The organism is Duganella flavida, from assembly GCF_009857445.1.
Classification (GTDB): Bacteria; Pseudomonadota; Gammaproteobacteria; order Burkholderiales; family Burkholderiaceae_D; genus Rugamonas; species Rugamonas flavida.
On sequence record NZ_WWCN01000027.1, the window covers coordinates 1,425 to 51,725 of the forward strand.

A 50,301-nucleotide genomic window follows, 5' to 3' on the forward strand; every position below is an offset into this window, starting at 1 on the left:
GCGGAAGGCTGGAAGGCTGGAAGGCTGGAAGGCTGGAAGGCTGGAAGGCTGGAAGGCTGGAAGGCTGGAAGGCTGGAAGGCTGGAAGGCTGGAAGGCTGGAAGGCTGGAAGGCTGGAAGGCTGGAAGGCTGGAAGGCCAAGAGTTTTCGTATATTATTGGTGCCCCCGATAACACTGCAGACTTAAAATCTGCCGCCGCGAGGCGTGCCGGTTCGATTCCGGCTCGGAGCACCACCATTCTCTTCTCTTCCTCGTAAAGCCGAGCCGAAAATGGCATCTGAAAAAACCGTAAAGTTGGTCATCGCCTGTGCGATGGTGGCCGTGGTGCTGGGTGTGGCCGGCTACGTGGTGGTGTTCTGGCATAACTACACTGGTTGCCAGCAGCTGGAGGCGGACGCGGCGAAGAACGGCAAGCCGATGTCTTGCGCCGATATCAAGGCCGCTGCCAAGGCGCAGCGCTAAAGAAAAAAGCCCGCAGATTTGCGGGCTTTGTCATTCAGGAAGGGCGCTTCAGACGCCTTCGATCAGGCGGAAGCCAGCCCACGACAGCGTCGTCACTTCCACCACCAGTACTTGCGGATCAGCCTGGATGGTGCTCGACAGGCGGAACACCGCGTCGCGCACTTCGTTGATGGTCTCGTTACCGCTGTAGCAGTACTCGCCTTGTGGCAAGTAGTAGCCTTTGCCGTCGTCGGCTTTGATGGCGCCGGCAACGTTGAATTTCGCCAGTTCTACATTGAGACGGTCGAAGGTATCGCTATTGACTGCAGGGTAGAAGACGCGAATGATGTAGTTAACCATGTTAAATCCTTATTGTTGATGCCGCATCATGGCATAAAAAAACGCGCCATAGCGCGTTTTTTGTTGAAGCTGGGAACAATCAGCCTTGGCGACGGCGGCGAGCGGCAAAGCCTACCAGGCCCAGGCCAGCCAGCAGCATGGCGTAGGTTTCTGGCTCCGGCACGGCAGCGATGGCCGATTTGCCGATGGTGCTGAAGGTAGTGTAGTTGCCGTACTGGTTGTTCACGAACTGCTGCGACGGGGTGTAGCCGCCGAAGTAGCTGGAGATGCCCACGGTGTTGTCGCCAACCGAAACGTTACCCAGCGTGATGCTGAAGGTTGCGGTCGAGCCGATCTGGTAGACCGATTCCGTGTACTGGCCCCAGAAGGTGAAGGCTTGATAACCGGCCGGTGCGGCCATATTTTGCGAGGTGTTGCTGCCGCCCAGTGCCAGGTCCAGGCCGGTGGAGAAACCGGTGCTCCAGAAGCCAGGGGCATGTTGTTCGCCAACGTAAGGCAGTGGGGCGGTAGCGCCGACGAAGGTGGCGCTGGTTGGCACGTAGATGGTCAGGCCATCCAGGCCGGTCTGGGTGCCGGCGACGCCCTGGCCCAGGTTTTTCACGGTGTAGGTGAATACATACTCGTTGTTGTGGCCGGACACTTGATCGGCGGACGAGGTGATACTGTATTGGCCGGTCAGGTCGGTGACGACTGCGCCTGCCAGATTGCTGACGGCGGCGGCAACTGCGAAGGCGGCTACTTTAAGTGCGGTCTTTGCGAACATGTTATTTCCCCGGAGAATTAATATTTACTGTAATGCATTCACGATAGCATGAATGTATATCAATGTCATTGTCAGAGTGTAATGTTTGTTGCATTTTCGAAAAAAACAAAGCCCCAAGCAGGCGGGGAACCTGTCGGGGCTTTGCGTCAATTGGCGGAGAAAGCACGTTTGACTGATTGGAAGTGTAGTTTTGCTTTCTTAAAAACGCCTTAGTAGAATGCTGGACGGAATTCAAGGATATCTATGCAGATCAAAATTAATGAAACACTGCGCGCTTACATCGAGCCGCTGACGGAAAGTGAATACCAGGCGCTGGAGCGCAGCATCCTGACCGAAGGCTGCCGCGATGCACTGGTGCTGTGGGAAGACGTGCTGGTGGACGGCCACAACCGCTACCAGATTTGCCAGGAACACGGCGTTCCATTCAAGGCCATCGAAAACACCAGCTTCCGCAGCCTGGAAGACGTGAAGCTGTGGATGATCGATAACAACCTCGGTCGCCGCAGCATTTCCGACTACCAGCGCGGTGTGCTGGCGCTGCGCAAGAAGGAAATCATGAGCGCGCGCGCACTGGAGCTGGCTGCCGAAGCGGCGGCTGAAGATGCCCGTATCGCGCCGCAGGACGGCGAGGCCGCGCAGAAAAAGCCGGCCGCCATGCCGCTGGCGTCGCGCGAGGACATTGCCCGTGCCGCCCGTTTAAGCAGCGCCACCATCGGCCAGATCGAAAAGATCCAGAAGACTGCAACGCCGGAGCTGGTGGAAGCGGTACGTGCCGGCACCATCTCGATCAACGCCGCTGCTACCGTGGCCTCGCTGCCGGAAGAAGTGCAGCTAGCGGCAGTCGCCGGTGGCAAGAAGGAATTGCAGAAGGCCGCCAAGGAAGTGCGTGACCTGCGCGCTGCCTCGCGTCCGACCAAGGAGCCGAAAGAGGGCAAGCCTGCGCCGGCGGTTGACTACAGCGACATGCCGACCGATGTGAGGGAGCTGCGCGCCGAAAATGCCGCGCTGCGTGAAAAGAACGCGACCCTGCTGGAAGAAATCACCGTCCTGCAGCGCCGTATCTCCGAACTGGCGAGCGCCTGATATGCGTATACCGCTCGCTCTCCTCTGTTTAGTTTCGGTGGGCGCAGCGGCTACTGCAGCTGCAGAGCCTGTGGCCCCGGTCAACGAAGGCGTGCGCCTGAAGGTCGCCGCCAAGCGTGTGACCATCTTGCGCGACAAATGGGGCATCCCCCACATCTACGGCAAGACCGACGCCGACGCAGTATTCGGCATGGTCTACGCGCAGGCGGAAGATGATTTCCACCGCGTTGAGCTCAACTTCATCAACGCGATGGGCCGGCTGGCGGAAGTGGAGGGCGAGGCCGAGCTGTATAAAGACCTGCGCATGAAGCTCTTCATCACGCCCGATGAATTGAAACGCCAGTACGCGCAGGCGCCGGTGTGGCTGAAAAAGCTGATGAACGCCTGGGCCGATGGCCTCAATTACTACCTGCAAACGCATCCCGAAGTGAAGCCCGCGCTGCTCACGCATTTTGAGCCGTGGATGGCGCTTAGCTTCAGCGAAGGCAGCATCGGCGGCGATATCGAAACGGTGGACATCAAGCAGCTGCAGGCCTTGTATGCTGACGGCGCCAAGCTGCCGCTGATGTCGCCGGTGCTGGTGTCGTCCAACGATGGCATCGACATGGACAAGGAGCCGGGCGGTTCCAACGGCTTCGCCATCGCCCCATCGCGCACCAAAAACGGCCGCGCGCTGCTGATGATTAATCCCCACACCTCATTCTACTTCCGTCCCGAGATCCAGGTGCATAGCGAACAAGGCTTGAATGCATATGGCGCTGTGACCTGGGGCCAGTTCTTTGTCTACCAGGGCTTCAACGACCGCGTGGGCTGGATGCACACCTCCGGCGGCGGTGATGTGATCGATGAGTACCTTGAAACCATCAGCGAAAAAGACGGCCAGTTCTTCTACCAGTACGGCAGTGAACAGCGTCCGCTGAAAGCCGTGGACATCGCGCTGCCCTACAAAACCAAGGACGGCATGGCCAGCAAGACGGTGCGCGTCTACTACAGCCACCACGGCCCGATCGTGCGCGTCAAGGATGGCAAGTGGGTCGCCGTGCGCCTGATGAACGAGCCGCTGAAGGCGCTGACCCAATCCTTCATCCGCACCAAGGCCCGCAGCTACAAAGACTTCTACAAGTCGATGGAGCTGCGCACCAATTCGTCCAACAACACCGTGTACGCGGACGCCGACGGCAACATCGCTTACTTCCACGGGAACTTCGTCCCGCGCCGCGATCCGCAGTTCGACTGGAAGCATCCGGTGGACGGCAGCAATCCCGCCACGGAGTGGAAAGGCCTGCACGTAGTTAAAGAGACCATCACCCTGTTCAATCCAAAGAACGGCTGGATCCAGAACACCAACAACTGGCCATACACGGTCGCCGGCCCATACAGTCCGAAGGTAAAGGACTATCCGGCCTACATGTCGATGAATCCTGAGAACCCGCGCGGCATCCACGCCGTGCGCGTGCTGGAAAATAAAAAGGACTTCACCGTCGACAGCCTGATCGCCGCAGCCTACGACAGCCAGCTGCCGGCCTTCGAGCCGCTGCTGCCGCAACTGTTCGCCGCCTACGACGAACTGCCGGCCGATGACGCACGCAAGGCCGCACTGGCGCCGCAGATCGCCGCGCTGCGCGGCTGGAACATGCGCTATTCACTGGAGTCGACCGCTACTTCGCTGGCGATCTACTGGGCGCAGGATTTGTGGACTACCTACCAGCCGGCTGCCAAGGCCAAGGAAGTGCAGGTGCTGGACTACATCCAGGCTGCCATCACGCCGCAGCAGCGCCTTGAAGCGCTGGAGCACGCAGTGGCCAAGCTGACCAAGGACTTCGGTAACTGGCAAACGCCGTGGGGCGAAATCAATCGCTTCCAACGTTTAACCGGTGATGTGGTGCAGCCGTTTGATGACAGCAAACCCAGTCTGCCGGTGGCTTTCGCCTCGGCCAACTGGGGATCGCTGGCGGCGTACGGCATGACCACCAAGCAGACCACCAAGCGCATTTACGGCGAGCGTGGCAACAGCTTCGTAGCGGCGGTGGAGTTTGGACCGCGCATCAAGGCACGCAGCATCCTGGCGGGTGGGCAGAGTGGCAATCCGGCCTCGCCGCATTTCTACGACCAGGCCGCGATGTACGCGCGCGGGGAATTCAAGGACGTCTTGTTCTACAAGGCGGACGTGGAGAAGAACCTCGAACGCCGCTACCATCCGGGCGAGTAATCAGCTAGTACGGGCCTCGGTCGCTTCGGCCTTGGCCCACTGCAGGTTCTCGACCTTGTTGTTGCGGACATTGCCGTCCTTGTGGCGAACCGTCGGGTACTTGTTTGGATTCGGCAGATAAGTCTCCGCCACCAGCTCGTGGACGAAGAACTCACCGAGGCGCGAGCCGCCGCGCAGCTTGACCTTCAAGCCTTCCGGATACAGCTTCGGTTTGAGCGCGCTGACCTTGGAACCTGCGGCCAGCAGCACGCGGCCGTCCTTGGACACTTTGTAGTAGTCGCTGCCGACTACCGGCTTGGCGCTGGCGACGATGATCGAGTAGGCGAAAGCCAGCGCCAGTAAGATGGCGATAATGAATATGAATTCCATGCGCAGAATATTAGCAGTTAAATAGCACCGAGCGAACTGCGAATATCGGCCTTTAAATCCTCTATATCTTCAATTCCCACTGAAAGCCGGATCAAGCCGTCGCCGATGCCCAAGGCCGCGCGCTGGGCTGGCGGGATGCTGGCGTGGGTCATCAGCGCAGGGTGTTCGATCAGGCTTTCGACGCCGCCCAGGCTCTCGGCCAGCGCAAACACTTTGAAGCTTTCGAGGAAGCGGCGCGCGCCCGGCAGGTCGGTATCGAGGTCGATCGAGATGATGCCGCCGAAGCCTTGCATCTGTCGCTTGGCTAGGTCATGCTGCGGGTGCGATTCCAGGCCAGGATAGAACACCTTGCGCACCTTGGGCTGCTGCTCTAGCCAGCGGGCCAGTTCCAGTGCACTGGCGCAGTGGCGCTCCATGCGAATGGCCAGCGTCTTCACGCCGCGCAGTGCGAGGAAGCTGTCGAACGGACCGGCAATCGCGCCCACGGAGTTCTGCAGGAATGCCACTTGCTCGCACCACGCCTTCTGGTGCGGCTCGCCGCCCACCACCGCGATGCCGCCGATGATGTCCGAGTGGCCGTTCAAATACTTGGTGGCCGAGTGCACCACGATGTCGAAGCCATGTTCCAGCGGGCGCTGGACGATCGGGCTGGCAAACGTGTTGTCGGCCACCGCGATGATGCCGCGCTCGCGGCAAATCCGCGCAATCGCCTGCAAATCGGCTAGCTTGAGCATGGGATTGGTCGGCGTTTCAACCCACACCATCCTGGTTTCGGGCTTGATCGCGGCCAGCAGATTTTCGGGATTGGTCAGGTCGACGTAGGTGAAATCGTGGCCCGCGCTGCGGCGGCGCACGCGCTCGAACAGACGGTAAGTGCCGCCGTACATATCGTCACCGGCGATGATGTGCGAGCCGGCGTCGGCCAACTCCAGTACCGTCGATATCGCAGCGAGGCCGGAGGCAAAGGCGAAACCTTGTGCGCCGCTTTCCAGATCAGCCACGCAGCGCTCCAGCGCCCAGCGCGTGGGATTGTGCGAGCGGCCATAATCGAGGCCCTTGTGCACGCCGGGGCTATCCTGCACGAAGGTGGAAGTGGCGTAAATCGGCGGCATGATGGCGCCAGTGGACGGATCGGGCGATTGACCGGCATGGATCACGCGCGTGGCGAGTGCGGATTTTTTCTCGTTCAAGATAGCGTCCTTCGCAGATGGTTGAGCAAATCGTAGCGGGTAATCAGGCCGTAGAAAGTGGCGCCTTCGGCCACCACCGCTGTCAGGCCGCGGTCCAGCGTGTCGCGTAGCGCTTGCAGTTCGGAGGAGGGCGATAGGATTTCCAGCCGACGCGTCATGGTCGTGCCGACTTGGTTGTTGAAACGCTCCGGCTGCGTGCCGACCGACAGCAGCAAGTCCGATTCGTCGATAATGCCCACTAGCTGCCCGCCCGAAAGTACCGGCAGCTGCGCCACATCGGCCGCGCGCATGCGGTTGAAGGCGATCATCAGCGTATCGTCCGGCGTGACGCTGATGACTTCACCGGCGTCGAAGCGGCGGCCTATCAAATCGCGTAGATCCTTATGCTGCGGGCGTTCCAGCAAGCCCTGGTCGCGCATCCAGCCATCGTTGTAGACCTTGGACAGGTAGCGCGTGCCGGTGTCGCACACAAAACTGACCACGCGTTTGGGCGTGGTTTGCTCGCGGCAGTAGCGCAGGGCGGCGGCCAGCAGGGTGCCGGTGGACGAACCGCCCGGTATGCCTTCCTCTTTTAGCAAAGCGCGCGCGGTAGCGAAGCTTTCCCTGTCGTCGATGGTGTAGGCCTGCTTTACTGCCGTCATGTCGGCGATGGCGGGGATGAAGTCTTCGCCTATGCCTTCCACCGCCCATGAGCCGCTGGTATCGGACACGTGGCCGGTCTTCACATATTCGGCGAGGATGGAGCCGGCGGGATCGGCCAGAATAAATTCAACATGCGGAGCAACTTGGCGGAAGTAGCGCGTCAAGCCGGTCAGCGTGCCGGATGAACCGACGCCAACCACGATGGCATCCACCTTGTGCGCCATCTGCTCCCAGATTTCCGGGCCGGTGGTGGTTTCGTGCGCCAGCGGATTGGCGGGATTGTTGAACTGGTCCGAGTACCACGCACCCGGCATTTCGGCCGCCAGCCGCGCCGCGTAATCCTGATAGTACTCGGGATGGCCTTTGCCGACGTCGGAACGGGTAGTGCGCACCTCGGCGCCTAGCGCCTTCAGGTGCAGTACTTTTTCGGTCGACATTTTGTCGGGCACCACCAGCAGCACGCGGTAGCCTTTCAGCCGTCCGACCAGCGCCAGACCGAGACCGGTGTTGCCGGCAGTGGCTTCAATGATGGTGCCGCCCGGCTTGAGCCGGCCCTCCGCTTCGGCCGCTTCTATCATGGCCAGGCCAATGCGGTCCTTGATCGAGCCGCCGGGGTTTTGCGATTCCAGTTTGAGGAACAGTTGGCAAGGACCTGTGTCGAGGCGGGTAACTTCAACCAGCGGCGTCTTGCCAATCAGGGTGAACAATGCGGGTGTACGCATGAGGATCTCCTGGCTGCATGAAGAGCAAGTATGCGCCATTTCGTCTCATGCTGCATTTCCTTAGCCGGTAACCTCGTCCTTCGCTTGCTTGTGGGTTTTGCGGTAGATGGCCAGTTCAGCTTCACTTCGGCTCGGGTTTTGGTCGAAACGAGGCTGGTGCGCGATTTAATCGCAAAAGCTTTATATTAATCGCAGCGATAGAAATAATCGATTGGGGCGCATATAATCGTCGCCTTCAAAGGCACAACAACAGAAGGCTTGCAGTGGCAAAACTCTATTTTCGATACTCTGCGATGAACGCAGGCAAATCCACCGCCATGCTGCAGGTGGCGCACAACTACGAAGAGCAGGGCCAGCAAGTGCGCCTGTTCACGGCGGCGATCGACCACCGCTACGGCGTTGGCAAAGTGACGTCGCGCCTGGGGCCGCAACGCGAGACCGAAGTGTTCAACGCCGGCACCGACTTCCTGCTCACCATCGACAAGAAAATCGCCTGCCTGCTGGTGGACGAGGCGCAGTTCCTGAGCAAAGAGCAGGTCAAGCAACTGCACCAGCTGGCGCAGGTACGCGGCGTACCGGTCATCACCTACGGTTTGCGCTCGGACTTTTTGGGTGAGCCGTTCCCTGGCTCGGCCTACCTGCTGGCGCTGGCAGACGATATCGAAGAAATCAAAAACATCTGCAGCTGCGGCAAGAAGGCGACCATGAACATCCGCGTCGACGAAAACGGCAAGCGCATCAAGGAAGGCGAACAAATCAGCATCGGCGGCAATGAAAGCTACCGCCAGGCTTGCGGCCGCTGCTTTTACAGCGAGATCCACTAAAGCAGAGTGGACGCTGGCTCGGCAGTGAGGTAGGCTTGGGGCATGGCCCTATCGATCACCGACCTTCCAGCGCTGGATAATCGGCGCGTCAAGACCAGCACCGCGGATGTGCTGGTAGACCGGGTCATTCCCGGCGAGATATTGGTGATCGCCTTCGGCTTCGTCTCGTGGGAGGCGCGGCCGGATTTTGATTTCTACGGCCGGCTGCGCAAGCTGGAACAGAACAGCGGGCGGCACATCAACAAAATCCTGGTGCGCGATTCGGGCAATGCGTGGTATCACCGGCGCATTGATGGACTGGGCGCGCATCCGGATGAAACGGCGGAAGGCTTGCGGGCGCTGATCCGCGAGATCCGTCCGAGCAAAGTCATCACTATCGGCCAATCGATGGGCGCGTATGCGGCAGTTTTGTATGGCTTGCTGCTGGAAGTGCAGCAAGTGCTGGCGTTTGGGCCGCTGTCCTTCCTCGATCCGGCGCAGGCCTTGCTGTATCACGAACGCCGCTGGCTATCGGTGATGCGCGACCTGGCCGCCAATCCGCCATTGTCCGGCTACTACGACTTGCAAGCACTGGGCCGTATCAAGGCCGCGACGCTGCCCGACCTGCACGTCATCTTCGGCACCAAGCCGGGCGAAGAGGGCGCCGAGTCAGTCCACCTCGATGCCATGCACGCGCATCGGCTGGCCGCGATCGGCAACTGCACACTGCATCCCTATCCGTACTCGGGCCACACCGTAGTCCAGCACCTGATCGACACCAAGCGCATCAACGCACTGCTGGCGCGAATCATCATGAACTTGATGTTGGAAGAAGAGGCGAGAGAAGTCACCGCCGACTGGCACGGCTGGATCACCGAAAACCTCCGCCTCGGCAGCCCGCCGGAAGAGCTGGTGGAAATCCTCAAACACCACGGCTATTCGCACGACAGCAGCTTTGCTGCCGTAGCAGGCAAGACGTCAGTGCCTTAGTTGAAAATATTGAAAATAGTTCTTTCTAAATATTTCAAAATTGCATAGCCCACAAATAAGTCAAATAAAGACGTACTCTCTTTTAACGAGGACGTAAAAGAAAAGCTCAGAGCCATCCCTCCCCAAAAAAATGGAAGCGCTCAAGGTCACAAATCTAAAGGCGATAACTTAATTGGCGGGATCCACAGCCCAGCCGTGGCTGGCAAGCCAACCAACCTCGGCAAATCCGGAAGGAACGATATCGGCTTCTTGAAGTCCGTAGAGTGCATGCCAGTCCAATTTCATACCTTTGAGCGTGACATTACAGACGTTAAATTGAGCGCCGGCGGCACGTGCAGCATCAATGGCTTCCTTGACCTTGGGATCCATCGGTTGCGATAGCAACTTGACGCCAGCACCGTACATCACAATTTTCACTTGCATGCCGCCGCCCAATTCACCGGTTACCTTTATCCCATTGCCGACGTTGCGCAAACGGAATAGCCAAACTGACGGATCGTCGCTGGTAATTGGCACGACCACTTTGACCTCGCCATACGGCGCATGATGGATATTGGGCTCGACATATTCAGCACGGGCTGGATTAGCGAGCACAATCGAAACGAAAGTGGCGAACAGAACATCTCGCAACGTTATTTGATTTTTCAACTGAGGTACTCCGTCTTAAGTTTCAACGTGAACAGATATTGGATGCTTCGATGACCGTTAGTGGCTGCGGATCATTGTCACTCGGACTTTTCAAATCCTAAAAAATAGCTGCGAATGCCGTCGACATGCTCAACACGGACATCACGACCGTTCGCGTCCATCGTCACAACTCGGCACTCATTTGAATTACCGGTTGGACTCATATAATCAAATGCCACACTCCAACCTGGAGTTCCATTTTTCCTTGCTTTTTTCGCGCCGATGGTTTTTGGTCGCAATGTGTTGTACCGTTGTGCCAAGCGCTCGCTGCGGCCGGGCCTCCATTCAATGGCCTCGTTATCGAGTACTTCCTTCACTCGCGATTCTGGCAGATTCGTATAGCCATTTTCAGCAACAAAGTGCTCAGCAATTCTTACAGCGCGCTCTACGGCGATAGACTCATTGGCGCTCGCATGAAGACATGCCAGCGCGAAGGACAGGCCCGCAATAAGTTTACGCATCGAGCAAACCTCTACTTTAATTATCGACCGCTCAGCCGGAAGTAGCCAAGTCACGCCTCATAGTTATTTTGCTTTTGCTTTCGTCGAGCCCAGTACGTTCCAATCATCAAAAACGGCGTTTGCATCACACTGACAATGACAAACATCACAGCGTCTGGAAGCTGAACTCCTTCTGACGAAAGGGATGTTAGAACAATTTTGGTGATTAAGTAGACCAACGCGCTCACTGGCAAGGAAAGCAGGAAAGGGCGCCATTTTCCGGATACGAACATACCCAACGCGTATCCCGCAGCAAATGCAAACAATAATGAGATCAAATCCAGTCCTCTCTTGTTTCTAATTTTTATCAACGTCAAGTTATGGCCGGATGCAGGCTTGGCACACCAGCCAACATGAATCGCCACTACCATCATCGCCGTGCGCTTCCGGCCGATCTCGACTTATGAGACAAGATAGCATCTTGCTCATTTGGAAAACTCACAGATTGTCACGACCAGATTTCGGCAACGCTGTTGCACAGCGACTGCTAAGGACCAAAAAATTCGCTGTTAATTTCATTCACTACCATGTAACTGCCATTCATCCATGATAGCGCGCCATTGGTCGGATACTCTGCCGAATGCCAATGCCGTGGCTCTAAAGTAAGCGGATTGCCATCGCATAGAAGATGGCGACACTTACGGAGGATATAACATGCGAACCAAATTCTTTGCAGCATTATTCTGCTGCTGCGCGCTCACCGTCGCCACCGCATCCGACCGGCAAATTCTTACTGCCGACTTACAAGATTTTCAAGGTCAATACGACTTGGCCGACGGCTGCTTGCTGAATATCACGCAACGTGGTCATCGGCTTATGATGCAGTTGGAGAATCAACCTGAAGCCGAGATTGTCGCAATTGGCTCCGCAGCGTTCGTGACTAAATCTGGACAAGTAAGACTTGAATTCGTTCAGTACCCAAATGGGAACGTGCCAGCTGTACATGTGATTGATACCTCCGGCACAAAGCAGCATGTTTGCCAACGTCCTGCTCCGGACTTACGCTACGATTCTCACCTTGTACCGAAGACCGTATCGGGTCCAAACGGAGTGCTTCCATCTAGAACTAACTAATGTCGTCTAGGTCTCACTGGACTTTTGCTCACGCATTTGGAAAGTCCGGTGCTGGCCGAATTTAGTGCTCAAGGGGTACCCATGCAAGCCGGTTCGGCGACGCGTATGCCTGTAATGAGATTCGAATCATCAACTTTGAATTCAATCCGCAAAATACACGACGGGAAAAATCCTTCCTGCCTCGTGCAATCAAAGTGATCACGCTTTGCTCCGCTGACAAAGCATTGATAGCCATTACTTGCCAGTTTTTGTTGGGCTGACCAATAAGTGGTTCCCGAACTCACCCCGATAGCTGCAAGTTGCTCGGGGCTAAATTTGGGCGGTGTACTGCAGCCCGAAACGAAAAGTGCTGTTACACAGATATTGAGTATGCGTCGGCGGGAAAGGATGTGCTGCATTCTAGTCGCCCTAACAATTTACATGAACGCTTCTGGCCGAACTCAGCCTGCGCCTGCGGAGAATAGCATTTTGCTCATTTGGAAGGTGCGCGAAATATCACTGCTGAATTGATTGAGGCAGCTTGCTTATAATAGCGGCATGAACTCTTCAAATTCCCGCATTCGCCTGTTACGGCAATTCATCCTGATCGCCGCCAGTGTGGCCACTGTCGCCGGCCAGGCCGAGCAATCTCAATCAGCGCCGGTGCAAGAAGAAGCGGCAGCAATACGCCAGCACCATCTCAAGCGCCTCACTGAGCGGCTGACGGTGGAGCCTGCGGTATTGGAAGGCCGTTGTCGCTACGAGTCTGATATTTCCACGCCGCCGCCGCTGAACCGCGTGGCGCTGACTTTTGATGATGGCCCGACCGAGTCCGGCACAGAAGAGATTCTGGCAGTCCTGCAGAAGTACAAAATCCACGCCACCTTCTTCATGATCGGCGAAAAGGCGCGCCAGCACGCCGATCTGGTGGCCAAGGTGCGGGCGGCCGGTCATGACGTGGTTGCCAACCATTCGTGGAGCCACCCGAATTTCCACGACATCGATGTCGCCCGCCAGACCGGCGAAGTGCTGCGTACCGACAGCCTGACTACCCCAGACGGCCCTAAGCTGTTCCGCTACCCGTATGGGAATTCAACCTGCGAGACCAATCAGCTGGTACACGAGCATGGCTATAAAATCGTCGGCTGGCACATTGATTCCTGCGATTGGGCGTATGACAAAAGCGGCGCCATCGATGCGCGCGAGGCGATCTCCTGCGGCGTGCCGCGCCAGTATCAGAACGATTACGTGGGCCACGTTCTGGCAGCTGCGCGCTCACGGCGCGGCGGCATCATCCTGATGCACGAAATTCATCCCAATACGCTGAAAAGCCTGGATGCCATCGTGGCCGGCCTGCTGGCCGGCGGCTTTGAGTTTGGTATGGTTACCGACGAGGATTTCCAGTCCTCGCTGCGCTAAGCGATTAAGCCGCGTCGCGCACCGGTTCGAGTTGACGCATGACCGGGGTCTTGAATTCAAAGCGTTTGATTTCGCCAACCATCAGCAGGTAGCACAGGATAGTCACCAGCGCATTGGCGCCAACGAACACCAGGGCACCAGAGAACGAGCCGGTTTTCTCCAGGATGTAGCCGATCACAATCGGGGTGGTGATGCCGGCCGTGTTGCCGAAGGTGTTGAACAGGGCGCCGCTCATGCCGCCGGCTTCTTTTGGCGAGGTGTCCGCCACTACCGCCCAGCCCAGCGCACCGATGCCTTTGCCGAAGAAGGCTAGCGACATTACGGTAATCACCAGCCAGTCCGCATCGACGTAATTACAGACGATCATCGAAGTCGACAGCAGCATGCCGCCGACGATCGGGATCTTGCGCGCCGTCGATTGCGATTTGCCGGACTTGATCAAACGGTCCGAAATCACGCCGCCCAGCACGCCGCCGAGGAAGCCTGCAATCGCCGGCAGTGCGGCCACAAAGCCCGCCTTCAGAATCGTCATGTGACGCTCTTGCACCAGGTACACCGGGAACCAGGTCAGGAAGAAGTAGGTGAGGGTGTTGATGCAGTACTGGCCGATGTACACGCCCAGCAGCATACGGTTGCCCAGCAGCTGCTTGATGCAGGACCACGTGTCAAGCTTGGTGGTGGCAGCAACCTTGTCCTTGCTTTCGAGGTCAACCAACGCGCCGCCTGCTTCGATGTAAGCCAGTTCCGCCGCGTTGGCGCGTGGGTGGTCTTTCGGACCATAGATGGTTTTCAGCCAGATGAAGGCCATGATGATGCCCAGCCCGCCCATCACGAAGAACACGCTCTCCCAGCCGAACGAGTGCACCAGCCAGCCCATAATCGGCGCGAACAGCACGGTCGCAAAGTACTGCGCCGAGTTGAAGATGGCGGCCGCCGTACCGCGCTCGCTCACCGGGAACCACGACGAAGCGATGCGCGAGTTGCCGGGGAAGGAGGGCGATTCCGCCGCGCCGATCAGCAAGCGCAGCGTGAACAGCACCGCCACCGCCGTGGCGCCGGTGAAGAAGCCGACGCCCCCCATCAGCATGGTGAACAGCGACCACAGGAAAATACTGAAGAAATACACGATCTTGGAACCGAAGCGGTCCAGCAGCCAGCCGCCTGGCAATTGCGCCAGCACGTAGGACCAGGCAAACGCCGAAAAGACAAAGCCCATCTGCACTGGCGACAGGCCCAACAGCTTTTTCAGCTCCGGCCCGGCGATGGCGATGGTGGCGCGATCGGCGTAGTTGATGGTGGTAACGGCGAACAAAACAGCCAGGATCATCCAGCGTACACGGCTGGCTTGCGAGTGGTGCGTGGTCATGCGTGTCTCCTTACTTTTGGTCCGACGATCATAGCCTAGATATCAGACATCATACAACTAAATATCTGCTTGCACCTTGCTCGTAAACGTTTAACCTGTTGATTTTAATACACATGCACCATGCGGGTGCACCCGTATGTTGTACGATGACAAGAAACCCTATGATCAGAAGGGCATCGTTTGCACAAATAGGTGGGCAAAGGTTTAAAATAACGGGCGAACATCTCCACAGATCCTTACAAGGGAACGAACATGGCATCACAAAAATCTAAGATCATCTACACGCTGACGGACGAAGCTCCGCTGCTGGCGACCTACTCCCTGCTGCCTATCATCAAGAAGTTCACGGCACCGGCTGGCGTAGACGTCGTGTCGAGCGACATCTCGGTTGCTGCGCGCGTGTTGGCTGAGTTCCCAGAATTCCTGACGGACGAGCAAAAAGTCCCGAACAATCTGGTTGCCTTGGGCGCACTGACCCAAAGCCCGGAAGCGAACATCATCAAACTGCCGAACATTTCGGCCTCGGTAGCCCAGCTGCAAGCCGCGATCCGCGAACTGCAAGGCAAAGGCTACAAGCTGCCGGACTATCCGGAAGATCCAAAAACCGACGAAGATAAGGCCCTGAAAGCCCGCTACAGCAAGTGCACCGGCTCGGCCGTGAACCCAGTGCTGCGCGAAGGTAACTCGGACCGCCGCGCGCCTAACGCGGTGAAAGCCTACGCCCGCAAGCACCCGCACTCGATGGGCGAGTGGAGCCAGGCGTCGCGCACCCACGTGTCGCACATGCACGCTGGTGACTTCTACCACGGCGAAAAGTCCATGACCCTGGACAAGGCGCGTAACGTCAAGATGGAACTGATCACCGCTTCGGGCAAGACCCTGGTGCTGAAACCGAAGGTCGCGCTGCAAGCCGGCGAGATCATCGACTCCATGTTCATGAGCAAAAAAGCGCTGCTGGAGTTTTACGAAAAAGAAATCGACGACGCCTACAAAACCGGCGTGATGTTCTCGCTGCACGTGAAAGCGACCATGATGAAGGTCTCGCACCCGATCGTGTTCGGTCACTGCGTACGTATCTTCTACAAGGACGCGTTTGAGAAACACGCCAAGACCTTCGAAGAGCTGGGCGTGAACGTCAACAACGGCATGGTCAACCTGTACGACAAGATCGAAAAACTGCCAGCATCGCAGAAAGACGAGATCCTCAAAGACCTGCACGCTTGCCTGGAACACCGTCCGAAGCTGGCCATGGTCGATTCGGCCAAAGGCATCACCAACTTCCACTCGCCAAACGACGTGATCGTTGACGCATCGATGCCAGCCATGATCCGTATCGGCGGCAAAATGTGGGGCGCCGATGGCCGCACTGCGGACGTCAAGGCAGTCATGCCTGAGTCGACCTTTGCCCGTATCTACCAGGAGATGATCAACTTCTGCAAATGGCACGGCAACTTCGATCCGACCACCATGGGCACCGTGCCTAACGTGGGCCTGATGGCGCAGCAAGCCGAAGAATACGGTTCGCACGACAAGACTTTCGAAGTGACCGAAGGCGGCACCGCCAACATCACCGACCTGGATACCGGCGAAGTGCTGCTGACCCAGACCGTGGAAGAGGGCGACATCTGGCGTATGTGCCAGGTGAAAGATGCGCCGATCCGTGACTGGGTCAAGCTGGCCGTCACCCGCGCGCGCCAGTCGGGCATGCCTGCCGTGTTCTGGCTGGACCCATACCGTCCGCACGAGAACGAAGTGATCAAGAAAGTACAGGTCTACCTGAAAGATCACGACACCAAGGGCCTGGACATTCACATCATGTCGCAAGTACGCGCCATGCGTTACACCCTGGAGCGCGTCTCGCGCGGCCTGGACACCATCTCGGTGACCGGCAACATCCTGCGCGACTACCTGACCGACTTGTTCCCGATCCTGGAACTGGGCACCTCGGCCAAGATGCTGTCCATCGTTCCGCTGATGGCGGGCGGCGGCATGTACGAAACCGGTGCTGGTGGTTCGGCTCCTAAGCACGTGAAACAGCTGGTGGAAGAAAACCACCTGCGCTGGGATTCGCTGGGCGAGTTCCTGGCACTGGCCGTGTCGCTGGAAGAGCTGGGCATCAAGGAAGGTAACGACAAAGCCAAGCTGCTGGCCAAGACCCTGGACGCAGCGACCGGCAAACTGCTGGACAACAGCAAGTCGCCATCGTCGCGCACCGGTGAGCTGGACAACCGTGGCAGCCACTTCTACCTGTCGCTGTACTGGGCACAAGCCCTGGCCGCGCAGACCGAAGATGCTGAACTGGCTGCCTACTTCGCGCCACTGGCAAAAACGCTGGCGGACAACGAGTCGAAGATTGTCTCGGAGCTGAACAGCGTGCAGGGCAAGGCCCAGGATATCGGTGGTTACTACTACCCAGATCCAGCCAAGACCGCAGCTGTAATGCGTCCAAGCGCAACCTTCAACGCCGCCCTGGCGTAAGAAGTACCGCCGTCGTCCCCGCGAAAGCGGGGATCCATGGAGCGCCGGCTCGGCATGGATTCCCGCCTGCGCGGGAACGACGTTGACTGCCTGCGGCGTCCGTGCGAGGATGCCGCATGAGCAGCCTGTTTGAATGTAGCGTGTTGGGCCCCGAGTGGCTGTGCCGGCATAGCGACATCCTCATCTATCTGGCGCCGTCCTTCCTGTTGGCGCTGCTGATCCGTGCTTTATCGGCGCGGCATCCCTTCTTTTTCCTCTTTACCGTTGCAGGCACTATCTGTCATGAGCTGGCGCATTTCGTCGCCGGATTGCTGACGGGCGCGCGGCCGGCCGCCTTCACCGTGATTCCACGCCGCGTGGGGCAGGGCTGGGAGCTGGGATCGGTGCGCCTGACGCGGGTGCGCTGGTACAACGCTGCGCCGTCGGCCTTGGCGCCGTTCGTGGTGGTAGTACTACCGTTTATCGTGGCGTGGTGGCGTACGCGCGGCGGACTACACTTTCAATGGATCGACCTGGCGCTGGCGTTTGCAGTGGCGCCGCAGTTCCTGGCCTGCTGGCCATCGAGCACGGACTGGAAAATCTCGCTGCGCTCCTGGCCGTATTTGCTGATTGCCGGCCTGGCGTGGTGGGCGATCGCTATGCTGCGTTGAGGTTGGCGCGCAGCTGCGCCGACCGTTCACGGATGGCGGCAAGGTCTTCCTCGCTGATGCGTTGCAGCTGCTTGTACATCATCGCCATGCGGTGATTGTTCTCAAGCCGCGCGCGATTGCGGTCCAGAAAATCCCAATACAAGGCATTGTACGGACAGGCGCGCTCGCCCAGGCGCTGCTTCTTGTCGTAGTGGCAGCCCTTGCAGTAGTCGCTCATGCGGTCGATGTAGGCCGCGCTGGAGACGTAGGGCTTGGTGGCCAGCAGGCCGCCGTCGGCGTACTGGCTCATGCCCAGCGTGTTGGGCAGTTCCACCCATTCGAAGGCGTCGATATAGATGCCGAGATACCACTGGTGCAGCTGTTGCGGCGATAGGCCAGCCAGCAGGGAAAAATTCCCGATCACCATCAGCCGGTTAATGTGATGGCTGTGCGCGTGCTCCAGCGACTGGCCGATGGCGCTGGACAGGCAGCGCATCTGCGTTTCGCCGTTCCAGAACCACCATGGCAGCGGCGTTTGGTGCTCAAAGACATTCAGCTCTGCATAACCGGGCATGCGATGCCAGTACACACCGCGTACATACTCGCGCCAGCCGAGGATTTGTCGGATATAGCCCTCGGCGGCGGCCACCGGCGCGTGACCTTCGCGCCACGCTTGCTGGACGCGTTCGATCACGGTGCGCGGCGACAGCATCTTCAAGTTCATCGCAAACGACAGCAGTGAGTGGAACAAACGCCAGGCCTTGTAACTCATCGCATCCTGAAAGCGCCCGAAGTTCGGCAGGGCATGCTCGATGAAGGCTTCCAGCTGCACCAGCGCTTCGTCGCGATCAAGCGGCCAGCGAAAATGGCCGGCCTGTGGCTGGCCAAAACTGCGTACGCCGGCCTTCTCGATGCTGGCCCACAGCTCGCTGTGATCGTGGACAGGTCTTGAATCTGCAGGCTCCCACGGCGTACCTGGCCACGCCTCGCGATTGTCCTGATCGAAGTTCCAGCGGCCGCCGGATGGCGCGCCAGTGGCGCTGACCATCACGCCATGCCGCACCCGCATCTGGCGGTAAAAGTGCTCCATCACCCAGCTGCTGCGCTGGCCGAAAATGCTGGCGGCTTCGTCGCGCGCGCTGTAGAAGTGTTCCGTGTCGGCCATCGCGGTGCGGATCGGCAGGTTGCGCGCGTAATCGTGCAGTTGCTGGTCCAGCCGCCATTCATCCGGCGCTTGCCATTCCAGCGCCTTGGCGCGGTAGGTGGCGATCAGCGCGTTGAGATTGTCCGGCAAGGACTGTAAATTATCGGCATCGTCGATTGTCAGGTAATGGACTTGATGGCCGTCCGCGTGCAGCCGTGAAGAGAACGCGCGCATGGCGGCGAAAATGGCGATGATTTTTTGCGCGTGATGCAGGACGTAGTCAGTTTCCTGTCTTACCTCCATCATCACGTACACCACGTCTTTGCGGACGTGCTGGTACCAACTGTGTTCGCAATTCAGTTGATCGCCAAGGATCAGGCGCAATGTGGTCATGTTGTGGCAGCGAAGCGGCGTCGTAGCCAGCGGATCGGCGCGCCGACCACCGGCAGCTTTTGCAGCAGCTCTTCCGCCGCATCCCAGTAGTCGCGGTGCAGCGTCACCAGGCCTTCGTCGTTGAAGCGGAAGTGCGATGCGCCGACTACCTCGTACACGCGGCCGCGCAACGTGCAGACAAAGGTCCAGGTGGCAAACGCCTGCTGGCCTTGCGCGATGCGTTCCTTGATGATGAAGTGCGGATTCTCGCTGTGCACGAACATGTGACGCATGATGGTTTCAATCGCCGCTACGCCGCGCACATCGTTGAAGGGATCGCGGAAATGGGCGTCGGCCGCGTACAGTTCACCGGCGCGGGCGATGCTGTGCGGCGTCATCGTGGCGTACCAGTCGAGCAGGTCGTCTAGCTTGGTCATGGGTGTACCAGTCGTGAAATCAGCGGGAAGCGCAGGCGGTAGGGCAGCCAGCGCAGTAGCTTGAGCGCCAGCGTGAAGCGGCGTGGGAAGTGTATCTCGAAACGTCCGGATGCAAGGCCGCGGTGGATGGCGCGCGCCGCCGCCTGCGGTGTTTGCAGGGCCGGCATAGCGAAATTATTCTTGGCCGTCAGCGGTGTTTGCACAAAGCCGGGATTAATCAGGTAGACGCTCAGGCCGCGCGGGCGCAGGTCCACATACAGCAGTTCGGCCAGATTGATCAGCGCCGCCTTGCTGGGACCATACACACTGGCGTTAGGTAGGCCAAGATAGCCCGCTACGCTGGCAACGATGGCGATACCGCCGCTGCCTCGCGCCAGCATGGCCGGTAGCACGGTGGACAAACCGGTGTAGACGCTGCCCAGGTTAGTCTGCAGTGTGCGTGCAGCGCCTTCTGGATCGACTTCCCAGCTGCGTTCGGGATGGTATTCGGCGGCGCAGAACACAATCAAATCAATGCCGCCGAATTGCTGGCAGATTTGCGCGTGGCGTTCCTGCCATGCTTGCGTATCGAGGATGTCGAGCGGCGCCACCAGTGCTTGCGGATGGCCGCCGGCGACCGCTTGCAAACGGTCGATGCGGCGTGCCGACAGGGCTACCCACGCACCTTCCTGCAAGGCGTCCTGCACCAGCGCCGCGCCAATACCGCTGGACGCACCGATCACCCAGACCCGCAAGCCGGTCCAGTCGCGCAATGGAAGGTTCAAGGGCTGCATGCGCGCCTCCGGAATGTCAGTGTCACTTGGCCGAGTTCTATGCCGAACTTGCGCATGCTGGCGCGGTTCATCATGGTGCAGCGGTCGATCAGGAACATCCAGTCGTCAAACTGCATTTCGTAAGTGGTGCCGTCGACCGGCAGTAGCAAGGTGTATTGCCAGCGCAGCGCGTTGCCGGCCACTTCGCCTTGCGCTTCACCTTTCACGTCGGCGGCGGTGCCGTGCCACAGGCCATCGCCGCCGCGTACCAGATGCCAAACGCGCTGCTGCTTGCTGCCATCGTCGTAGTGGAAGCGTTCATCCAGCGTCAGCTTGTTTTGATCTTGCACGCCGATGATTTCGACGTGGAAGCGCTTGGCGACTTCGCCATTCCGGCGCTGGAACATGCCCCACGCATCGGTGGTGCCGTTGAAGTACTCGGCCAGGTCCAGCGCCGGCGTCACGCTCCGGTATTGCTGGACATCGGGACCGGCGCAGCCAGCCAGCAGGACTGCCAGCACTGCCATCTGTTGCAGTTTCATGTGGGACTCCTCAAGGTCGCAAGGACCAGCAATTTGAGCAGGCAAGGGAAAACGGCGTAAGTCATCACCAGGCCGGTACTGGCGCCTGCGCCAGGGGCGTAATCCAGCCATGACAGCAGCGGTAGCGTCAGGCCGGCCAGCGCCAGGGCCAGCTTGCCCAGCAGAGTAAATAAGCCGAAGCCGGCGCCGGGCCCGAGACGGTCGCCCAGCGCGCTTGCCAGCAGCACCGGTGGCAGCGCCAGGTCGGCGCCCAGCGCTGCGCCGGCGGCGATGCAGACAGCGCCATACGGCAGCACGTCGCCCGGGCCGAGCAGCGCCGCGCCGCAGAAGCCCAGTACGGACAGCAGCATGCCGAACCGCCAGCATTGCCGCGGTCCGTGCCTGCGGGCCAGCGCCGTCCACACTGGCAGCGCGCAGGCCGCCGCACCGAAATAGCAGGCGAGGAAGACGCCGGACAGGTGCGGCGCAGCCAGCTGGTCGCTGATGTAAAACAGTGCCAGTGTGGCTGGAATAGCGATGGCTAACGCGTTGATAAAGTAGGGCAGCAGGAGTGCGCGCAGCGGGCGGTTGCTGGCTATGGCGCGCAGTGTGGCGCGCCAGTCGGCGTTGTTGCTGCTGTCACCGCGTTGCGCCGGCGCTGGCGCATAGCGCAGCAATGCCAGTGTCGCTACTGCCAGCAGTACCGCAAAGGCCACGCTGTAGGCGGCCAGGCGGGGGCGGACTTGCGCCGCATCCTGGGCCAGGATCGCTGCCGGCACGAGGCTGGCGGCCAGCATGCCGGCCAGTCCCATGCCTTCGCGCCAGGCGATAGGGCCTAGCCCTTCAGGCAGGCGTGCGCCCCACGCCAGATAAGCGATGTTGACCAGGCTGTGTGCGCCGTAAGCGATCACCAGCATCAGTGCCAGCCATGCGGCCGGTGAGATGGCGGGCGGCGGCAGCCATAGTGCGGCAAATGCCAGCGCAAGCACGGCCGCGCCGAGCGCCATCCAGCGCCGCTGTTGCGCTTGCGCGCGGTCGAGCAGGTGGCCGAGCAGCGGATCTTGCAGCATGTCGAGCAGCCGCGCGGCAAACAGCACGCCACCCAGCGGTGCCAGCGCGACGCCGAGATGCGTGGCGTAATAGGCAGGCAGTTGCACGAACAGCGGCAGCGCCGCCATCGCCAGCGGTGCGCCCAGCAGGCCGTAGGCGGCGTTGCTCATGGCTGCGCTCCGATCAGGCGCTGGCGCAGCCGTTGGTCGCGGCTGTCCGGGTTGAGCCAGATGTCGAAGAATGCGCGCGCCAGCGCCTCATCATTCACTTCGGCCAGCAGGCGCTGGCGATCGTACAGGCGCATGCCGCTGCCGGGCAGGTAGACGCCGGTGAGTTCGTCGCCGTCAGCGACATCGACGAAGGCGGTGTTGAGCAGCGCCTCCCAGCGCGTCAGTGTGGGGGCGGGCAGCGGCGCAGGACTGAGGCGGCGGATTTCGTCGATGCTGGTGCGGACCAGTCGCTCGCGGCTGATGCTACGGTAGTAGCTCAGTTGTAGTGCGAACGGTTGCGCGGCGTCGAACGGCCGGCTGGCCGACCACAATGTGGCGCGGTAGATGCGCAGGCCGAACCACGTCATGTCGCCGCCGCCCAGCGCTTGCGCCTGCGGCAGCAATGCGCGCCAGTCGGCGACGCCCGCCGTCGCATTGGCCGCTGCCATGAACGCGCACAGCAGTGCAGCGCCCAGCAAGCGGCGGCGCTTAGCGCTTGTGCAGGAGGAATTGAACCACATCGGTACGGCCCTCGTCGAAAGCAGCTTCGCAGTATGCGAAATACAGGTCCCAGATGCGCATGAAATGGGTATCGAAGCCTTGCGCCATCACTTGCGTGCGGGCCGCATGGTAGTCGCTGCGCCAGCGCCGCAACGTCTCTGCATAATCGCGGCCGAACGCGTAGTGCTCTGCGCAAGGCAGGCCGGCGCGCGCGGCGTGATCTTCAAAGCGCTCAACGCTGGGCAGCATCCCGCCCGGGAAGATGTACTGCTGGATGAAGTCGGTGCTGCTGCGATATCGCGGGAAGTGGCGCTCGTCGATGGTGATCGACTGCACCAGCGCTTTGCCGCCGGGCTTGAGCCGCGCCTGCACTGTGTCGAAATACTGCGGCCAGAAACGCTCGCCGACCGCTTCGAACATTTCGATCGATACTACCGCGTCATAGCTGCCGCTGATGTCGCGGTAGTCGCGCAACTCCAGCTGCGCCAGCGACTCCAGTCCCGCTGCGGCGATACGTTCCTGCGCGATCTTCAGTTGCGATGGCGAGATGGTCAGCCCGTGCACATGGATGCCCTGGCGCGCCGCGTGTTCCGCGAAACCGCCCCAGCCGCAGCCGATCTCCAGTACCCGATCGCCGGCGCGCAGGCCCAGCGTATTGATCACGCGCTGGTATTTGCGGTGCTGCGCCTGTTCCAGCGGCAGCGTGTAGTCGCCATCGAAAATGGCGGCTGAATAGGTCCAGCTGCGGTCCAGCCACAGGCGATAGAAGTCATTGCCGATGTCGTAGTGACTATGGATGTTGCGGCGGCTGCCGTTGCGCGTGTTCGGACGCAGCCAGTGACGCAGCCGGTACCAGCAACGCGCCAGCAGGCCGCCGAATACGGCCGGCTCCAGCGCCGCTTCATTGCGCAGCGCCAGCCGCAGCAGCGCGACCAGATCCGGGCTGTCGATCCAGCCGGCGCCCCAGGCTTCGCCCAGGCCGATATCGCCGGCGCGCAGAATGCTGGCGCAGGCACGCCAGTCATGCACTTCCAGCGTGGCGCCGGGGCCGGTGTGAGCGTCGCCAAACACCATGCGGGTGTGGTCTGGCGTAATCAGCTCCAGGTGGCCGTGGCGGAGGCGGCCCAGCAGATTCAGGAACAGACGGGCGGTGGCTGGCGCGGTCTGTAGCGTAGTCGGCAGCGTGCGGTTCATCGGAGCGGCTCCTCGTGGACGGTGGTGTGGGTGGTGGAACGCGGCGGCTTGCGGAAGAAAGGCACGCCCTTGATCCAGAGACGCAATGCCTGCCAGTGAATGCGGAATACGACGCCTATGCCCAGCAGCGGATAGCGCAGCAGCGCTGCAGCCAGCGCGCGGTCGCGCATGGGCTCGACACGGCCGGCCAGCGCGGTGCGGATCAGCAGGCCTTGCTCGTCGTAATAATCGATGCTGGTGCGCGCTTGCGCGGCGGCCAGGTGAAAGCGGAAGCGATAGTCGCCGGTCACTTGGCAAAACGGCGAGACGTGCATCTGCTTGACGCAGGTGGCGACGCCGTCATCGCTGACTTGCAGCAGGTAGCGGTGAGTCTCGCCGAAGGTGTTATTGACCTCGGCCAGCACGGCGCGCAACCGGCCTGCGCTATCGTGGCAATGCCAGAAACTGACCGGGTTGAAGGCGTAGCCCAGCACGCGCGGGAAGGTTTGCAGCCAGATCTCGCCATCGGCTGCGATGCCGTGCGCGCTGAGCAAACCCCGCATCCATTGTTCAAGGCTGGAGCCATCGCGCGGACCGTAATCGCGGGTGCGTAGCGACAGCGGGCGGCGGCGGTCAACGCCGAACCAGCGCAACTGGCATTCTTCCAGCCGTGCCAGGTTCAGTCGCACATAGAACACCGGATAAACAAAGCGATGCAGCACGGGACGCAAGCGCGCATGCATCACGCGTGCATGGATCAATTGCGCTGGCGCGTCCGGCCTCATGGCAGCGTCGTCCATGCTGGGGCTGCATCGAAGGCTTGGGCGATGCGCAACGCGGATTTCAATCCGTCTTCATGGAAGCCGTAGCCGGTCCAGGCACCGGCGTACCAGACGCCACCGCCGCCCTGAATCTGCGGCAGCGCGCGCTGGGCGTCGATGGCCGGCTGGTCCATGATCGGATGTTCGTATTCAAAGCGCGCCAGCACTGATGCCGCTTCCGGTGGCGCCGGCGGATTGAGGGTGACCACCACGGGCTGGCTGAACGGCAGGCTTTGTAGCTGGTTCAGCCAATAGCTGACGCATACCGGCTGTTGGCCGTCGGCCTGGCGCGACGACAGATAATTCCATGCCGACCATACCTTGCGCCGTTGTGGCATCAGGCGTGCGTCGGTGTGCAGCCATGCGGTGTTCGGCTGGTAGCGCACCGCGCCGAGAATGGCGCGTTCGCTGTCGCTGGCGTCGGCCAGTATGGCTAGCGTGGTTGGGGCGTGCGTGGCGAAGACCACCGCATCGAACACGTCGGTTTGCTCGCCATGGCTGACGATGGCCTGGCCGTTTTCGCGGCGCACGCTGGTGACTGGCGTATTCAGGCGACAGTCGGGCAGGGTGGCGGCGATGGCCTCAACGTAATGGCGCGAGCCGCCGCGCACGGTGCGCCACTGCGGCCGGCCATTCACTTGCAGCAGGGCGTGGTTGAGGCAGAAGCGCAGGAAAGTCGCCGCCGGAAAACGCAAAATGTCTTGCGGCGAGCTGGACCAGATGGCCGCCGCCATCGGCAGCAGGTAGGCGTCGCGGAACAGATTGCCGTAGCGGTGGTGCGCCAGCAGCTGTTCCAGCGTGGCGCCGTCGGACTCGCATTCGGCCAGCGCTTGCTCGGCGCGGCCGTTGAAATGCAGGATATCGCGCAGCATGCGCAGGAAGGCGGGCGAAGCGATGCGGTGGCGCTGGGCGAATACCGTGTCGAGATTGGTACCGGCCCATTCCAGCGCGCCATTGTCCATCGACACGCCAAACGACATATCGCTGGCGATGCTGGCCACGCCCAGCTCATCGAATAAAGCGATCAGATTGGGATAGGTTTTTTCGTTGTAGACCAAAAAGCCGGTATCCACCGCGCAGCGCTGGCCGTCCAGTTCGATATCGACCGTGTTGGCGTGGCCGCCCAGATAGCGGCCTGCCTCGAACAGCACCACGTCGTGGCGGCGGTTCAGGAAGTAGGCGGAGGCCAGCCCGGCGATCCCGGCGCCGATCACGGCAATGCGTTTGCGCGCTGTATTCATAAATGTTTTGAACTGTTTTTATACCGACGTGATAATATTACTACTAACAAATCAGAAACGCTACTGATTAGTAGCGAAAATTTACCAATGAGTATTCTTTCGAAATTCAGCTTCAAGGATCAAGCCTTCAAGCTGCGTGAAAACGCCATCCTCGACGCGGCGACGGCCGTGTTGGGCAGCAAGGGCTATGACTTGATGACGATGGATGATGTGGCCGGCGCGGTCGGCATCTCCAAACCCAGTCTGTACAAGCACTTCAAGTCCAAGGAAGAACTGGTGGGCGAAGCGATGATACGGCTGCTGGATGAGGCGATTGAGCAGGTGGCCGGGTTGGATCCGGCGTTTAGCGCGGTGGAGAAGCTGTCGGCCTTGTTGGAGTGGGCGCTGCGGGTGAGGTTGCAGGGCGGCTTGCCCTTCCTGCCATCCACCAGTCCGCATGTGCGCGATATGTTGATGCGCAACGTGAAGTACATGCTTCGCGTGGTGAAGTTAAATCGCCAGCTGGAAGCGCTGGTCAAGCAGGGGCAGAAGGACGGGCGGCTGAACAAGGCCTTGCCTTCCGACGCCATCCTGTTCAGCTACTACGCCCGCACCTGCGATCCTGCTGTGGAATACCTTAAAAAATTCAGCAAGATGGCGGACGATGACATCGTCCAGCACATGCTGACGATTACATTTAGTGGGCTGCGTTGAGCGGTTTGACTGGCGCGTCCACCACGACTGTGCTGCGGACTTTTTTAGCGTCTTCAATTTCCAAAGTCAGGGCGACCTTGTCACCGTCTTTCAATGGCTGCTTCAGGTCCAGCAGCATCAGGTGATAGCCGCCTGGCGCCAGCTTGACTGGCTGGCCAGCCGGCAGCGGCAGCGATGGCAGCTGGCGCATGCGCATCATATCGTTCTCCATTTTCATCTCATGCACTTCAACCACGCCGGCGGCCGGCGAGCTGACGCCCACCAGCGTGACCGGTTGGGTCGAGGTCAGCGTCATGAAAGCGCCGGTGGCTTTTTGCGCTGCCACGGTGGCACGCACCCACGGTTCACTCACGGTGACTTGGGCCAGCGCCGGCAGGGCGGCCAGCAGCATCAGGGAAAGCAGTTTTTTCATTGGAATAGTCCTTTCAGGAAGCCGGTTTCTTTTTTCGGAGCCATCAGCTGACGCAAGTCGGCGGCGCACTGCTGCGGCGTTTGTTCGTGTTTGACTGCCAGCCTGATCTTGCCGCTGGTGTCGAACACATAGGTGAGGGCGGTGTGGTCCATGGTGTAGGAACTGCCACTCGGCACCTTGCGGTAGAAAATCTTGAAGTCCTTGGCGGCCTTGGCAGTCTGCTCAAGGTTGCCGCGCACCGCGACAAAGCTCGGATCGAAAGCGCGCATATACTCGGCCAGCAGCGGGCCGGTGTCGCGCTCGGGATCGACGGTGACGAACACTACTTGCAGCTTGTCGCCATCCGCGCCCAGCAGGCGCTTGACCTCCACCGCACGCGCCAGCGTCGTCGGACACACGTCTGGACATTGGGTGAAACCGAAGAACAGCATCACCACCTTGCCCTTGAAGTCGCGCAGCGAAGCCGGCTTGCCGTCGCTGTAGAACAGCTGGTAGTCCGGGCCGATGTTGGCGCCGGTGATGTCGACAGCGGTGAAGCTGGCGGCATGGCTCACCAGCGGCAGTGCGGCCAGCGATGAAATAAATAAGCGGCGTTGCATAAAAAATCCAGTCAAGCAGGGTGACAGCCAACTATTATAAATAAAAAAAGCCGCGCCCGTTTTCACGGGGGCGGCCTGCTTGGCGCGGGAGGGGATTATTTCAGCGCCAGGTATTGTTTCTGCTGGTTGCGCAGCTGTGGCTTGCCGGTGTGGCTGCCCAGGTTGAAGATGCGGACCACGTCTTCCAGTTCATGGGCCTGATCTTGCAGTGCGGCGGCAGCGGCGGCGGCTTCCTCCACCAGCGCGGCGTTCTGCTGGGTTACCTGGTCCATCTGGGTGATGGCCTCATGCACCTGGCTGATGCCGGCGCGCTGCTCTTCGCTGGCGTGGCTGATCTCGGCCATGATGTCGGTCACGCGGCGCACGCTGTCGACCACTTCACGCATGGTGGTGCCGGCTTGTTCCACCTGCTTGCTGCCCATCTCGACCTTGCTGACGGAGTCGTCGATCAGGCCTTTGATTTCCTTGGCGGCGGTGGCCGAGCGCTGGGCCAGGTTACGCACTTCCGAAGCAACCACGGCGAAACCGCGGCCTTGTTCGCCGGCACGGGCCGCTTCCACGGCGGCGTTCAGCGCCAGGATGTTGGTCTGGAAGGCGATGCCGTCGATGACCGAAATAATGTCCACAATCTTGCGCGAGGAATCGTTGATCGAGCCCATGGTCTCCACCACTTGCGCCACTACTTCGCCACCTTTGACGGCGATGCCGGAAGCGGCCAGTGCCATCTGGTTGGCTTGCGAGGCGTTCTCCGCATTCTGGGTCACGGCGCTGCTCAATTCTTCCATCGAGGCGGCGGTTTCTTCCAGGCTGGAGGCCTGCTCTTCGGTACGGCCTGACAGGTCGAGGTTGCCCTGGGCGATTTCGCTTGACGCGGTGGTGATCTGCTCGGCGCCGCTGCGCACCTGGCCAACCACGCCGGACAGGTTGTCGCTGATGTTGTTCAGCGAGCGCAGCACGAGGCCGATTTCATCCTTGTTATCGATCTGCAGGTGCACGTCGAGGTCGCCCTTGGCAATGCGGTCGGCGGCTTCGGTAGCACGCGCCAGCGGACGCGATACCACGGCACGCACCAGCAGGAACAGCACCACGGCAAACAGCACCAGACCAATCAGGCCCAGCAGCGCGTAGCGGTTGCGCAGCTGGCCGGCTTCCTGGGTGATTTCTTCCGTGTAGGTGCCACCGACGATCAGCCAGTTCCATGGCTTGTAGGTGTGGAACTCGACCATTTTCTCGCGCGGAGTGTCGCCGGCCTTGTCGGCCCAGTCGTAGGTCATGCTGCCCGATTTGGCTTCCAGCATATCTTTGACGAACATGCGGCCATCGATGCTCTTGCTGTCCAGCAGGCTGTTGCCTTCTTGCGTAGGGTGGACCAGCGCAAAACCTTCGTTCTTGCCAGCGGCTGCGTTCAGCACGTAGACGTAGCCGGTTTCGCCGATCTTGATGGCCTTGATTTTTTCCTTCAGCATGGCCATGTTCTTCGAAATATCGAGGCCAATGAACAGCACGCCGATAACTTTGCCGCTGCTGTCCTTGATCGGATCGTATTGGGTGATGTACTGCTTGCCGAACAGGGTGGCCAGGCCGATGTAGTTGTTACCGGCGCGCAGCAGCGGATAGCTCGGGTGAGCGTGGTCCAGCTGGGTGCCGACGGCGCGATCGCCGTTTTCTTTTTTCAGCGAGGTGGTCACGCGCACGAATTCGTCGCCGTTGGCGGCAAACACGGTGGCGATCACGCCGGTTTCGCCGGTGAATTTGTCAGGGATGCTGAAGTCCAGGTTCAGTGCCTTGCCGCCGTGCTTGAGCGAAGGCGTTGGCTTGCCGCCGATGTTGACGGTGGCGGACGGGTCCAGCGTGAACTGGCCGCCGTTGAATTGCGACGCAAACAGGCGCGCAAAGCTCGACGCTTCATTCATCATGGCGGTATTGAACACTTCCACGGTATTGCTGATGCCGCCCAGCGTGTTGGCAACGTTTGCCTTGGCGCGGTCTTTCAGCATGGAGGAGGTGCTCATGTTGATCAGGGTGAGCAGCAGTGCCAGGATCACACTGATCAGGCCAAACGTAAAAACGGTAATCTTGCTACCGACACCCCAGTCGCGGGGATTCATTATTGTTTTCATTGATGTTTTTAGAAAAAGTACTGCGGTTGAGGTCGCTCGGAATCGAGCATGCTCCGGGGATGGAGGAGCATCTGCATAAGACAAGTGAGCACTGCCGCTTGTGTGTTGCCTGGCAGGGCCGTCAATATGAAACTAAATCAAGACCGCCATGATACCAGATTTTTTCCGAGTGGCAACAATTTGGAGGGTATCCTCAAAAGATTTTCTATTATAAAACAATAGCTTGAACGGAAAGTTGGCAAAAGTTAAGTGTTATTACTTAGTCCAAAGCCTTGCAGAACGTTTCATTTCAGCCACCCTTAAGCTTAGACAGGGAAACTCGGAAATACCAGTCCCGTGTTGCGGTTGCTATCCTGTAGAATGAAGCAGCAGCAAACATTGATTAATATCGTTTCGGAGTAAGCCGATGAAGAAGCAAATGCTGTTGGTGGCCGTCCTCTCGGCCCTGTCAGTGCAGGCCGGCGCTGCCGTGCCAGAGAAAACGGCCGACACCCAGCTCAAGCCCCAGCCGGGCCAGGCGCAAGCCGCCCTGTGGGCCTCGCGCGTACTGAGCAAATTGCACTACAAGCCAGCGCCGCTTGACGACGCCATGTCGGAGAAAATCTTCGACCGCTACTTCAAGTCGCTGGATGCGGAAAAAATGTTCTTCACCCAGGCCGACATCGACCAGTACGCCATCGTGCGCACCCGCCTGGACGACGCCATCACCGGCGAAAATCTCAGCGTCCCCTTCGCCATCTTCAATTTGTACCAGCAGCGCTTCAACGAGCGCATCGCCTATGCACGCGAACTGGTCAACAAAGGCAAATTCGAATTCACCTCCGACGAGAGCTACCAGTACGACCGCGAGAAAGCCGAGTGGGCCAAGAGCGACGGCGAGGTCAAGGAACTGTGGCGCAAGCGCGTCAAGAATGAATGGCTGCGCCTGAAACTGGCCGGCAAGGAAGACAAAGCCATCCGCGAGACGCTGGATAAACGCTATGAAGGCTACCTCAGCCCATCGCGCAAGCTGACCAATGAAGACGTGTTCCAGATCTTCATGAACGCTTACGCCATGTCGATCGAGCCGCATACCAATTACCTGGGCCCGCGCGCGGCTGAGAACTTCGACATCGCCATGCGCCTGTCGCTGGAAGGCATTGGCTGCGTGCTGCAATCGCGCGACGACTACACCGTGGTGCGCGAAGTGGTGACCGGCAGCCCGGCTGGCCTGTCGGGCAAGATCAAGGTCGGCGACAAGATTGTCGGCGTCGCCAAGGACGAGAAAACCCCGATGACCGAAGTGCTGGGCTGGCGCCTGGACGACGTGGTGGCGCTGATTCGCGGCGCCAAGGATTCGACCGTCAAGCTGGAAATCATTCCAGCCGATGGTGGTGCCGACGCCAAACACCAGTTCGTCTCGCTGGTGCGCCAGAAGATCAGCATGGAAGAGCAGTCGGCCAAGAAGTCGATTTATGAAATCAAGGATGGCGCCACCAAGCGCCGCGTTGGTGTGATTTCGCTGCCGACCTTCTACATGGACTTCGAAGCGCGCCGCAAGGGCGACAAGGACTTCAAGAGCGCCACCCGCGACGTCAAGCGTCTGCTGGCCGAGCTGAAGAAAGACAAAGTCGACAACGTGCTGATCGACCTGCGCAACAACGGCGGCGGCTCGCTGACCGAAGCAGTGGAGCTGACCGGCCTGTTCATCGACAAAGGCCCAGTGGTCATGCAGCGCAACGGCGACAACAAGGTTGAAGTGGAAAGCGACACCGATCCGGGCATGGCCTGGGATGGCCCGATGGGCGTGCTGGTGAACCGTGGTTCGGCCTCGGCGTCGGAGATTTTCGCGGCGGCGATCCAGGATTACGGCCGTGGCATCATCATCGGCGAGCCAAGCTTCGGCAAGGGCACGGTGCAAACCCTGTTCGGGCTGGACCGCTTTGCCCAGAACGACAAGGTGCACTACGGCGAGCTGAAGTTCACCATCGCGCAATTCTTCCGCATCAACGGCGGCACCACCCAGCTGCGCGGCGTGACGCCGGACATCAAGCTGCCGACCATGGGCGATTCGGATACCTTTGGCGAATCGAGCTACGAGAACGCCTTGCCGTGGACCCAGATCAAGCCGGCGATTTACATCCCGACTGGCGACATGAAGGAAATCGTGCCGTTGCTGGATAAAAAGCACGAGGCGCGCGTGTCCAAGGATAAGGACTTCCAGTACCTGGCGGAAGACATCGCACTGGTGAAAAAGCAGCGCAAGGAAAATTCGATCTCGCTGAACGAAACCGTGCGCCGCAAGGAACGGGACCAGCAGGAAGCCCGCGCCAAGCTGCGTGAAGCCCGCCTGCTGTCGAACACGCCGGGTGCGGATGATCCTATCCTGGTGCCAGATCCGAAAGAAGCGCTGAAGGCGGCCACCGGTGCCAAGCCAGCCAATGCCAAGACCAAAGTGGCGGCAGTCAAAGGCGCGCTGCGCAGCGACGACGGCCTGCAAGGCGCCGAGCGCTCACTGGCCGCCGAGCTGGAAGCGGAAAAAGCCGCCAAGGCCGCGAAAGATGTACTGCTGAACGAAGCCGTTCACATCTTGGCGGACGAGGTGGCGGTTCTGAAAACCGATACCCGCATGGCATCCCGCGTGCTGCCATACGCTGCCGATAGCAAATAAACCGCGCTAAGGCGCCGGCCAGAAGGGCGAGTCCTGTCACCGCAGGCTCGCCCTTTTTATTTATGCCGCCAAGGTGGGGGTGTTTCTGTAAAGATATTCTATGTGTGAATATCTATCATCCGGAAGATAAATTGGACTGATATGCTGTAGCGCAGCATACTTCGCTTGTCTCCTCTATTCTCCTCCAAGGAAATAGACTTCAGCCCGCTCCTTGAGCGGGCTTTTTTTTGTCCGGAATGCAGCCCAAGCGTGTTAAGATTTCCATAAGTCAACGTTTAGGTTCAGGCAAGTGTCTCCAACTCAATTCAAACTCGCATTGGCTGCGCTGGCCTTGGGTGGCGCGGCGGTCGGTGGTGGTGTGGCGTATGTGGTGGTGCAGAAGCAGGCATCCCACGCCGACCCAGACACTGCAGAAGTCGCGCGGCCATCGGCAGCGCAGGGCACACCCACCAAGTGGTTTGCGCGTGTGACCAACATCGCCGGCGACGGCTTGCCTGGCGCCAGTAATGGCGGCGGCCGCCGTACGCGGTTTTCCGATCCGTTTGGTGTGGTCGTCGACAAGGACGGCAATCTCTACGTCGCTGATGGCGGCGACAACAACACCATCCGCAAGATCGACGCGCTCGGCGGCAGCACGGTGCTGGCCGGCGGTACGGAAGGCTACGCGGAAGGCAAGGGCAGCGCTGCTGCATTCAACACGCCGTCCGGCATGGCGGTTGATGCGGCTGGCAACCTGTACGTGGCCGACACCGGCAACAACGCGATCCGCAAGATTACGCCTGACGGCACCGTCTCGACGCTGGCCGGCGACGGCATGGCGGGCGATAAGGACGGCAAAGGCGCGGGCGCGCAGTTCAATGGTCCAGTTGGCGTGGCGGTCGATGGCGGTGGCAATGTCTACGTGGCCGATACCTATAACGACCGCATCCGTCGCATCGCACCGGACGGCACAGTGAGCACCATCGCTGGCGGCAAGCGCGCCGGCAAGGCCGACGGTCCGGCGGCAGAGGCGCTATTCGATACGCCAACCGGCCTGGTGCTCAACACCGAGGGCGAGATTTTCATTGCCGATACCGCCAACCACGCGATCCGCAAGATCGGCAAGGATGGCACTGTCAGCACCATTGCCACCGCCAAGGAAGACGACCGCGATTCGCTGCTGCGCTCGCCAGTCGGCATTGCGCTGACCAAGGATGGCTTCCTGTACATCGCCAGCAGCGCACACGGCCGCGTGGCGCAGATCACGCCGGCTGGTGAGGTGGTGGCGCTGCAGGATGTCGATCATCCGGTTCAGCAGTACGGCTCGGATGGCGGGGTGCGCCTGTACTCGCCGCGCGGCATCGCCGTCGCCAAAGACGGCTCGCTGTTTGTCACCGATGGCGCCACCTTCCGCCTGCATCAAATCGTGATGGCCGACGAAAAGGATGAGCCGCAGCCGGACGGCCCGCCGCCCGGCCTGCCGTCGCACAGCGCCACCATGCAGTGGCCGGTCAAGCCGCAGAACAAGCCGCATGAAGTGGTGGGCCTGATGGGCGAGGTGCGCGGCAATTTCGACGGCGAGAACCGCGACCATTTCCACACCGGTCTCGACGTGCAGGCAGCGATTGGCACGCCGGTACAAGCCATCGGCGCCGGCAAGGTCACCGACCCGCGCGCCAGCTGGGGTTATGGCGATTTGTCGGAAGGCCTGGCCTTAGGCGGCATGCAGTACGTGCACATGCGCGTCGGCCGCGATACCCGGGACAAAGCCATCGACCAGCGCTTCCTGATTTCCAAAAACCAGAAGGGCGTGGCGGAATCCGTGCGCGTCAAACGCGGCACCCGTTTTGAATCGGGCGAAACGCTGGGCACCATCAACCGCATGGCCCACGTCCACCTCGACTACAAGCCGAATGGTGGTCCGCTGAATCCGCTGCTGTTGCCGTTTATCGATCTGGAAGACACCATCGCGCCGGAGATCAACAGCATCACCGTGGTGGGCACGGACGGCAAGGCGCTGACTGAAAAGCGTGACGGCCGCCTGGTGATTCCGCAACGCCTCGGCGAAGTGCAAATTGTGGTCGACGCCAGCGACCAGATCAACGGCAACCAGAAGCGCCGCCGTCTCGGCCTCTACAAGCTGGGCTATCAATTGTTGAACCAGGATGGCGGAACCATCCCCGGCATGGCCGAGCCCATCATCACGCAGCAGTACGACCGTCTGCCGCGCAACCGCGATGCGGTCAAGCTGGTGTACGCGGCCAATAGCGGTATCACAGTGCATGGCGCAACAGAGACGCGCTTTGTCTACGCCATCAACAACAAGCTCATCAACGGCAAGCTGACGCCGGGCGCGTGGCAGGTGGGGGAGCTGGGGCCGGGCAATTACATCCTGCGCATCACGGCGGAGGATTATGCCGGCAACGCCGCCAATCGCAACCGCGAGCTGGCGGTTACGATCGACTAGCGCGAAGAACTGTTAGGCGACGTTACCCGACAGCAGGAACGGCAGCATGGAAGCGGTGGTTTCCAGCTTGGCTTGCAGTTCGCCCTTGTCAGCTGCCAGCGAAGCGGCTGATGGCAGGCTGATGTTTTCCGGCACGTGCTCCGGCTGCAGCGTGACGCCGAGGCTGGCCAGCGCAGCAACCGGATCGCTGTGCAGGTGTTCGCGGAACTGGGTGTCGCCGGCCAGTTTGTCGATGATGGCGCTGAGTTCGCTGGAAGTATGCATGTTGTAGTTGTCCCTTAGTTTTGAAGGTTGGTGGCGGCGCATGGTCGCGCTGCCGAGGGCATGCTACGGCAAACGCATTTCTTTGCCAAGGGCCGGGTGCATACGCTAGACTGCGGGCACTCTAAACGTCGAAATCACCGCCCATGAAGATCCGCCGCTGCGCCGTGCTGTACATCGAATCCCGCGAAAACCTGTCCATCGACTGGCGCGCCGTGCTGGCCGGCGGCAGCGCGCTGGCGGCGAATATGCAGTGGGTGGCAATGGCGCCGCATCTCGATCAGGAATTGAATATCAACGCTGCCGAACTGGCGGCCTTGGGCGCGGCCAGCCAGACGGTCTGGAGCGAACGCGCGGAAGTAGAGCAGCGTCACGGTGCGGATTGCATCGCGCGCTTGCTGGAACTGGGTTTGCTGCTCAGCGACGACGAAACACACACGGCCGCGCGTGAGCGCGACGAAACGCTGCGTGCCACGCACTGGCGTCCGCTGTCGGCGCTGGCCCACACGTTTGGCCGCTGGCGTGAAGTCAGCAGCGAGAACGGCATGGAAGCGCCGAGCTTCCAGTCGCTGCTGGAACAATTCGGCGAACCGCCGCCGCCAACGCTGGACTTGCCGGCCGACGGTGCGCTCAAGCTGCCGGTCGCTGCCGCTGGCCGCATGGATGAACAACTGCTGCAACGCTACACCGGCCGCAATTTTGACTTGCAAGCCAGCGTGCCGCTGGACGTGGCAGCGCGCTTGCTGCACCGCGCATTCGGCGCGCAGGAAGTGCGCATGGTCGGTCCGCATGCGTCGGTGCTGAAGAAGACCAGTCCGTCCGGCGGTGGCCTGCATCCGATTGAAGCGTTTGTGCTGGTGCAGCGCGTGGACGGCGTGGCGCCGGGCTTGTATCACTACCATCCGATTGAACATGAACTGCGTCCGCTGCGCAGTCTCGGCAGCGCGGAAGCGGCGGCGCTGGCGCGCGAGATCCTGGCCGACCAGCACTGGTTGGCCGATGCGCCCTTGCAGGTGCTGATGGTGGGCCGCATGGAACGCAGTTTCTGGAAGTACCGCAATCACCAGAAGGCCTACCGCGCGCTGGCGCTGGATGCCGGCCATCTGTCGCAGACCTTTTATCTGCTGGCATCGGAGGCCGGCATGCCGGCTTTCGTTACCGCCGCCATCAACGATGCCGACATCGAGAAGATGCTGGGACTGGACCACTTGCGCCACGCGGTGGTGGCGGTGTGCGGCTGCGGCCCGGCCAGCAAGGGCGAGCGTACCACGGTGGAATTACGCTACGGCGAGACCGACGCGATCTGACCAGCAGGCGGGCCATCCAGCGCCCGTACACCGTCCAGCACCAGTTCCAGCGCGGCGTCAAATGCCGCCAGTTCTTCCTCGCATTGCGCGCGGCGCGGCGACAGCAGCAGTTGTTCCAACTCCCCTGCAGCGCGGTGCAGTTCCTGCATTGACAGGTTGCCGGCAGCGCCACGTACCTTGTGCACCAGCAGCGTGGCCTGGTCGTAGGTGCCGCTTTCCATTGCGCTCAGCAGGCGCTGCGGCGTGCTGTCGAAATCGAGCAGGAAGCGGTCCAGCAAAGCGTTCAGCAACTGGCGATTGCCGCCCAGCCGCACCAGTACTTCCGGGATGTCAACGCCGGGCAGGGCCGCGATAGCGTCGTCCAATGCGGCGGGCGCGCCGGCTTGGTCAGCCGCAGCCGCAGCCGGTGCAACAGCGGCGGCGGCCGGACTGGCCACGCCGGTCATCGCGCGCGCGGCCGCTGCTAGCACTGCCGTGCGGCGCAGCTGGCCGGCCAGCACCGTGAACAAACGCTCCGGATCGATCGGCTTGGTGACGTAATCGTTCATGCCCATGCCCAGGCTGCTCTCACGGAAGCCGGCCACCGCGTGCGCCGTCATGGCGATCAGCGGCAGCTGCGCGTGCTGCGGCTTGCTGCGGATGCGGGCCGCCGCTTCGTAACCATCCATGCCTGGCATCTGGATATCCATCAGCACTGCGTCGAACGGATTCTGGTCCACCATCAGCACCGCCTCGGCGCCGCTGCCGGCCAGTTCCACCAGTACGCCAGCGCGCAGCAGCACTTCGCGCGCCACCTGCTGGTTGATGACATTGTCGTCCACCACCAGCACGCGCATGCCGGCAATGCGCTGCGCCATATCCGATGGTTTTGGCTGGACCGCGTACGCCGGATGCGCCGGCAGCGCTAGCCCGAGTCCGACCAGCATCGCTTCCCGCAGCTGTTGCGGATGCAGCGGCTTGACCAGCGTGGCGGCAATGCCTGCCTGCTCGGCGGCCAGCTCCGCCGCTTCGCGCGAGAACTCGGTCATGGCCAGTACCAGCGGCAGTTGTGCGTGGGCAGCGTCGGCGTGGATGCGGCGCGCCGTTTCACCGCCGTTCATCACCGGCAAGTCCCAGTCCAGCAGTACCAGGTCGGCCGGCTGGCGTGCCAGATAATCGAGCGCCGCCGCGCCGCTGTTGACCAGATGGACGTCGAAACCATCATGGCGCAGCTGGCGCTCCAGCATATCGCGCAGCATGGCGTTGTTGTTGACCACGAGGATGCGCTTGCCCACAGCTTGTTCCGGCAGCGCTTGCGGCGCCGGCGCCTGGTGCTGACGTTGCAGCGCCAGTTCGAAATAGAAGCGGCTGCCGAGGCCCGGCTGGCTGTCGATGGCGATCACGCCGCCCATGGCTTGCACCAACTGCTGTGAAATCGCCAGGCCCAGGCCGGTGCCGCCGTACAGGCGTGTGGTACTGGTGTCGGCTTGCGAGAAGGCGCGGAACAGGCGCGCCTGCTGCTCTTCGCTGATGCCGACGCCGGTGTCTTCGACGATGAAGCGCAGCCGCACCGGCGCAGCATCGGCATCGATCAATTCCACCCGCAGGCCAATGTGGCCGCTCGCGGTAAATTTCAACGCATTGCCGACCAGGTTGACCAGCACTTGATTTAAGCGCAGTGGATCGCCGACCAGCCGCAGCGGCACATCCGGCGTGGCCCATGCCAGCAGCTCCAGCCCTTTTTCCGCCGCGCGCCAGGAGAACAGATCGGCCAGTTGATCCAGCGTCTCGCCGAGGTCGAACGGTACGGCTTCCAGCTCCAGCTTGCCCGATTCGATTTTGGCGAAGTCCAGCACGTCGTCGATGATGCTGAGCAGGTTCTGTCCTGCGCGGCCAATCTTGGTGAAGTAGTCGCGCGGCTTGGCCGGCAGCTCAAGATGCGTACCCAGGCCGGCAAAGCCGAGAATCGCATTCATCGGCGTGCGGATTTCGTGGCTGATGTTGGCCAGGAATTCGCTCTTGGCGCGGGTTGAGGCTTCCGCTTCGGCGCGGGCGCGCTGGATGGCGCTGATGGCGCTGGCTTTCTGAAAGGCCGACACGAACGGCTCCTTCAGCGCCTTGAACATCTCCAGGTCCTTGCGCGCAAACGGCGTGCTTTGTTTGAACACCAGGTAGCCTTGCACCTGCTGCATTTGCTGCTCTACGCGGATGCGGATCGCCAGCATGGTGCTTTGTTTAAGGTACATATCAGGCGCCACCACGGTCGATGCATCGACAAACTGCGATTGCGCCGCCGCCAGCGACATGCCGGCGCGCGCCGACGGCAGCGCGTCGTGGCCCCAGCTGGCGCGGATGGCCAGCGGGCCGCCCGGAGCTTCGCAGATCAGCGCATAGGCCACGCCCACTTCGCCAATCGCGCTCGATTCGCGCAAGATGGTGTGCAGCAGGGCGTCGAAGTCCAGCTCGTCGTTGATGGATTTGACGATGGCATGCACGCGCTCAAGGTGCAGGGTGCGCGAATACACTTGCTGCTGCAGGTTGCGCACGCGCCAGCGGTACAAGGCAAAAGTACCTGCCATCAGGGCCAGTGCCGCGCCCAGGCGCGCCCACCACGTCTGATACCACGCCGGCAAGAAGTGCAGCACCATGCTCAGTTCGTGCGGACTCCAGGCGCCATCGCGATTACTGCCGCGCATCAACAGGCGATAGTGACCGGGCGGTACGTTGGCGTAGGTGGCGATGCGGCGACTGGCGTCGGCTTCGACCCAGTCCTTGTCATAGCCTTCCAGCTTGAAGGCGTAGCGGTTGCGCTGGCTGGAGGAAAAGTCCAGCGAGGCTACTTCGATTTCGACTTTGCGAGTGCCGGGCGGGATGGCCAGCGCCGGTGCGCCCGGCGCCAGCAGTGACGCGGGCGCGACCGCATCGCGGTCCAGCCGCACCGAGCTGACCACCAGCGGTGGCTGGTAATGCCATGGTTTGGGCGGCTCGGGACGTACCACGGCGTAGCCGCCCGAGGTGCCGAACACGATGTCGGATTGCGCCGTCACGCCGACCGCGCCGACGATGTAGGGCTGGAACACCAGACCGGCAGCGCGGTCCAGCACCTGTACTTGCAGCGAGGCCGGGTCGATCACGGCAATGCCGTCGGAACTGGAGGCCCACATGCGGCCGTTCTGGTCGGGATGCAGGGCGGCGACGGTGTTGCTCGGCAGACCGATGGTCATGTTCAGCCGCAGGAAGCGGCGCGAGCCGTCTTCAGCGCGGCCATCGAGAATGCCGATGCCGTCGCCGATGCTGCCAACCCACAGCCGGCCCTTGCGGTCGAAGGCCATGCTGGTGATGACGCCGCGCGGCAGCGCATGGGCGTGCACTGGATCCGGCAGGATTTGCTCGGCCTTGCCGCTGGCTGGATCAAAACGATTCAGGCCGTTGCGGGTGCCGACCCAGATGGCGCCATCGTCGGCGGCGCGCAGGGCGGTGATGCGGTTGTCGCTGAGTCCGCCGGCGGCGGCCTGGCTTTGGCCGTAGACCTGGGCGCTGCGGCTGCGCAAGTCATAGCGCATCAGGCCGTTCGGTACGGCCAGCCATAGAATCTCGCCCTGGCGCACGATGGCGCCGATGCGCGGATACGGATCGCCCAGCGGCAGCGCCACGCGGTTGACGCGGCTGCCTTTGGCGCTGGTGTGGTACAGGCCGAGCGCGGTGGCGATCCAGGCTTCCTGCGGTTCGGCCTCGGTCATGCCGAGGATCAGGCGCTTGGGCAGGGCGCTGTCGGGCTGGTTCGGATCGGGACGCAAACCGGCGCTGCGGTTGCCGTCGGGCGCGATCAGGTCGATGCCCTGGTCGCCCAGCGCTACCCATAAGCGCCCGCCGCTGTCGCTCATGAAGGCGAAGGCGGAAATCTCGGCCAGGCCAACGCCGTCGAGGATGGTGTCGACACTGTGATTGGCGGGGTTATGGATATCGACCCCGCGTTCGTTGGCTACCCACACTAGGCCGCTGCGGTCGCGCCAGATGGCGGCCACGCGGTCATGCGCCAGGCTGACCGGCATGGCCGGGCGGTGCACGATACGGCGGCCATGGCCGCTGGTATCGAACTCGATCACGCCGCCGCCGTAGGTGCCGGCCCACCAGGTGCCGGGCACGGTTTCGGCCAGCGACAGCACCATGGCGCTGGCCGCGTCCTTGACCTGGTCGAGCGCCAGCAAGCGCGCGCCGTCGCCCGCGTGGGCCACGCCGACGCCGCTTTTCAATGTGCCGAACACCACTTCACCGGCGCGGCTGCTGGCCAGCGACAACACGGCGTCGCCGGCGCCGCTGCCATTGAGGAAGGGTAGATCTTCGACCTGGCCGCTGGCAGCGTCGCGCCGCGACAGACCAGCGTTGGAGCCGATCCACAAGGCGCCGGCCGGATCGATGGCCAGCGAACGGATCTGGTTGGCGCGCGCGCCGCCGGCGGCGCTGGCGTCGCGCGGATAGTGGCGCACTACGCCGCCGCGGGCTGTGTCAATGTAGTCGAGGCCGGCAGCGGTGCCGACCCAGATGCCGCCGTTGGCGTCGCTGGTCAGCGCGCTGATCACCGGACTGCTCAGGCCCTTGGGGCCGGCAGGGTAGCGCACGAAATATTCGTTGTGCTTGTCGTACATGGCGACGCCGCCGGTGGTGGTGCCCAGCCACAGGCGGCCCCAGCGGTCAACGTGCAGGGTTTGTACGAAATCGGCGGGCAGCGAGTGTGCGTCTTCAGCGCTGAAGAAGAAATTGCGCATGCGGTAGCCGTCCCAGCGGCCGAGGCCGGACTGGGTGGCAAACCACAGGAAGCCGTCGCCATCCTGGGCGATGCTCATGGTGATCGGATTCGGGAAGCCGCGTTCGGCCGGCACCAGGTGCTCGAACATGGTGGGCGCCAGTTTTTGCCACGGCGTCGGCGCGGCGACGGCCAGCAGCGGTGCTAGCGCCAAGGCGGCCACCAGGTTGCGGCCAGCTACAGTAAAGAAGGAATCGCGCACAAATAACCGTATAAGAGCACCCATGCCCAATGGCAATGGTTCTTGCGTCTGGAAGGATACGGAATAGTTGGTCTACTGTCTATTTATTACGTCAAGTTGTGCACGCTTGCGCACAGCGATTGACAAAAAATATTTACCGGAATATATTTTGAGCTCGCAATTGGAATCGTTTCCAATTTGTTCGGAGTGTGGATAAGGAGACATAATGAAAAAACAGAAATTCGTTTTGTCCGCTGTTGCTGCCAGCCTTGCGCTGGCCTACGGCATGCCGGCAGCAGCCAGCGTCACCAGCCCTGTCATCGGCGCTTTGCTGTGGTCGGAAGAGTTCAACGGCACGTCGCTCAACACCAGTTTGTGGACCGCATTCGATGGTAATGGCTGCCAGATTAACCTGTGCGGCTATGGCAACCAGGAGCTGGAATACTACAGTCCGAACAACCTGTCTATCGTCAACGTGCCGTTTGAAACGGCCACGCGGGCGCTGGCGATCCAGGCGCGCAGCCAGACGGTGGGTAGCAACGTCTTCACATCGGGCAAAATCGACTCCTTTAATAAAGTGCAAGTGCAGTACGGCATGGTGGAAATCCGCATGGCCTCGCCAGCGCTGGGCGTGGGCCTGTGGCCAGCCGCGTGGATGCTGGGCGTGAGCCCGCAAGCGTGGCCGCGCAAGGGCGAGATCGACATCATGGAAGCAGGGCACAAGGCCAGCAGCCGCGCGGCCGCGGGCACGCCAACGCCTGCTATTGATAATTTTGTCGGCTCGAATGTCATCACCTGGCAGCAGGCGGCCTGCGTGACGGGTAACGAAAGCTGCGCCGCCTCGACCGCGTGGCAGACCAAGAACTGGTACGTGCCGTCGCAATCGTTTGCCAACCGTTTCGTGATCTACCGTTTCTACTGGACCGAATCGCAGATGCGTTTCACCGTGATCGACAATGGCCTCGAGTACGACATGTACAACAGCACGTTGCCGGTGAACTCGACCGCGCTGCAGGCGCCGTTCTACTTGCTGTTCAATTTGGCCGTGGGCGGCAACTTTACCGACGCGGCGACGCCGGCGCAGGTGACAGCGCCGCTGCCGGGCACCATGTACGTCGACTATGTGCGCGTCTACCAGCTGGACGGCAAGGGCTCGGTCAAGCTGGGCAACCAGACCCCGGCGGAAGTGGGCAAGTTCGGCGTGTACACAGACACCACGGCAGTCAACAACAAGCTGGATGCGGGCAATACGTCGGATGTGTTCGTGTGGAATACCGGATCGACCTCGGCTGGGACGATTCCGGCGTATGAGGGCGCGAATGCGCTGTCGTGGAGTTTCAATACGCCGGGCTCGTGGTTTGGCGGTAGCGTCGAATCGCGGCAGGCGCGCGATATGAGCGGCTTCCGCAATGGGAATATGAAGCTGAAGATCAAGATTCCTGCCAACGTGGCGTTCACGGTCGGCATTCAGGATACGTACACTAACCAGAACGCTGTGAAGTTCCCGGCCAACACCACCACCTACGGGCTGGTGCGCAATGGCGACTGGGGCACGGCGACCATCCCGATTGCCGACCTGGCAGGATCGAAAGTGGCGTTGCAATCGATGCTGGATTTGTTCCAGGTGGCCAGCGATGGCGCGGCGTTGCCGCAGTCGGCGTTCCAGATGTCGTTTGATGACATCATCTGGGATAGTGGCGTGCCGGTTCCTATGCCAACACCGACGCCAACTCCAACTCCAACACCGACTCCAACGCCAACGCCAACGCCAACGCCAACGCCAACGCCAACGCCAACGCCAACGCCAACGCCAACACCGACGCCAACGCCGGCTCCAGCAGTCTCGCAAACCAGCTCAACGATGTTGAAGTTCACCGTCAACACCTCAAGCTGGGCGGACGTGCACTACACGGTCAACAACGGTGGCCAGCTGAACGTGAGGATGACGCAAGCGAGCGGGGTCAACAGCTACACCGCAAGCGGGCTGAAGGCAGGTGACGTGGTGCGCTACAACTTCACCTACTGGGACACCACCAACAACTACGCCGTCGACACCGCCCAGCAAAGCTACACCATGCAATAAACTCCGGGGTCAGGTCCTCCATTCGAGCATGAGCTCGTGTAGAAATGGGGGACCTGACCCCGGAGTTAGGGGGCGATGCTGGTTGTCAGCGGGTGGGCGGCGCGGGCGGCCTGGAGTTTGACCTTCTCCTGCCACTCGGCCGCCGTTTTCACGTGGCCGGCGCGGTCCCACGCGGCGCCGATGTAGTAGCGTAGCGGTTTGCCGGATTCCACCGGCGCGACGATCAGCTCGTTGAGCGGATCTTCCGTTATCCCGCTCGCCGCTGGCAGCACGATGGCGGTGCCGAAGGCGCCCTTGGTCGCTTGCGTGACCCACTGCGTCAGCGCCACGCCATCACGGCCGACGGCGATTTTCTCGTCCTGATTCTTGTCAGCCGGTTTCTTGTTCAGGCCAACCGCGACCGTCAGCTGCGATGGGCCGCTGAAGGTGAAGGTGCTATCCATCGTATCGAAGTCCTGGCCGGCATCCACCGTGAAGCGCTTGACTTCACTCACTTTGACGCCCGCCGCATCCCAGCTGTCGTAATTCAGTTCGAACACCGTGCGGATCGGACCGTTGGCCAGCACTTTCCATGACGCGTAGTTGCGGCCTACGTACAGCTGTTTGCCATCCCACACGCCGGTGCCGCCCGCGCCGCGCGATTTGCCGACGTTGTACATGTCCATGCCTTCGCCCTCGTCGTGGTGGTAGTGGTCATGGCCCTTGTTGTACCAGCGGTCGACTATGGGATAGCTGACGCGCTTGAACCAGATGTCCAATCCGCTCGTCACCAGCACTTCCTTGCCGACACCCGCCGCGTCCGGCGCCGCCAGCGCCGGGCCGTAGGTGCGGTGGCCGACGTGGTCGTTTTCCCAAGCGAAGTCATCGAGGCGTTCTGGCACGTAGCGGGCGAAGGTCTGCGCCGCGAAGGGCTGGGTCACGGCCTCGGTTTTTTCGACCGTGAAGACAGCTTGTTTTTCACCGGCCGCAAAGCTGTGCTGGAAGTACAGCTCGCCGTACGCGACGCCGATCCCTTGAGGATCCTTGGCCTGCGGTTTCACATTGCTGACCTGATAGGGCAGCATATTGCCCTTGCCGTCCTTGATTGCAATCTTCTGGATCAGCGCGCCCGGCAGCACACGGTTGATCTCGCTCCACGGGATGGCGATGGTTTCCGATGGCCGCGCTAAATCGAGGTCGTTGCTGACGGTGATGTGGGCCAGTTCGGCCGCGTGCAGCGAGCCGGCTGCCAGCAGCGCGGCGATGGGCAACAGGGTGGTGCGCATGCGAGTCCTCTTATTCATGGCTGTAGTTGGTGGCGCCAGCATCTTTCGGCACGTAGTGATATGTGCGCAGACGGGTCTGGATGTCGATCTTCGGATTGTTAATCAGCTTGATCATCTCGGCGCCGGCCAGCAGGGCCGGGCCATAGCCGTGCAGCGCGTCGACGCTGGTCGGACGGTTGTAGTAGTAGATCTGGTCGCTGGCGAAGGTGGTGCCGACGCACGTGCCTTCCACTTGGCCGCGCGCGTTGATGCGGGTCGACAGGCCAACCCAGCCAGCCTGTGCGATTGAGCCGTAAGTCGCGGCGCTAACCCAGCCTTCATTGACGGCGTGCGCGATCACGTAGGTGAAGATGGCGCTGGCCGAAGTTTCCAGATACGAATCGTGACGGTCGATCATCTGGTGCCACAGGCCTTCGCCCGATTGCTGCTCGGCGATGCCGCGCAGCGCCACGCGTAGCTGCGCCAGCACTTTCGGATAGCCGGGATGCTCTTTCGGCAGCACGTCCAGCAAATCGCTCATGGTCAGCACGGCCCAGCCGTTGGCGCGCGCCCAGTAGAAGCGCGGCGCGTCCGGGTTGTTGGCGTTCCAGCCGTGGGTGTACAGGCCGTTTTGCGGATTGAACAGGTAGCCGGTCATCTGCAGCACGTTCTTGACGGCGTCATCGTAGTATTCGCGCTTGCCGGTCAGGTGGCCCATCTCGGCCAGCGCCGGCACGCCCATATACATATCGTCGGCCCACAGCGAGACGGCTTGCGGACGCTCGCGCGCCAAGGTGCCGTCTTTCAGGCGGAATTGTTTTTTATAGACCCAATTGCTGCACACATCGATGAATTGGCCCATGTCCGGACCGACCTTGGCGAAGCGGGCGCGGATCATGGCAGCGCACATGGAGCCGGCGTCATCCAGCGAGCGCGGTTCCAGCACACGCGCGAAGCTGTTGTTGCGCTTCAGGTGGAACAGCTCTTCCTGCGCTTTGAAGTAGGGCAGCTTGTCGCGCATGAACTGGAAGTGGCGTTCGGTCATGGCGGTGAATTTCTTGTCACCGGTGACGGCGGCAGCCTTGATCAGGCCCGCATGCACTACGCCCATTTCGTAGACCTGGATGCCCCATTCGGCGCTGCTCGGCTCGACGACAGCATCGGCTACCGGCTGGCTGAAGTCGGTGATCTGCAGGCCGCTGTCCTTGTGGATCACGCGGGTCGGCGTGGTGGCTTCCATGTAGCTGCGGATGCGGTCCAGTGTGGCAGTGATTTCTGCCACCACCGGTTTTTTGTAGGGCACGGTGTACGTGCCTTCGCCAGCGTCGTAGACGCTTTTGTTATCGGGATTGCGGTAGGGACCGTCTGCGTAAGCAGGCAGGGTTAGCAGGGAGGCGGCGACAGCCGCGAGCAGGGCGGAAGGGGAGGTCACAGGTTTCGTCTCTTATTGTTAAACGTTTATTTGGTCAGACCATTCTAGATTGGTCCGGCCACTTTTGCAATCCGGACAGGCCACTTTTGTGGAGCTGGAAAAACCTTGCGAGAAAGTGAAGAAAGCGCGCCAATCTGTCGCCCTAATCAACAGAGGATGGGAGTACAATCAATTGGAACGGTCGTGCTTTTTAACCGGCAGAACAATAAGGAGACAGCATGGATTTGACTTACACGGCTGCGGATCTGGCGTTTCGCGACATGGTGCGGGGCTTCCTCGACATCAACTTGCCGAGCGACCTGCAAAAGAAAGTCCGCAACCATTTGCGCTTGAGCCGCCAGGATTACGTGCGCTGGCACCAGATCGTCGCCCGCCAGGGCTGGGCTGCGCCCGGTTGGCCAGTGGAGCATGGCGGCACCGGCTGGAGCGCCACCCAGCGCCACATCTGGGAAGAAGAGTGCGCGCGCGCCGGCACGCCACCGATTTTGCCGTTCGGCGTGAATATGGTGGCGCCGGTGATCATGGCCTTCGGCAACGAGGCGCAAAAAGCCCACTACCTGCCGCGCATTCTGCATTGCGACGACTGGTGGTGCCAAGGCTACTCCGAGCCGGGCTCGGGCTCCGACCTGGCATCGCTGAAAACCACGGCTGAACGCGACGGCGACCACTACATCGTCAACGGCCAGAAAACCTGGACCACGCTGGCCCAGCACGCCGATATGATTTTTTGTCTGGTGCGCACCGACAGCACCGTGCGCAAGCAGGAGGGCATCTCCTTCCTGCTGATCGACATGAAAACGCCGGGCATCACCGTGCGCCCCATCATCATGCTGGATGAGGACCACGAGGTGAACGAAGTCTTCTTCGACAACGTCAAAGTGCCGCTGCAAAACCTGATCGGGCAGGAAAACAAGGGCTGGACTTATGCCAAATACCTGCTGGGCCATGAGCGCACCGGCATTGCGGCGGTTGGCCGCTCCAAGCGCGAGCTGCTGTTCCTGAAGAAAATCGCCTCCGAACACTTCAAGCATGGCAAGCCGCTGATGCAGGATCCGCTGTACGCGGCCAAAGTGGCCAGCCTCGAAATCGAACTGATGGCGTTGGAGACCACGGTGCTGCGCGTGCTGACGCGCGAATCGCATGCGCCGGGGCCGGAAGCGTCGCTGCTGAAAGTGCGCGGTTCGGAAATCCAGCAGCAGCTGACCGAGCTGATGGTCGAAGCGCTGGGGCCGGATGCCTTGCCGTTCGACACCGACTATCTCGAAGGTAAAGCCGACCATGCTGTTACCGGCGACGACGCGGCTGCGCCGCTGGCCGGCTACTACTTCAACTTCCGCAAGACCTCGATCTACGGCGGTTCGAACGAGATTCAAAAAAACATCATCACCCAGATGATCCTGGGGCTGTAAGGGAGCGGCGATGGATTTCAATTTCAAGGAAGAACAGCAGCAATTTGCCGACGCCCTGCGCCGCTGGGTGGACAAGGATTACGGCTTCGACGTGCGCCAGCGTACCGTGCACTCGGCCAGCGGCATGTCGGACGTGGCGTGGGATACGCTGGTGGAGCTGGGCATGACGGCCTTGCCGATACCGGAAGCGCAAGGCGGCTTCAGCGGCACGGCGGTCGACATGCTGGTGGTAATGCAGGAGCTGGGGCGCGGGCTGGTGGTTGAGCCGTACTTTGCCACCGTGTGGGGCGCCAAGTTCCTGCAACTGGCAGGTAACCAGCATCATCGCCTGGAAGATGTAGCCAAAGGCGAGTTAAAACTGGCTTGCGCGCTGGGTGAAAAGCATGCGCGGCATGACCTGGCGGACATCAAAACCATCGCCAGTATCAACGGCGAAGGCTACCGTATCGACGGCACCAAGACGGTGGTGATCCATGGTGGACAAGCTGGCGCGCTGATCGTCTCGGCGCGTAGCGCGGGCACCCAGCGTGACACCAACGGCATCAGCCTGTTTGTGGTGCCGGTCGACACCCCGGGCGTGGTCATCCGCGACTACCGCACGATAGACGGCCAGCGGGCGGCGACGGTGCAATTCAACCACGTGGCGGTGCCGGCTTCCTCGCTGCTGGGCAAGATGGGCGGTGGCTGGGATTTGCTGGAAGAGGCCGCCGACTATGGCGTCAGCCTGCTGTGTGCGGAAGCGGTGGGCGCGATGGACGCCATTTTTAACGCCACGCTGGAATACCTGAAAACCCGCAAGCAGTTCGGGCTGGCGATCGGCAGCTTCCAGGCCTTGCAGCACCGGATGGCGGACATGTACATCCATCTGGAGCAAGCACGGTCCATGGCGATGCTGGTGGCAGCGCGCATGTCGTGCGATACGGAGGAGCGGCGCCGGGTGGCGTCGGCGGCGAAAGTGCGGGTCGGCCAGGCGGCCAAGTTCATCGGTCAGCAGGCGGTGCAGTTGCACGGTGGCATGGGCGTAACGGATGAATTACCAGCCGCCCACCACTTCAAGCGCCTGACCATGATCGACCTGACCTTGGGCGACGTCGATCACCATCTCGAACGCTTCACCGCCCAGCGTAGTTTCCAGCAGCACTCTTAATTAACTGCAATTCAGGGTCAGCTCTGTCATTTGGACAGGCCGAGTTAATATTTGAGGAATATCAAAACGCTCCTCAAATATTCCTGATTCAAAATATCCGGATTTCACCTCAGCGCTTGTTCTCACAGGGAAAATATGCCGGACAATGGCATAACTGCGCCATTTTTTGGTTCGCTACGGTCAGAAGAATTTAAATAAACGTATTGATATTTATCAAAGGCTGTTTATCACTGTCCAAATGACAGAGCTGACCCTGAATTTATGTTGAGATTTAATTGTCCAAACTAATGCAATACCGGTTGCGGCCGGTTTGTTTGGCGCGGTAGAGATTGGCATCGGCGAGGCGGATGGCGGGGCTGGGGTCGGTGCTGTCGGAGGGCGGCAGCAAGGTTGCCAAGCCCATGCTGAGCGTGACTTGCGGTGCGCTCGGTGAGGTGGCGTGCGGAATTGCCAGTTTGCGGACTTCTTCCAGCATGCGGTTGGCGACCACTTCCGTGCCTTCCGCCCCTTCCTGGGGCAGCAGCAGGATGAATTCTTCGCCGCCGTAGCGCGCAAGCAGATCCTGCGGACGGGCCGCGCAGCGCTTCATGGCAGCACTGATTTGTTGCAAACAGGCATCCCCCGCCTGGTGGCCGTAGTGGTCGTTGTACAGTTTGAAATGGTCGATGTCGATCATGATCACCGACAGCGGCAAACCCGCGCGCGCGCAGCGGCGCCATTCGGCGTCCACCGTGTCGTTGAAATTGCGGCGGTTGGCGACGCCGGTCAGGCCGTCGGTCATGCTCAGCTCGCGCATGAGGTCGGCTTGGCGCTTGATGGTCAGCTGGCTGCGCACCCGCGCCCGCACCACTGCCACATTGAACGGCTTGCTGATGAAATCGACCGCACCGCCATCCAGCGCCCGCGTCTCGTCCTCCGGCTGGCTCAGGGCCGTCACGAAAATCACCGGGATGTCCTGCAGTCGCGGCGAGGCGCGCAAGGCTGCCACTACCGCGTAACCATCCATGCCGGGCATGACGGCGTCCAGCAGGATCAAGTCTGGCTGTTGTTCAAGTGCAATTTGCAGCGCCTGCTCGCCGTCCAGCGCGAACAGGACCTCGTGCTCTTCACGCAGTGCATGGTGCAGGATCTGGATGTTCTCCATGGCGTCGTCCACCACCAGTATGCGTCCATTCCTGGCCAGGTCGGTCCAGCTCATGCACTTTCCTTTCGCTGCAGCATTTCTTCTACCATCTGGCGCGCAACCTTGAAGTTGAGGGTTTCCACTGCTTCACCCAGCGCTTGCGCTTGCCCGGCCGAGGCCAGGGCCGGACGCAAGGCCCGGAAGTGTTCTAATGCTTTCAGATTGTTATTCTGAAGCAAACTTTGCAACTCCGCCAGCTTTTGCTCCAGGTCTGGCGTGTCGGTGTTGCTCTCCGCCATCTCGTGACGCGGCGCAGCCAGGTTGCGCGCGGTGCGGGTGACCAGCTCCAGGGCTTGTTCCAGCCGGTTGAGGGCGGCAGGCAGGGCCAGGGTGTCGGCCGCCGGGTCGTGCAAGACGGCTTCGGCGGCGGCGGTCAGGCGGGCGACGTCGGCCGCGCCGAGGTTGGCAGCGACACCGCGCAGCTTG

At 61.0% G+C, this 50,301-nt stretch carries 44 protein-coding genes and 1 pseudogene; 18 read left to right on the forward strand and 27 right to left on the reverse strand.

Annotated features, from left to right (window positions below):
* Positions 1 to 257: FliH/SctL family protein (locus GTP46_RS30005; RefSeq protein WP_229259135.1), on the forward strand; the 257-nt coding region annotated here is incomplete at its 5' end.
* A 13-nt stretch (positions 258 to 270) separates the two neighbouring features.
* On the forward strand, positions 271 to 462 hold the full coding sequence (locus tag GTP46_RS27685) for a hypothetical protein (RefSeq protein ID WP_161009861.1): 192 nt from the start codon (positions 271 to 273) through the stop codon (positions 460 to 462).
* Between the two features lie 48 nt (positions 463 to 510).
* Here GTP46_RS27685 and GTP46_RS27690 read toward each other — a convergent pair whose 3' ends face one another.
* Entirely contained in the window at positions 511 to 801 is a 291-nt protein-coding gene (locus GTP46_RS27690; RefSeq protein WP_161009862.1) for a hypothetical protein, read from the reverse strand.
* 79 nt (positions 802 to 880) lie between these two features.
* Positions 881 to 1,564: an FxDxF family PEP-CTERM protein gene (locus GTP46_RS29575; protein ID WP_202414464.1), complete on the reverse strand. Its 684-nt coding sequence runs from the start codon at positions 1,562 to 1,564 to the stop codon at positions 881 to 883.
* A gap of 243 nt (positions 1,565 to 1,807) precedes the next feature.
* Here GTP46_RS29575 and GTP46_RS27700 point away from each other — a divergent pair, with 243 nt between their 5' ends.
* Positions 1,808 to 2,647 (forward strand): hypothetical protein, encoded by an 840-nt coding sequence (locus tag GTP46_RS27700; RefSeq protein ID WP_161009863.1) that lies wholly within the window; start codon positions 1,808 to 1,810, stop codon positions 2,645 to 2,647.
* A 70-nt stretch (positions 2,648 to 2,717) separates the two neighbouring features.
* The gene (locus GTP46_RS27705) at positions 2,718 to 4,856 is read left to right on the forward strand and encodes an acylase (RefSeq protein WP_371869779.1); all 2,139 of its coding nucleotides are present in this window, start codon (positions 2,718 to 2,720) and stop codon (positions 4,854 to 4,856) included.
* Here the strand turns inward: GTP46_RS27705 and GTP46_RS27710 are convergent, their stop codons facing one another.
* The 3 genes from GTP46_RS27710 to GTP46_RS27720 are packed head-to-tail and all read right to left on the reverse strand — an operon-like array spanning position 4,857 to position 7,779.
* Entirely contained in the window at positions 4,857 to 5,225 is a 369-nt protein-coding gene (locus tag GTP46_RS27710) for an HNH endonuclease family protein (protein ID WP_161009865.1), read from the reverse strand. It abuts the gene before it with no gap.
* Positions 5,226 to 5,242: 17 nt separating this feature from the next.
* Complete coding sequence (locus GTP46_RS27715) at positions 5,243 to 6,415, reverse strand: trans-sulfuration enzyme family protein (RefSeq protein ID WP_202414465.1); 1,173 nt, start codon at positions 6,413 to 6,415, stop codon at positions 5,243 to 5,245.
* Positions 6,412 to 7,779 carry a pyridoxal-phosphate dependent enzyme gene (locus GTP46_RS27720; protein ID WP_161009866.1) on the reverse strand — a complete coding sequence of 456 codons (1,368 nt, stop codon included), beginning with the start codon at positions 7,777 to 7,779 and terminating at the stop codon, positions 6,412 to 6,414. The genes GTP46_RS27715 and GTP46_RS27720 overlap by 4 nt, the downstream gene beginning before the upstream one ends.
* A gap of 263 nt (positions 7,780 to 8,042) precedes the next feature.
* On the opposite strand from GTP46_RS27720, the gene GTP46_RS27725 reads away from it, so the two are divergent.
* Both GTP46_RS27725 and GTP46_RS27730 read left to right on the forward strand, forming a co-directional pair.
* Positions 8,043 to 8,603 (forward strand): thymidine kinase, encoded by a 561-nt coding sequence (locus GTP46_RS27725; protein ID WP_161009867.1) that lies wholly within the window; start codon positions 8,043 to 8,045, stop codon positions 8,601 to 8,603.
* Between the two features lie 42 nt (positions 8,604 to 8,645).
* Complete coding sequence (locus GTP46_RS27730; protein WP_161009868.1) at positions 8,646 to 9,572, forward strand: alpha/beta fold hydrolase; 927 nt, start codon at positions 8,646 to 8,648, stop codon at positions 9,570 to 9,572.
* A 168-nt stretch (positions 9,573 to 9,740) separates the two neighbouring features.
* On the opposite strand, the gene GTP46_RS27735 is transcribed toward GTP46_RS27730, so the two are convergent.
* The 3 genes from GTP46_RS27735 to GTP46_RS27745 form a co-directional block, all read right to left on the reverse strand.
* Positions 9,741 to 10,220, reverse strand: coding sequence for a DsrE family protein (locus GTP46_RS27735; RefSeq protein WP_161009869.1), 480 nt, complete (start codon positions 10,218 to 10,220; stop codon positions 9,741 to 9,743).
* 77 nt (positions 10,221 to 10,297) lie between these two features.
* Positions 10,298 to 10,720 (reverse strand): hypothetical protein, encoded by a 423-nt coding sequence (locus GTP46_RS27740; RefSeq protein ID WP_161009870.1) that lies wholly within the window; start codon positions 10,718 to 10,720, stop codon positions 10,298 to 10,300.
* A 50-nt stretch (positions 10,721 to 10,770) separates the two neighbouring features.
* Complete coding sequence (locus GTP46_RS27745) at positions 10,771 to 11,133, reverse strand: hypothetical protein (protein WP_161009871.1); 363 nt, start codon at positions 11,131 to 11,133, stop codon at positions 10,771 to 10,773.
* Between the two features lie 280 nt (positions 11,134 to 11,413).
* Between GTP46_RS27745 and GTP46_RS27750 the strand changes: the two genes are divergently transcribed.
* Both GTP46_RS27750 and GTP46_RS27755 read left to right on the forward strand, forming a co-directional pair.
* Positions 11,414 to 11,833, forward strand: coding sequence for a hypothetical protein (locus tag GTP46_RS27750; protein ID WP_161009872.1), 420 nt, complete (start codon positions 11,414 to 11,416; stop codon positions 11,831 to 11,833).
* A 537-nt stretch (positions 11,834 to 12,370) separates the two neighbouring features.
* Entirely contained in the window at positions 12,371 to 13,231 is an 861-nt protein-coding gene (locus tag GTP46_RS27755; protein WP_161009873.1) for a polysaccharide deacetylase family protein, read from the forward strand.
* 4 nt (positions 13,232 to 13,235) lie between these two features.
* Here the strand turns inward: GTP46_RS27755 and GTP46_RS27760 are convergent, their stop codons facing one another.
* The gene (locus GTP46_RS27760; protein WP_161009874.1) at positions 13,236 to 14,597 is read right to left on the reverse strand and encodes an MFS transporter; all 1,362 of its coding nucleotides are present in this window, start codon (positions 14,595 to 14,597) and stop codon (positions 13,236 to 13,238) included.
* A gap of 252 nt (positions 14,598 to 14,849) precedes the next feature.
* Here GTP46_RS27760 and GTP46_RS27765 point away from each other — a divergent pair, with 252 nt between their 5' ends.
* Positions 14,850 to 17,075 (forward strand): NADP-dependent isocitrate dehydrogenase, encoded by a 2,226-nt coding sequence (locus tag GTP46_RS27765; RefSeq protein ID WP_161009875.1) that lies wholly within the window; start codon positions 14,850 to 14,852, stop codon positions 17,073 to 17,075.
* Positions 17,076 to 17,191: 116 nt separating this feature from the next.
* The gene (locus GTP46_RS27770; protein ID WP_161009876.1) at positions 17,192 to 17,725 is read left to right on the forward strand and encodes a hypothetical protein; all 534 of its coding nucleotides are present in this window, start codon (positions 17,192 to 17,194) and stop codon (positions 17,723 to 17,725) included.
* On the opposite strand, the gene GTP46_RS27775 is transcribed toward GTP46_RS27770, so the two are convergent.
* Genes GTP46_RS27775 through GTP46_RS27815 form a run of 9 tightly spaced genes read right to left on the reverse strand, consistent with a single transcriptional unit; the run spans position 17,712 to position 25,925 of the window.
* The gene (locus tag GTP46_RS27775) at positions 17,712 to 19,241 is read right to left on the reverse strand and encodes a cryptochrome/photolyase family protein (protein ID WP_161009877.1); all 1,530 of its coding nucleotides are present in this window, start codon (positions 19,239 to 19,241) and stop codon (positions 17,712 to 17,714) included. The genes GTP46_RS27770 and GTP46_RS27775 overlap by 14 nt on opposite strands.
* Complete coding sequence (locus GTP46_RS27780) at positions 19,238 to 19,657, reverse strand: nuclear transport factor 2 family protein (protein ID WP_161009878.1); 420 nt, start codon at positions 19,655 to 19,657, stop codon at positions 19,238 to 19,240. The genes GTP46_RS27775 and GTP46_RS27780 overlap by 4 nt, the downstream gene beginning before the upstream one ends.
* Positions 19,654 to 20,430 carry an SDR family NAD(P)-dependent oxidoreductase gene (locus GTP46_RS27785; protein ID WP_161009879.1) on the reverse strand — a complete coding sequence of 259 codons (777 nt, stop codon included), beginning with the start codon at positions 20,428 to 20,430 and terminating at the stop codon, positions 19,654 to 19,656. Before GTP46_RS27785 ends, GTP46_RS27780 begins: the two co-directional genes overlap by 4 nt.
* Positions 20,418 to 20,951, reverse strand: a complete 534-nt coding sequence (locus tag GTP46_RS27790) for a DUF3833 domain-containing protein (protein ID WP_161009880.1) — start codon at positions 20,949 to 20,951, stop codon at positions 20,418 to 20,420. Before GTP46_RS27790 ends, GTP46_RS27785 begins: the two co-directional genes overlap by 13 nt.
* Entirely contained in the window at positions 20,948 to 22,150 is a 1,203-nt protein-coding gene (locus GTP46_RS27795) for an MFS transporter (RefSeq protein ID WP_161009881.1), read from the reverse strand. The genes GTP46_RS27790 and GTP46_RS27795 overlap by 4 nt, the downstream gene beginning before the upstream one ends.
* Positions 22,147 to 22,710, reverse strand: a complete 564-nt coding sequence (locus tag GTP46_RS27800) for a chalcone isomerase family protein (protein ID WP_161009882.1) — start codon at positions 22,708 to 22,710, stop codon at positions 22,147 to 22,149. Before GTP46_RS27800 ends, GTP46_RS27795 begins: the two co-directional genes overlap by 4 nt.
* Entirely contained in the window at positions 22,679 to 23,884 is a 1,206-nt protein-coding gene (locus GTP46_RS27805; protein ID WP_161009883.1) for an SAM-dependent methyltransferase, read from the reverse strand. The genes GTP46_RS27800 and GTP46_RS27805 overlap by 32 nt, the downstream gene beginning before the upstream one ends.
* Positions 23,881 to 24,663, reverse strand: coding sequence for a DUF1365 domain-containing protein (locus GTP46_RS27810; protein ID WP_229259136.1), 783 nt, complete (start codon positions 24,661 to 24,663; stop codon positions 23,881 to 23,883). Before GTP46_RS27810 ends, GTP46_RS27805 begins: the two co-directional genes overlap by 4 nt.
* Positions 24,645 to 25,925, reverse strand: coding sequence for an NAD(P)/FAD-dependent oxidoreductase (locus GTP46_RS27815; protein ID WP_161009884.1), 1,281 nt, complete (start codon positions 25,923 to 25,925; stop codon positions 24,645 to 24,647). The genes GTP46_RS27810 and GTP46_RS27815 overlap by 19 nt, the downstream gene beginning before the upstream one ends.
* Positions 25,926 to 26,012: 87 nt before the next feature.
* Here GTP46_RS27815 and GTP46_RS27820 point away from each other — a divergent pair, with 87 nt between their 5' ends.
* Positions 26,013 to 26,618, forward strand: a complete 606-nt coding sequence (locus GTP46_RS27820; protein ID WP_161009885.1) for a TetR/AcrR family transcriptional regulator — start codon at positions 26,013 to 26,015, stop codon at positions 26,616 to 26,618.
* On the opposite strand, the gene GTP46_RS27825 is transcribed toward GTP46_RS27820, so the two are convergent.
* From GTP46_RS27825 to GTP46_RS27835, 3 genes are all read right to left on the reverse strand, one after another.
* Complete coding sequence (locus GTP46_RS27825) at positions 26,602 to 27,030, reverse strand: copper chaperone PCu(A)C (RefSeq protein WP_161009886.1); 429 nt, start codon at positions 27,028 to 27,030, stop codon at positions 26,602 to 26,604. The genes GTP46_RS27820 and GTP46_RS27825 overlap by 17 nt on opposite strands.
* Positions 27,027 to 27,629, reverse strand: a complete 603-nt coding sequence (locus GTP46_RS27830; protein WP_161009887.1) for an SCO family protein — start codon at positions 27,627 to 27,629, stop codon at positions 27,027 to 27,029. The genes GTP46_RS27825 and GTP46_RS27830 overlap by 4 nt, the downstream gene beginning before the upstream one ends.
* 95 nt (positions 27,630 to 27,724) lie before the next feature.
* A complete protein-coding gene (locus GTP46_RS27835; protein WP_161009888.1) occupies positions 27,725 to 29,737 on the reverse strand; it encodes a methyl-accepting chemotaxis protein in 2,013 nt (670 codons plus the stop codon).
* A gap of 418 nt (positions 29,738 to 30,155) precedes the next feature.
* Here GTP46_RS27835 and GTP46_RS27840 point away from each other — a divergent pair, with 418 nt between their 5' ends.
* Entirely contained in the window at positions 30,156 to 32,399 is a 2,244-nt protein-coding gene (locus tag GTP46_RS27840) for a carboxy terminal-processing peptidase (protein ID WP_161009889.1), read from the forward strand.
* 289 nt (positions 32,400 to 32,688) lie between these two features.
* Positions 32,689 to 34,845, forward strand: coding sequence for a gluconolaconase (locus GTP46_RS27845; protein WP_161009890.1), 2,157 nt, complete (start codon positions 32,689 to 32,691; stop codon positions 34,843 to 34,845).
* A 12-nt stretch (positions 34,846 to 34,857) separates the two neighbouring features.
* Here the strand turns inward: GTP46_RS27845 and GTP46_RS27850 are convergent, their stop codons facing one another.
* Complete coding sequence (locus tag GTP46_RS27850; protein ID WP_161009891.1) at positions 34,858 to 35,109, reverse strand: NHLP-related RiPP peptide; 252 nt, start codon at positions 35,107 to 35,109, stop codon at positions 34,858 to 34,860.
* A gap of 143 nt (positions 35,110 to 35,252) precedes the next feature.
* Here GTP46_RS27850 and GTP46_RS27855 point away from each other — a divergent pair, with 143 nt between their 5' ends.
* The gene (locus GTP46_RS27855) at positions 35,253 to 36,413 is read left to right on the forward strand and encodes a putative peptide maturation dehydrogenase (protein WP_161009892.1); all 1,161 of its coding nucleotides are present in this window, start codon (positions 35,253 to 35,255) and stop codon (positions 36,411 to 36,413) included.
* Here the strand turns inward: GTP46_RS27855 and GTP46_RS27860 are convergent.
* Positions 36,389 to 41,422 (reverse strand): response regulator, encoded by a 5,034-nt coding sequence (locus GTP46_RS27860; RefSeq protein ID WP_161009893.1) that lies wholly within the window; start codon positions 41,420 to 41,422, stop codon positions 36,389 to 36,391. The two genes, GTP46_RS27855 and GTP46_RS27860, sit on opposite strands and share 25 nt — an antisense overlap.
* A 181-nt stretch (positions 41,423 to 41,603) precedes the next feature.
* On the opposite strand from GTP46_RS27860, the gene GTP46_RS27865 reads away from it, so the two are divergent.
* Positions 41,604 to 43,460: a glycoside hydrolase family 16 protein gene (locus GTP46_RS27865; protein ID WP_161009894.1), complete on the forward strand. Its 1,857-nt coding sequence runs from the start codon at positions 41,604 to 41,606 to the stop codon at positions 43,458 to 43,460.
* 65 nt (positions 43,461 to 43,525) lie between these two features.
* On the opposite strand, the gene GTP46_RS27870 is transcribed toward GTP46_RS27865, so the two are convergent.
* Complete coding sequence (locus GTP46_RS27870) at positions 43,526 to 44,725, reverse strand: BT3233 family polysaccharide utilization protein (RefSeq protein WP_161009895.1); 1,200 nt, start codon at positions 44,723 to 44,725, stop codon at positions 43,526 to 43,528.
* On the opposite strand from GTP46_RS27870, the pseudogene GTP46_RS30440 reads away from it, so the two are divergent.
* A pseudogene (locus GTP46_RS30440) lies at positions 44,649 to 44,819 on the forward strand (hypothetical protein); the annotation flags it as partial. The gene GTP46_RS27870 and the pseudogene GTP46_RS30440 sit on opposite strands and share 77 nt — an antisense overlap.
* Here the strand turns inward: GTP46_RS30440 and GTP46_RS27875 are convergent.
* Positions 44,736 to 46,136 (reverse strand): glycoside hydrolase family 88/105 protein, encoded by a 1,401-nt coding sequence (locus GTP46_RS27875; protein ID WP_161009896.1) that lies wholly within the window; start codon positions 46,134 to 46,136, stop codon positions 44,736 to 44,738. The pseudogene GTP46_RS30440 and the gene GTP46_RS27875 overlap by 84 nt on opposite strands.
* Positions 46,137 to 46,354: 218 nt before the next feature.
* Here GTP46_RS27875 and GTP46_RS27880 point away from each other — a divergent pair, with 218 nt between their 5' ends.
* A complete protein-coding gene (locus tag GTP46_RS27880; protein WP_161009897.1) occupies positions 46,355 to 47,545 on the forward strand; it encodes an acyl-CoA dehydrogenase family protein in 1,191 nt (396 codons plus the stop codon).
* Between the two features lie 10 nt (positions 47,546 to 47,555).
* Positions 47,556 to 48,692, forward strand: coding sequence for an acyl-CoA dehydrogenase family protein (locus tag GTP46_RS27885; protein WP_161009898.1), 1,137 nt, complete (start codon positions 47,556 to 47,558; stop codon positions 48,690 to 48,692).
* A gap of 271 nt (positions 48,693 to 48,963) precedes the next feature.
* Here GTP46_RS27885 and GTP46_RS27890 read toward each other — a convergent pair whose 3' ends face one another.
* On the reverse strand, positions 48,964 to 49,890 hold the full coding sequence (locus GTP46_RS27890; protein ID WP_161009899.1) for a diguanylate cyclase domain-containing protein: 927 nt from the start codon (positions 49,888 to 49,890) through the stop codon (positions 48,964 to 48,966).
* Positions 49,887 to 50,301 (reverse strand): hypothetical protein (locus GTP46_RS27895; protein WP_161009900.1); only part of this gene is annotated, 415 nt, incomplete at its 5' end. The genes GTP46_RS27895 and GTP46_RS27890, both read right to left, overlap by 4 nt.

What these genes read in the sequence shown, in the direction of transcription:
- GTP46_RS27690 (WP_161009862.1), bottom strand. Translation starts at nt 801, where the DNA reads ATGGTTAACTACATCATTCGCGTCTTCTACCCTGCAGTCAATAGCGAT.
- GTP46_RS27745 (WP_161009871.1), bottom strand. Translation starts at nt 11,133, where the DNA reads ATGATGGTAGTGGCGATTCATGTTGGCTGGTGTGCCAAGCCTGCATCC.
- GTP46_RS27860 (WP_161009893.1), bottom strand. Translation starts at nt 41,422, where the DNA reads ATGGGTGCTCTTATACGGTTATTTGTGCGCGATTCCTTCTTTACTGTA.
- GTP46_RS27780 (WP_161009878.1), bottom strand. Translation starts at nt 19,657, where the DNA reads ATGACCAAGCTAGACGACCTGCTCGACTGGTACGCCACGATGACGCCG.
- GTP46_RS27750 (WP_161009872.1), top strand. Translation starts at nt 11,414, where the DNA reads ATGCGAACCAAATTCTTTGCAGCATTATTCTGCTGCTGCGCGCTCACC.
- GTP46_RS27795 (WP_161009881.1), bottom strand. Translation starts at nt 22,150, where the DNA reads ATGAGCAACGCCGCCTACGGCCTGCTGGGCGCACCGCTGGCGATGGCG.
- GTP46_RS27850 (WP_161009891.1), bottom strand. Translation starts at nt 35,109, where the DNA reads ATGCATACTTCCAGCGAACTCAGCGCCATCATCGACAAACTGGCCGGC.
- GTP46_RS27815 (WP_161009884.1), bottom strand. Translation starts at nt 25,925, where the DNA reads ATGAATACAGCGCGCAAACGCATTGCCGTGATCGGCGCCGGGATCGCC.
- GTP46_RS27820 (WP_161009885.1), top strand. Translation starts at nt 26,013, where the DNA reads ATGAGTATTCTTTCGAAATTCAGCTTCAAGGATCAAGCCTTCAAGCTG.
- GTP46_RS27800 (WP_161009882.1), bottom strand. Translation starts at nt 22,710, where the DNA reads ATGTGGTTCAATTCCTCCTGCACAAGCGCTAAGCGCCGCCGCTTGCTG.
- GTP46_RS27805 (WP_161009883.1), bottom strand. Translation starts at nt 23,884, where the DNA reads ATGAACCGCACGCTGCCGACTACGCTACAGACCGCGCCAGCCACCGCC.
- GTP46_RS27790 (WP_161009880.1), bottom strand. Translation starts at nt 20,951, where the DNA reads ATGAAACTGCAACAGATGGCAGTGCTGGCAGTCCTGCTGGCTGGCTGC.
- GTP46_RS27855 (WP_161009892.1), top strand. Translation starts at nt 35,253, where the DNA reads ATGAAGATCCGCCGCTGCGCCGTGCTGTACATCGAATCCCGCGAAAAC.
- GTP46_RS27825 (WP_161009886.1), bottom strand. Translation starts at nt 27,030, where the DNA reads ATGAAAAAACTGCTTTCCCTGATGCTGCTGGCCGCCCTGCCGGCGCTG.
- GTP46_RS27765 (WP_161009875.1), top strand. Translation starts at nt 14,850, where the DNA reads ATGGCATCACAAAAATCTAAGATCATCTACACGCTGACGGACGAAGCT.
- GTP46_RS27835 (WP_161009888.1), bottom strand. Translation starts at nt 29,737, where the DNA reads ATGAATCCCCGCGACTGGGGTGTCGGTAGCAAGATTACCGTTTTTACG.
- GTP46_RS27870 (WP_161009895.1), bottom strand. Translation starts at nt 44,725, where the DNA reads ATGCGCACCACCCTGTTGCCCATCGCCGCGCTGCTGGCAGCCGGCTCG.
- GTP46_RS27760 (WP_161009874.1), bottom strand. Translation starts at nt 14,597, where the DNA reads ATGACCACGCACCACTCGCAAGCCAGCCGTGTACGCTGGATGATCCTG.
- GTP46_RS27755 (WP_161009873.1), top strand. Translation starts at nt 12,371, where the DNA reads ATGAACTCTTCAAATTCCCGCATTCGCCTGTTACGGCAATTCATCCTG.
- GTP46_RS27885 (WP_161009898.1), top strand. Translation starts at nt 47,556, where the DNA reads ATGGATTTCAATTTCAAGGAAGAACAGCAGCAATTTGCCGACGCCCTG.
- GTP46_RS27890 (WP_161009899.1), bottom strand. Translation starts at nt 49,890, where the DNA reads ATGAGCTGGACCGACCTGGCCAGGAATGGACGCATACTGGTGGTGGAC.
- GTP46_RS29575 (WP_202414464.1), bottom strand. Translation starts at nt 1,564, where the DNA reads ATGTTCGCAAAGACCGCACTTAAAGTAGCCGCCTTCGCAGTTGCCGCC.
- GTP46_RS27775 (WP_161009877.1), bottom strand. Translation starts at nt 19,241, where the DNA reads ATGACCACATTGCGCCTGATCCTTGGCGATCAACTGAATTGCGAACAC.
- GTP46_RS27740 (WP_161009870.1), bottom strand. Translation starts at nt 10,720, where the DNA reads ATGCGTAAACTTATTGCGGGCCTGTCCTTCGCGCTGGCATGTCTTCAT.
- GTP46_RS27770 (WP_161009876.1), top strand. Translation starts at nt 17,192, where the DNA reads ATGAGCAGCCTGTTTGAATGTAGCGTGTTGGGCCCCGAGTGGCTGTGC.
- GTP46_RS27785 (WP_161009879.1), bottom strand. Translation starts at nt 20,430, where the DNA reads ATGCAGCCCTTGAACCTTCCATTGCGCGACTGGACCGGCTTGCGGGTC.
- GTP46_RS27720 (WP_161009866.1), bottom strand. Translation starts at nt 7,779, where the DNA reads ATGCGTACACCCGCATTGTTCACCCTGATTGGCAAGACGCCGCTGGTT.
- GTP46_RS27730 (WP_161009868.1), top strand. Translation starts at nt 8,646, where the DNA reads ATGGCCCTATCGATCACCGACCTTCCAGCGCTGGATAATCGGCGCGTC.
- GTP46_RS27880 (WP_161009897.1), top strand. Translation starts at nt 46,355, where the DNA reads ATGGATTTGACTTACACGGCTGCGGATCTGGCGTTTCGCGACATGGTG.
- GTP46_RS27830 (WP_161009887.1), bottom strand. Translation starts at nt 27,629, where the DNA reads ATGCAACGCCGCTTATTTATTTCATCGCTGGCCGCACTGCCGCTGGTG.
- GTP46_RS27700 (WP_161009863.1), top strand. Translation starts at nt 1,808, where the DNA reads ATGCAGATCAAAATTAATGAAACACTGCGCGCTTACATCGAGCCGCTG.
- GTP46_RS27810 (WP_229259136.1), bottom strand. Translation starts at nt 24,663, where the DNA reads ATGGACGACGCTGCCATGAGGCCGGACGCGCCAGCGCAATTGATCCAT.
- GTP46_RS27840 (WP_161009889.1), top strand. Translation starts at nt 30,156, where the DNA reads ATGAAGAAGCAAATGCTGTTGGTGGCCGTCCTCTCGGCCCTGTCAGTG.
- GTP46_RS27710 (WP_161009865.1), bottom strand. Translation starts at nt 5,225, where the DNA reads ATGGAATTCATATTCATTATCGCCATCTTACTGGCGCTGGCTTTCGCC.
- GTP46_RS27685 (WP_161009861.1), top strand. Translation starts at nt 271, where the DNA reads ATGGCATCTGAAAAAACCGTAAAGTTGGTCATCGCCTGTGCGATGGTG.
- GTP46_RS27865 (WP_161009894.1), top strand. Translation starts at nt 41,604, where the DNA reads ATGAAAAAACAGAAATTCGTTTTGTCCGCTGTTGCTGCCAGCCTTGCG.